At 68.0% G+C, this 44,362-nt stretch carries 42 protein-coding genes and 1 pseudogene (1 of these 43 cut by a window edge); 20 read left to right on the top strand and 23 right to left on the bottom strand.

Annotated elements, in window-relative coordinates; all coding sequences use genetic code 11:
* The 3 genes from ASE31_RS15225 to ASE31_RS15235 all read left to right on the top strand — a co-directional run.
* Nucleotides 1-453, top strand: partial view of an MFS transporter gene (locus ASE31_RS15225; protein ID WP_057202654.1) — the 3' end only. It extends 945 nt beyond the left edge of the window; the window shows 453 of its 1,398 coding nt (coding positions 946-1,398); its start codon lies beyond the left edge, outside the window; the stop codon is at nucleotides 451-453.
* Nucleotides 454-587: 134 nt separating this feature from the next.
* Nucleotides 588-1,304: a response regulator transcription factor gene (locus tag ASE31_RS15230; protein ID WP_057202655.1), complete on the top strand. Its 717-nt coding sequence runs from the start codon at nucleotides 588-590 to the stop codon at nucleotides 1,302-1,304.
* Between the two features lie 6 nt (nucleotides 1,305-1,310).
* Entirely contained in the window at nucleotides 1,311-2,567 is a 1,257-nt protein-coding gene (locus tag ASE31_RS15235; RefSeq protein WP_057202656.1) for an ATP-binding protein, read from the top strand.
* Here ASE31_RS15235 and ASE31_RS15240 read toward each other — a convergent pair.
* Entirely contained in the window at nucleotides 2,542-3,780 is a 1,239-nt protein-coding gene (locus ASE31_RS15240) for a YbfB/YjiJ family MFS transporter (RefSeq protein WP_157412502.1), read from the bottom strand. The genes ASE31_RS15235 and ASE31_RS15240 overlap by 26 nt on opposite strands.
* A 91-nt stretch (nucleotides 3,781-3,871) precedes the next feature.
* On the opposite strand from ASE31_RS15240, the gene ASE31_RS15245 reads away from it, so the two are divergent.
* Nucleotides 3,872-4,750: a LysR substrate-binding domain-containing protein gene (locus ASE31_RS15245; protein ID WP_200961117.1), complete on the top strand. Its 879-nt coding sequence runs from the start codon at nucleotides 3,872-3,874 to the stop codon at nucleotides 4,748-4,750.
* Nucleotides 4,751-4,780: 30 nt separating this feature from the next.
* A complete protein-coding gene (locus ASE31_RS15250; RefSeq protein ID WP_057202657.1) occupies nucleotides 4,781-5,860 on the top strand; it encodes a nitronate monooxygenase family protein in 1,080 nt (359 codons plus the stop codon).
* A 10-nt stretch (nucleotides 5,861-5,870) separates the two neighbouring features.
* Here the strand turns inward: ASE31_RS15250 and ASE31_RS15255 are convergent, their stop codons facing one another.
* Genes ASE31_RS15255 through ASE31_RS15280 form a run of 6 tightly spaced genes read right to left on the bottom strand, consistent with a single transcriptional unit; the run spans nucleotide 5,871 to nucleotide 10,576 of the window.
* Nucleotides 5,871-6,845: a glycosyltransferase gene (locus ASE31_RS15255; RefSeq protein ID WP_057202658.1), complete on the bottom strand. Its 975-nt coding sequence runs from the start codon at nucleotides 6,843-6,845 to the stop codon at nucleotides 5,871-5,873.
* Nucleotides 6,846-6,865: 20 nt separating this feature from the next.
* On the bottom strand, nucleotides 6,866-8,122 hold the full coding sequence (locus ASE31_RS15260) for an O-antigen ligase (protein WP_057202659.1): 1,257 nt from the start codon (nucleotides 8,120-8,122) through the stop codon (nucleotides 6,866-6,868).
* On the bottom strand, nucleotides 8,122-8,937 hold the full coding sequence (locus ASE31_RS15265) for a glycosyltransferase family 2 protein (RefSeq protein ID WP_057202660.1): 816 nt from the start codon (nucleotides 8,935-8,937) through the stop codon (nucleotides 8,122-8,124). Before ASE31_RS15265 ends, ASE31_RS15260 begins: the two co-directional genes overlap by 1 nt.
* A gap of 3 nt (nucleotides 8,938-8,940) precedes the next feature.
* A complete protein-coding gene (locus ASE31_RS15270; RefSeq protein ID WP_057202661.1) occupies nucleotides 8,941-9,147 on the bottom strand; it encodes a zinc-finger domain-containing protein in 207 nt (68 codons plus the stop codon).
* Nucleotides 9,148-9,150: 3 nt separating this feature from the next.
* Nucleotides 9,151-10,089 (bottom strand): branched-chain amino acid transaminase, encoded by a 939-nt coding sequence (locus ASE31_RS15275; RefSeq protein WP_057202662.1) that lies wholly within the window; start codon nucleotides 10,087-10,089, stop codon nucleotides 9,151-9,153.
* A 40-nt stretch (nucleotides 10,090-10,129) separates the two neighbouring features.
* The gene (locus ASE31_RS15280; protein WP_057202663.1) at nucleotides 10,130-10,576 is read right to left on the bottom strand and encodes a hypothetical protein; all 447 of its coding nucleotides are present in this window, start codon (nucleotides 10,574-10,576) and stop codon (nucleotides 10,130-10,132) included.
* 251 nt (nucleotides 10,577-10,827) lie between these two features.
* Between ASE31_RS15280 and ASE31_RS15285 the strand changes: the two genes are divergently transcribed.
* Nucleotides 10,828-12,588 carry a methyl-accepting chemotaxis protein gene (locus tag ASE31_RS15285; RefSeq protein WP_057202664.1) on the top strand — a complete coding sequence of 587 codons (1,761 nt, stop codon included), beginning with the start codon at nucleotides 10,828-10,830 and terminating at the stop codon, nucleotides 12,586-12,588.
* A 58-nt stretch (nucleotides 12,589-12,646) separates the two neighbouring features.
* On the opposite strand, the gene radA is transcribed toward ASE31_RS15285, so the two are convergent.
* The gene (gene radA / locus ASE31_RS15290) at nucleotides 12,647-14,026 is read right to left on the bottom strand and encodes a DNA repair protein RadA (RefSeq protein WP_057202665.1); all 1,380 of its coding nucleotides are present in this window, start codon (nucleotides 14,024-14,026) and stop codon (nucleotides 12,647-12,649) included.
* A gap of 156 nt (nucleotides 14,027-14,182) precedes the next feature.
* On the opposite strand from radA, the gene ASE31_RS15295 reads away from it, so the two are divergent.
* The 3 genes from ASE31_RS15295 to ASE31_RS15305 are packed head-to-tail and all read left to right on the top strand — an operon-like array spanning nucleotide 14,183 to nucleotide 16,646.
* On the top strand, nucleotides 14,183-15,007 hold the full coding sequence (locus ASE31_RS15295; RefSeq protein WP_057202666.1) for an aldolase/citrate lyase family protein: 825 nt from the start codon (nucleotides 14,183-14,185) through the stop codon (nucleotides 15,005-15,007).
* Between the two features lie 30 nt (nucleotides 15,008-15,037).
* Nucleotides 15,038-16,015, top strand: a complete 978-nt coding sequence (locus ASE31_RS15300; RefSeq protein WP_057202667.1) for a 2-dehydropantoate 2-reductase — start codon at nucleotides 15,038-15,040, stop codon at nucleotides 16,013-16,015.
* A gap of 22 nt (nucleotides 16,016-16,037) precedes the next feature.
* Nucleotides 16,038-16,646, top strand: a complete 609-nt coding sequence (locus tag ASE31_RS15305) for a glutathione S-transferase family protein (RefSeq protein WP_057202668.1) — start codon at nucleotides 16,038-16,040, stop codon at nucleotides 16,644-16,646.
* A 175-nt stretch (nucleotides 16,647-16,821) separates the two neighbouring features.
* Here ASE31_RS15305 and ASE31_RS15310 read toward each other — a convergent pair whose 3' ends face one another.
* Nucleotides 16,822-18,402 (bottom strand): ABC transporter substrate-binding protein, encoded by a 1,581-nt coding sequence (locus tag ASE31_RS15310; RefSeq protein WP_057202669.1) that lies wholly within the window; start codon nucleotides 18,400-18,402, stop codon nucleotides 16,822-16,824.
* 121 nt (nucleotides 18,403-18,523) lie between these two features.
* Entirely contained in the window at nucleotides 18,524-19,138 is a 615-nt protein-coding gene (locus ASE31_RS15315; protein ID WP_057202670.1) for a LysE/ArgO family amino acid transporter, read from the bottom strand.
* 70 nt (nucleotides 19,139-19,208) lie between these two features.
* Between ASE31_RS15315 and ASE31_RS15320 the strand changes: the two genes are divergently transcribed.
* Nucleotides 19,209-20,117 carry a LysR family transcriptional regulator ArgP gene (locus tag ASE31_RS15320; protein WP_057202671.1) on the top strand — a complete coding sequence of 303 codons (909 nt, stop codon included), beginning with the start codon at nucleotides 19,209-19,211 and terminating at the stop codon, nucleotides 20,115-20,117.
* A gap of 9 nt (nucleotides 20,118-20,126) precedes the next feature.
* On the opposite strand, the gene ASE31_RS15325 is transcribed toward ASE31_RS15320, so the two are convergent.
* The gene (locus ASE31_RS15325; protein ID WP_057202672.1) at nucleotides 20,127-20,933 is read right to left on the bottom strand and encodes a siderophore-interacting protein; all 807 of its coding nucleotides are present in this window, start codon (nucleotides 20,931-20,933) and stop codon (nucleotides 20,127-20,129) included.
* Nucleotides 20,934-21,005: 72 nt separating this feature from the next.
* Between ASE31_RS15325 and ASE31_RS15330 the strand changes: the two genes are divergently transcribed.
* The 7 genes and pseudogenes from ASE31_RS15330 to ASE31_RS33130 all read left to right on the top strand — a co-directional run.
* A complete protein-coding gene (locus ASE31_RS15330; protein ID WP_057202673.1) occupies nucleotides 21,006-21,467 on the top strand; it encodes a MarR family winged helix-turn-helix transcriptional regulator in 462 nt (153 codons plus the stop codon).
* A 235-nt stretch (nucleotides 21,468-21,702) separates the two neighbouring features.
* Nucleotides 21,703-22,221, top strand: a complete 519-nt coding sequence (locus tag ASE31_RS32050) for a GNAT family N-acetyltransferase (RefSeq protein WP_162261398.1) — start codon at nucleotides 21,703-21,705, stop codon at nucleotides 22,219-22,221.
* A 21-nt stretch (nucleotides 22,222-22,242) separates the two neighbouring features.
* Complete coding sequence (locus ASE31_RS15340) at nucleotides 22,243-23,508, top strand: ABC transporter substrate-binding protein (RefSeq protein ID WP_057202675.1); 1,266 nt, start codon at nucleotides 22,243-22,245, stop codon at nucleotides 23,506-23,508.
* A 34-nt stretch (nucleotides 23,509-23,542) separates the two neighbouring features.
* Entirely contained in the window at nucleotides 23,543-24,061 is a 519-nt protein-coding gene (locus ASE31_RS15345) for a phage tail protein (RefSeq protein ID WP_057202676.1), read from the top strand.
* A 13-nt stretch (nucleotides 24,062-24,074) separates the two neighbouring features.
* Nucleotides 24,075-24,593, top strand: a complete 519-nt coding sequence (locus ASE31_RS15350; RefSeq protein ID WP_057202677.1) for a phage tail protein — start codon at nucleotides 24,075-24,077, stop codon at nucleotides 24,591-24,593.
* 34 nt (nucleotides 24,594-24,627) lie between these two features.
* On the top strand, nucleotides 24,628-25,143 hold the full coding sequence (locus ASE31_RS15355) for a phage tail protein (protein WP_057202678.1): 516 nt from the start codon (nucleotides 24,628-24,630) through the stop codon (nucleotides 25,141-25,143).
* Nucleotides 25,144-26,008: 865 nt separating this feature from the next.
* Nucleotides 26,009-28,054 (top strand): annotated as a pseudogene (locus ASE31_RS33130) (Ig-like domain repeat protein); the annotation flags it as partial.
* A gap of 1,626 nt (nucleotides 28,055-29,680) precedes the next feature.
* Here ASE31_RS33130 and ASE31_RS15365 read toward each other — a convergent pair.
* Complete coding sequence (locus ASE31_RS15365) at nucleotides 29,681-30,547, bottom strand: hypothetical protein (RefSeq protein WP_057202680.1); 867 nt, start codon at nucleotides 30,545-30,547, stop codon at nucleotides 29,681-29,683.
* A gap of 98 nt (nucleotides 30,548-30,645) precedes the next feature.
* Nucleotides 30,646-31,764, bottom strand: coding sequence for an alanine racemase (gene alr, locus ASE31_RS15370; protein ID WP_057202681.1), 1,119 nt, complete (start codon nucleotides 31,762-31,764; stop codon nucleotides 30,646-30,648).
* A 134-nt stretch (nucleotides 31,765-31,898) separates the two neighbouring features.
* Here alr and lplT point away from each other — a divergent pair, with 134 nt between their 5' ends.
* Together lplT and ASE31_RS15380 are read left to right on the top strand one after the other, a co-directional pair.
* Nucleotides 31,899-33,203, top strand: a complete 1,305-nt coding sequence (gene lplT / locus ASE31_RS15375; RefSeq protein WP_057202682.1) for a lysophospholipid transporter LplT — start codon at nucleotides 31,899-31,901, stop codon at nucleotides 33,201-33,203.
* 210 nt (nucleotides 33,204-33,413) lie between these two features.
* Entirely contained in the window at nucleotides 33,414-33,899 is a 486-nt protein-coding gene (locus ASE31_RS15380; protein WP_057202683.1) for a glutathione peroxidase, read from the top strand.
* A gap of 10 nt (nucleotides 33,900-33,909) precedes the next feature.
* On the opposite strand, the gene ASE31_RS15385 is transcribed toward ASE31_RS15380, so the two are convergent.
* A complete protein-coding gene (locus ASE31_RS15385; RefSeq protein ID WP_235514494.1) occupies nucleotides 33,910-34,314 on the bottom strand; it encodes an N-acetyltransferase in 405 nt (134 codons plus the stop codon).
* A gap of 105 nt (nucleotides 34,315-34,419) precedes the next feature.
* Nucleotides 34,420-35,634 carry an acyltransferase family protein gene (locus tag ASE31_RS15390; protein ID WP_057202685.1) on the bottom strand — a complete coding sequence of 405 codons (1,215 nt, stop codon included), beginning with the start codon at nucleotides 35,632-35,634 and terminating at the stop codon, nucleotides 34,420-34,422.
* A 141-nt stretch (nucleotides 35,635-35,775) separates the two neighbouring features.
* Here ASE31_RS15390 and ASE31_RS15395 point away from each other — a divergent pair, with 141 nt between their 5' ends.
* On the top strand, nucleotides 35,776-36,702 hold the full coding sequence (locus ASE31_RS15395) for a LytTR family DNA-binding domain-containing protein (RefSeq protein WP_057202736.1): 927 nt from the start codon (nucleotides 35,776-35,778) through the stop codon (nucleotides 36,700-36,702).
* Here the strand turns inward: ASE31_RS15395 and ASE31_RS15400 are convergent, their stop codons facing one another.
* The 8 genes from ASE31_RS15400 to glnK form a co-directional block, all read right to left on the bottom strand.
* Nucleotides 36,703-37,263: a dihydrofolate reductase family protein gene (locus tag ASE31_RS15400; RefSeq protein ID WP_057202686.1), complete on the bottom strand. Its 561-nt coding sequence runs from the start codon at nucleotides 37,261-37,263 to the stop codon at nucleotides 36,703-36,705.
* Nucleotides 37,260-37,985: a YafY family protein gene (locus ASE31_RS15405; RefSeq protein ID WP_057202687.1), complete on the bottom strand. Its 726-nt coding sequence runs from the start codon at nucleotides 37,983-37,985 to the stop codon at nucleotides 37,260-37,262. The genes ASE31_RS15400 and ASE31_RS15405 overlap by 4 nt, the downstream gene beginning before the upstream one ends.
* A gap of 21 nt (nucleotides 37,986-38,006) precedes the next feature.
* Nucleotides 38,007-38,471, bottom strand: coding sequence for a GyrI-like domain-containing protein (locus ASE31_RS15410; RefSeq protein WP_057202688.1), 465 nt, complete (start codon nucleotides 38,469-38,471; stop codon nucleotides 38,007-38,009).
* A 247-nt stretch (nucleotides 38,472-38,718) separates the two neighbouring features.
* Complete coding sequence (locus ASE31_RS15415; protein ID WP_057202689.1) at nucleotides 38,719-39,639, bottom strand: ProQ/FINO family protein; 921 nt, start codon at nucleotides 39,637-39,639, stop codon at nucleotides 38,719-38,721.
* A 129-nt stretch (nucleotides 39,640-39,768) separates the two neighbouring features.
* Nucleotides 39,769-41,028 carry a glycolate oxidase subunit GlcF gene (glcF, locus tag ASE31_RS15420; protein WP_057202690.1) on the bottom strand — a complete coding sequence of 420 codons (1,260 nt, stop codon included), beginning with the start codon at nucleotides 41,026-41,028 and terminating at the stop codon, nucleotides 39,769-39,771.
* Between the two features lie 57 nt (nucleotides 41,029-41,085).
* On the bottom strand, nucleotides 41,086-42,210 hold the full coding sequence (gene glcE, locus ASE31_RS15425) for a glycolate oxidase subunit GlcE (RefSeq protein ID WP_057202737.1): 1,125 nt from the start codon (nucleotides 42,208-42,210) through the stop codon (nucleotides 41,086-41,088).
* Nucleotides 42,211-42,472: 262 nt separating this feature from the next.
* Nucleotides 42,473-43,897, bottom strand: a complete 1,425-nt coding sequence (locus tag ASE31_RS15430; RefSeq protein WP_057202691.1) for an ammonium transporter — start codon at nucleotides 43,895-43,897, stop codon at nucleotides 42,473-42,475.
* Between the two features lie 33 nt (nucleotides 43,898-43,930).
* On the bottom strand, nucleotides 43,931-44,269 hold the full coding sequence (gene glnK, locus ASE31_RS15435; RefSeq protein WP_007851823.1) for a P-II family nitrogen regulator: 339 nt from the start codon (nucleotides 44,267-44,269) through the stop codon (nucleotides 43,931-43,933).
* Nucleotides 44,270-44,362 lie beyond the last annotated feature (93 nt).

Genomic DNA, 44,362 nt, shown 5'->3' on the forward strand with positions numbered 1-44,362 from the left:
ACCAAGATCTACGGGGTGGTGATGACCTTGGTGGGCGCCTTCGTGGGCGGCGTGCTGTCCATGCGTTTCGGTGTCATGCGCATCCTGATGCTGGGCGCCGTGCTCAGCGCGGGCAGCAACCTGCTGTTTGCCTGGCTGGCGGGGCATGGGCACGATGTGACGGCGCTGATCGCCGTGGTCTCAGCCGACAACCTGGCCAGCGGCATCGCCTCGGCGGCCTTCATCGCCTACCTGTCGAGCCTGACCAACGTGAGCTACTCGGCCACGCAGTACGCGCTGTTCAGCTCGCTGATGCTGCTCTTGCCCAAGTTCATCGCAGGCTTCTCGGGCCGCTACGTGGATGGGTTCGGCTACGCGCACTTCTTCACGGCCACCGCGCTACTGGGTGTGCCCGTGCTGGTGCTGGTATGGCTGGCGTCTCGGGTCGAAATCGTGGGCACTAACCACAGATAGACGATTTTTTGCTATGCATTGCATAGCAATGCAGCCGATGGCACAGGCAGCAGGTTTACGGGAGCTTTACAGGCGCTTCAACACCTTGTGACGCCTTTGCGCGACCATGGGCAGGCCGCTACTACACTGACCCCATGAGCTCCCAACTGCTGATGATCGAAGACGACACCCGCCTCGCCGAGATGGTGGGCGAGTACCTGGGCCAGTCCGGCCTGGTGGTGACGCACCGCGCCGACGGCAAGAGCGGCCTGGCGCAACTCCAGGGGCCAGACGCCGCCGCCCTGCCCGACCTGGTGATCCTGGACCTGATGCTGCCCGACATGGACGGCCTGGAGGTGTGCCGCCGCATCCGCTCGCTGCAGGGCCCGGCTGCGCAGGTGCCGGTGCTGATGCTCACGGCCAAGGGCGACCCGATGGACCGCATCATCGGCCTGGAGCTGGGTGCCGACGACTACCTGCCCAAGCCGTTCGAGCCGCGCGAGCTGCTGGCGCGCATCCGCGCCATCCTGCGCCGGCGCACCGATGGCGGTACGCCGGTGGCCCAGGCCCTGCGCTTTGGCACACTGGAGATAGACCGCGATGCGCGCACCGTCACCGTGGCCGGCCAGCCGGCCGACCTGACCTCCTACCAGTTCGACCTGCTCGTGGCGCTGGCCGAGCGCGCGGGCCGCGTGCTCACGCGCGACCAGATCATGGAGGCCGTGCGCGGCCGCGAACTGGAGGCCTTCGACCGCTCCATCGACGTGCACATGGGCCGCATCCGCGCGGCCATCGAGGTCGATGCCAAGAACCCGCGCCGCATCCTCACCGTGCGCGGCGTGGGCTACGTGTTCGCCAAACAGCAGGATTGAAGCCCGGTGAGCCTTTCCAACCCCTTTGCCCGGCGCCTGTACCTGCGCATCTGGCTCGCCGTGGTCGGCGGCATCGCCGTGCTCACGCTGGTCGTGGGCTGGGCCTGGCGCATTGCCGAGGAGCAGAAGGCGAGCAACAACCAGCCCTTCGTACCGCCCTCGCGCGAAATGGTGCTGCGCGATGCCAAGGGCGATGTCGTCTTTCAGGGGCCTGCGACACGGCAGCCGTCGGAGCCCGGCGAGAACGTGGAGTTCCACATCGAATCCGACACCGGCCAGGCCTTTGTGCTGCAGATGGCACCGCGCCAGCCCCGCATCGGCGGGCGGCCCGGTAGCGGTCCCAACCAGGGCGACGCGGCCTTCTGGACCCGCCCGCCCTTTGGCTTCCTGTGGCTGCTGGGCATCGTGGGCCTGGCCGTGGCGGCGGGGGTGTACCCCATCATCCGGCGCCTGACCCTGCGGCTGGAGGCGCTGCAGCGCAGCGTCAAGCACTTTGGCGAAGGCGATCTCTCCGTGCGCGTGCCCGAGCAGGGCCAGGACGAAGTGGCCGACCTGGCGCGCCAGTTCAATGCCGCAGCGGAACGGGTGGAGACCCTGGTCAAGTCGCACAAATCGCTGCTGGCCAACGCCTCGCACGAGCTGCGCTCGCCGCTCACGCGCATCCGCATGGGCATGGAGCTCATGGGCGGGCAGCAGCCCTCGCCGACGTTCCGCGCCGAGATCCTGCGCAACATCGCCGAGCTCGACCAGTTGGTCGACGAGATCCTGCTGGCCAGCCGCCTGGACGCGCGCGAGGCCGATGTGGGCACGGTGGAGACAGTCGACCTGGTGGGCCTGGCGGCCGAGGAATGTGCGCGCGTGGACGCCGACCTGGACGTGGGCGCCAGCCCCGATGCGGTGGACGTGCGCGGCGTCTCCAAGCTGCTGCGCCGGGCCATCCGCAACCTGCTGGAGAACGCGCGGCGTTACAGCACAGGCGAGGTCAGCGTGGTCGTGCACCGGCGCCAGGGCCATGCCGAGGTGCGCGTGTGCGACCATGGCCCGGGCGTTCCACCCAACCAGCGCGAACGCATCTTCGAGCCCTTCTACCGCCTGCCGGGCGCCAGCGAGCGCGCGGGCGGCGTGGGCCTGGGCTTGTCGCTGGTGCGCTCGATCGCCGGGCGCCACAGTGGCATGGTGTTCTGCGAAGACCGGCCCGATGGCGCCAGCGGTGCGTGCTTCGTGCTGCGGCTACCGGTCACTTCTTCCAGCGCCACGCCATGAAGGCGTAGAGCGCGGCGCCCAGCACCAGCACCGAGCCCGCTACACCAAGCGCCCAGTCGAAACCCTGCGCCCGCGAGCCTGCCTGCGCCAGCAGCGCGGCCGCCATGGGCGGCCCAGCGATCTGGCCGATGCCATACAGCGCCGTGAGCAGCCCGGTGAAGCCCGCGCCCGCCTGTGGCCACTGGTGCCGCGCCTCCTGCAAGGCGAAGAAGGTGATGGCCGTGAACGGCACTCCCAGCAGCAGGCTGCCGAGGGCAAAGCCCGCCGGCCCCGGCCACAGCAGCCCCAGCGCAATGCCCACCGCCTGCAGCAGGTAGGCGCCGGCCAGCAGCCAGCGGCGGTCGCGGTGGGGTGCGATGCGCGTGGACAAAAAGGCGCCCAGGGCCACGCCGGCGCCGAACACCGGCCAGAACAGGTCGGGCCAGGCCGAGCCGGCCGGCAGCGCAGCACGCGCGATGACGGGCAGGAACGTGGCGGTGACGATGTAGCCCAGGCCCGCCAGGCCATACGCCAAGGCATGCAGTGCCCGCAACGCCGCCGGCGCAGGCACGGCGGCAGCGGCGGGTGCCCCCGCCGGATGGGCCTGCGCCTCGCCACCCCGCAATACCTGCCAGATCCCGGCGCACAGCAGCGCCGCCAGTGCGGCAAACGTGGCCCAGCCCGCCGCCGCGCTCCAGCCCGCAGCGACCATGGCACCGGTGGGCAGGCCGGTCACCACGATGCCTAGCCCCGGCCCGCAGAAGATCAGGCCGGCGAGCTGGGGCCGCCCCAACCGGGTGAGCTGGCCCATGCACCAGTTGGCAGTCCCCAGGAACACCAGGGCACTCGCGATACCCGCCAGAAAGCGCAGCAGGGGCCACGATGCGGGCCAGGGAAAGGCCAGCACCCCGGTCAGCAGCACGGTGGCCACCAGCCCGCCGCGCGCCAGGGCCGCATTGCCCGGGACTGCGCCCAGGCGACGGCCCAGCCACGGCAGGGCCATGTACAGCAACGCCCCGGCAAGGTAGCCGGCGTAGTTGGCCGTGGCCAGCCAACTGCCGGTGGCGATGTCCACCACGCCGTCGTGCAGCATCATGGGCAGCAGCGGGGTGAAGGCGAAGCGGCCGATGCCCATGGCGACCGCGAGGGCGACCATGCCGGCCAGAGCGACCCGCAAAGGCGCCATGTCAGCGCTGTGCACGCGGGCGGGGGAGGGGGAAGACACCTGGTCCATGCGGGAGATACCGGAAAGAGTTGCCACGGCAGATGCCGTTGCATATCATCTTACCAAGAGATTGAATTTTTGTAATTCATACTTTTTTAAGATGATTGAATTTTCTTCACCCTTGCTGGACCTTGCGGCCCTGGACATCTTTCGCACCGTGGCGGCCGAAGGCAGCGTCACGCGCGCGGCCGATCGGCTGGGACGCGTGCAGTCCAACGTGACCACCCGGGTGCGCCAGTTGGAGGCGGACCTGGGCACCCCCCTGTTCCTGCGCGAAGGCAAGCGCATGGCGCTCACGCCCGAGGGCCAGGTGCTGCTGGGCTATACCGACCGGCTGCTGACGCTGGCCGAGGAAGCGCGCCAGGCAGTGCGTCCAGGCCCACCCGGCGGGCGCCTGCGCCTGGGTTCGATGGAGAGCACGGCGGCGAGCCGCCTGCCTGTGCCGCTGGCACGCCTGCACAGCCAGTGGCCGGGCGTGGCGCTGGAGCTGTCGACCGCACCCACGCGCGAGCTGGTGGAGCGGCTGCGCGCACACGCGCTCGATGCGGTACTGGTGGCGTGGCCGCCGGGCCAGGCCCCGGACCCGGCGCTCGAAACCCGGCCTGTGTTCACCGAAGACCTGTTGCTGGTGCTGCCCGCCGGCCACCCTGTCGTTGCCGGCCCCCAGGATGTACAGCCCGGCACGCTCGCGGTCTTCGAGCCGGGTTGCACCTACCGCCGCATCGGGCAGGACTGGTTCGCTCCCCGGCCGCAGCCCATGCAGGTGCTGGAGCTGGGCTCGTACCACGCCATTCTGGCCTGCGTGGCCGCCGGCAGCTGCGCGGGCATCGTGCCGCGCTCGGTGCTGGCCATGACGCCCCACGCCGGGCTGCTGAGCCACCAGCCGATCACCCGTATCGACACCCTGCTCACCTGGCGCAAGGGCTACCGCTCCAGCGCGCTCGATGCCCTGCAGCAGGCGCTGCTTTCCGCAGCCTGACCGCTTTTCAATTCCCCCAAGGAGTCCGCCATGACCGACCGCAGCCTTCGCACCGCCCTTTCACTGCGCCTGCCCATCATCCAGGGCCCCATGACCGGCTCCGACACCCCGGCCCTGGCGGCTGCCGTCTCCGCGGCTGGCGGCCTGGGCTCGCTGGGCTGTGGCATGCGTTCACCTGCAGCCATGGCCGAGGCGGCTGCCGAGGTGCGCAGGCGCACCGACCGGCCGTTCTGCATGAACCTCTTCGTGCAGGACACGCCCGCGCCCGACGCGGCCACGGTGGACACCGCCGTGGCGCGGCTCGCCCCGCTGTACGCCGAGTTCGGCCAACAGCCGGCCGTACCCGCGCGCTGGTGCGAGGACTTCGCGGCGCAGTTCGACACACTGATCGCCGCACGCCCGGCGGTAGCGAGCTTCACCTTCGGCATCCTCAGTGCCGCGCAGGTGGAACGCCTGCACGCTGCAGGCTGCTATGTGATCGGCACCGCGACCACGGTCGCCGAGGCCGTGGCCTGGGCCGACGTGGGGGCGGACGCCGTCTGCGCCTCGGGCATGGAGTCGGGTGGTCACCGGGGTACCTTTCTCGGGGACTTCGCCTCTTCGATGATCGGCACCATGGCCCTGGTGCCGCGCTGCGTGGATGCGCTGCAGCCGCGCGGCGTGGCAGTGGTCGCGGCCGGCGGCATCATGGACGGACGCGGCATCGCCGCCGCACAGGCGCTGGGGGCCGAAGCGGTGCAGATGGGCACGGCCTTTTTGTCCTGCGACGAATCGGGCATCGGCGCCCCCTACCGCCAGGCGCTGGCCAGCGCCAAGGGCACCGACACGCGCACCACGCGCGCCCTGACAGGGCGCCACGCACGTGGCATCGTCAACGCGCTGATGGACCGGCTGCAGACCGATGAGGCGGCCGTGCCGCCCTACCCCGTGCAGAACGCCTTCACGGGCGCCCTGCGCAAGGCGTCGAACGAGGCCGGCCGGGCCGACTACCTGTCGCTGTGGGCTGGCCAGGGCGTGGAGGCGGTTCGGCCCATGGCCGCCGCTGCGCTGATGGCGTTGCTCGAAGAGGAATGGAAGCAGGCCTGCGCGCGCGTGGGCGCTACGCACTGAAGCAAGAAGCTCAGCGCGTCCAGGGTAGGTCGCGGGCCGTGCCTTGGATAACGGGGTGCTCGCGGTGCAGCACCTCGCCGGCCAGCACGCGCTCGTAGTAGCGCAGGTAGCCGCGTGCCATGGCCTCGGCGCTGAAGTGCTGCTGCACATGGGCGTGGCAGGCGCGCGGGTCGGCCTTGTGGGCACGCACGGCCTCGGCCAGTTCGCTGGCGCTGGCCGACAGGCTGCCGCACTCGGCAGGAACCAGTTCGGGCAGCGCGCCGTAGGGCGTGCTGAACACCGGGCAGCCGAAGTACAGGCTTTCGATCACCGCCAGGCCAAAGGGCTCGTGCCAGCGCACGGGGAAAATCAGGCCGCGCGAGGCGTTAAGCAGCTCGTTCTTCTGCTGGCCGCCGACCATGCCGAAGAAATGGATCCGGCGGGACAGCGTCCAGCGAAAACCGCGCTTGAAGTTGATGCGGTTGCCGCCGAGCACGTCGAGTTCCACGCCCGCCAGCTTGGCGACCTTGATGGCACCGGCCACGTTCTTCACGCCCCAGGCCGCCTTGCCCAGGAAATGGTAGTGCGAGCGCGGGCGCTCGAAATCCACCGGGCCATAGGCCGACCAATCGAGGCCGTTGTAGACGAACTCGGTCGACCCATAGCGCGCGGCATGGTTGCGCGAGAGGAACACCGTGTTCAGCGGCAGCGGCTTGGGCTTGCGCGCGTTGCCGTGCTCGGTGACGAGGTAGGGGCGCGAGGGTTCGCTGCGCGGGTTGAACTGGAAGTGGGTGATGTCCACGTCGGCCGGGATCTGGCTGTCCCAGGGCTGATCAGGCTTGATCGGCAGCACCTGGGCGAAGTCGCAGCTCGAGCCCTCGGGCACCAGGTAGCTCACGCGGTGGCCCAACTGCACCAGAGTCTTGCCCAAGTCCCAGATCACGCGCTCGGTACCGCCGTAGCCGTACACCGGGATGGAGGAGTTGTTGACCAGCAGGATGTGCATGGAATGGAGGATACCTGTCGTCAGAAGGGGCGGCCGCAGCCGATGCGGGCGCGCCGCTCATGCAGGGCCGCCAGCACCAGCGGGCACATGAAGAGGTAGAACATGTTGCCGCTGTTGTGCGCCAAGAAGACCTGGGTCAGGCCGAAGCCGATGTACGACAGCGGCAGCATCACGCCCACCAGGCACAGCGAGAGCGATTCGCGGTCCATCTTGCCCGCACCGTCGCGGATGCGCCGGGCCGTGGGCCAGAACATGACCAGCGGAATGCCGTAGAACGCCAGCAGCAGCAGCACGCCAGGGAGGCCGCGCTTGGCGAACAGGTCCAGCGCCTCGTTGTGCGCGTGGCCGAATTCGAGCACCACGGGGTGCGCCAGGCCAGCGGCGACGCGGCGCGCCTTCTCCTGCTCGTAGCCGGCCCGACCCCAGCCGGTGAACGGCCGGTCCCAGCCCATCTGCCAGGCCAAGTGCCAATGGGCCAGGCGCTGGCCCACGGAGCTGCGGCCATCACCGCGCTGCTGGTAGGTCTGCACCTCCTGGCGCGCTTCGTCCACGCGCTGCTCGACGGCCGGCACCTGCGACAGGGCCGCAGCGGCCAGCGCCAGGGCACACAGGCCCCAGTACACACGGCGCTGGCCCGTGGTGCGCACCAGCAGCCAGGCGCACACGGGCAACAGCAACACCAGCGCCAGCCAGCCGCCGCGCGACTGCGACAGGACCGAGCCCACCGCGCCGAGCACGATGGCGGCCGTGAGCAGCAGCCGCTGCCAGGCCACCCAGCGCTTCCACTGCACCACCAGCAGCAGGCCGCTCATCACGGCCAGCAGCATGCTCAGGTTGCCGTACTGGATGGCATTGGTGAAGCCACTGGCGCGCGGCAGCGCCTGCACGCCAATCTGGTAGATGGCCACCAGGCCGCTGCCGACGGCGCCCACCGCCACGCCCATCCACAGCCAGGAGGCGCGCGGCTCGAACGTCATGAGGTAGAAGATGCACGGCAGCGCCAGCAGGTACTTGACCGGGCGGTCCATGCTGCCCCAGCCCCAGGTGGCGCCCACGTCAAGCAGCCACAGGGCGGCCATGCACGAAAAGGCGGCCAGCAGCCACCAGGCGGCGCGGGGGGCGGGGCGCTTCCACCACACTGGCGCGCTGGCCAGCGCCGCCAGCAGCAGCAGCGCCGCGCCATAGGAATAGCCCGAGGGCAGCCACAGGGCCAGGCCAGGCACCATGAATGCGCCGATGCTCGCGCAGCGCCCGAACCAGCGGTAGGACCTGACCATCACCGTATCACCCGGCCGGTGAGGCTGTCGCGGTCGTAGTGCAGGGCGGCATACCGAAAGAAGCCCTCCAGCGCCACGAACAGGCAGTACAGGAAGCCCGCGCCCCCACACAGGAAGCCCAGGCGGAACACATACAGACGCAGGAACATCGAGCCGCCCGAGGCCAAGCCGCGCAGCACGCCACCGCGCTTGCCCGCCTCGGCCCGCTTGGCGGCGCCCAGCATCACATACTGGGTGAGCTTTTCGAGGCTGGTGCGCACCGAGTTGCGGGTGTAGTGCAGCAAGCGGGCGCGTACCAGATGGCGCGGCACGGCCACACCACCAGGTTCGGGGTGCAGCTGCGCCTGCTCGTGCACCACGCCCGTGAACTCACGGACCATGGAGCGCACGAACAATCGCTCGATGCGCGACTGCGACAGAAAATAGCGCAGCTCCTGGCCAAAGGCCACCATGCGCCAGCGGATGGTCCACACGCCGCGTGCGCCCGAGCGCACGATGGCCTGCAGCTCCTGCTGGAAGGCCGGGGTCATGATCTCGTCGGCATCGAGGAAGAACACGTAGTCACCCCGCGAATGGGCGAGCAGGCGGTTGCGCTGCACGGCAAAGCCCTGCCAGTCGGGGTAGGAATGGACCTCTGCACCCAGGCCCTGGGCCAGGGCGACGGTGTTGTCCGTGCTGCCGCTGTCAACCACCAGCACCTGGTGGGCAAAAGCGGCGCTGCGTAGGCAGGCTTCTATACGGTGCGCTTCGTTGTGCGTGAGCACCGCCACCGTGAGCGTGGGCGACACCTTCGCGTCGCCAGCGGCCGCCGACATCCGTCAGTGGCCAGCGTGCACGTGCTCGCCCGCCTTGAGGCGGTACACCGTGCCGCAGTAGGGGCACTTGGCCTCTCCGCTGCGGGCCACGTCCAGATAGACCTTGGGGTGGTTGTTCCAGATTTTCATGTCCGCCTTGGGGCTCGGGCAGAAGACCCCGCCCTGGGCGTTCAAGTCCTTGGCCAGCAGTTCGATCGCAGCTTGGGACATGGTTCAGACCTTTGCCAGCCAGTGGGCGTATTGGGGATTGCGGCCGTTGACGATGTCAAAGAAGGCGCTCTGGATCTTCTCGGTGATCGGGCCTCGGCTGCCGCTGCCGAGCTCGATGCGGTCGAGCTCGCGGATCGGCGTGACTTCGGCGGCCGTGCCGGTGAAGAAGGCTTCGTCGGCAATGTAGACCTCGTCGCGCGTGATGCGCTTTTGCACGATCTCCAGGCCCAGGTCCTTGGCGATGTGGAACACGGTGTTGCGGGTGATGCCGTTCAGGGCGCCGGCCGACAGGTCGGGCGTGTAGATCACACCGTTCTTGATCACGAAGATGTTCTCGCCCGCGCCTTCGCTCACGAAACCGCTGCTGTCCAGCAGCAAGGCTTCGTCGTAGCCGTCGTCCAGCGCTTCCATGTTGGCCAGGATGGAGTTGGTGTAGTTGCTCACCGCCTTGGCCTGGGTCATCGTGATGTTCACGTGGTGGCGGGTGTAGCTGCTGGTCTTGACGCGGATGCCGCGCTGCATGCCCTCTTCGCCCAGGTAGGCGCCCCAGGCCCAGGCGGCCACCATCAGGTGGATCTGGTTGCCCTTGGGCGAAACGCCGAGCTTTTGCGAGCCGATCCAGGTCAATGGGCGCAGATAGCCCGACTCCAGGTTGTTTTCGCGCACTACGGCCTTCTGCGCCTCGTTCACTTCTTCCTTGCTGAAGGGGATCTTCATGCGCAGGATCTTGGCACTGTTGAACAGGCGGTCGGTGTGCTCTTCGAGGCGGAAGATGGCCGTGCCGTCGGCGGTCTTGTAGGCGCGCACGCCTTCGAACGCGCCGCAGCCGTAGTGCAGGGTGTGGCTCAGCACGTGGATCTTGGCGTCGCGCCAATCCACCATCTGGCCGTCCATCCAGATCTTGCCGTCACGGTCGGCCATTGAGGGAACTACGGGGCTCATGGGTGTCCTTTGAATTGCTGTGGGTCGCAAAAGAGCGATTTTACGGGGCTGGCGGCACCTCGGCCACTGGGGCAACTGCGGGCGGCACCTCTTCCTCCTGCGCCGGGCGCACGAGCTCCCACTTCACGAGCTTGCCGTTCTTGAACTCGCAGGTCACGAACGAGCGGCTGCCGTCCGTCCAGCGGTACAGCTCAGGCTGGGCGCCATCGTCCGACAACAGCTGTCCCAGCGAGCGCGTCATGGCCACCACATGCATCAGGTTCACCCCGGCCCGCAGCTTGGCGTTGAGCATGACGGCGCTGCCCACGTGACCGATAGGCCTGTCTGCCGCTTTTTTCAGCACAGTCATCAGGCGCGTGAAGTGCAGCAGCGCCCACATCAGGAGCCCGCCCCCCACAGCGGCCACGCCGGGCCACCCATAGGACACAAAACCGAACACCAGGGCACCCACGGCAGCGAGCGGAACAAACATATTGCGCAAATTCATGGGCGGTATTGTCATATGGCCAGCGCGTGCCGCCGTACGTGAAGACCGCAGGTCTTGCGGGTACTGCCCGCCGATGGGCGCCCAAAACCCGCGCAGGCCGCACCAGCATGGCCCGGGCTGCAGATTCGTTGTGCAAACGCTACATCAAATGCATACGGATGGCTGGCGTATGGCGCAACCGTGCGCTGCGGTTTACCCTCGCCAGTTGATACAACCTGATACGCCGGGTGACGCCTGCGCAAGCACAAGCCATGAAACTGGACAACATACGCCTTTCCCCCAAGCTCTGGGGGTCTATCGTGGGCCTGCTGGGTGCCATGCTGCTGGTCTCCCTCTGGTCGCAATACCAGGCCTCGCAGGTCATGGCGCAGACGCTGGCGTCGCTGGAGGCGTTCGAACAGCGCATCTCCCTGGCCCAGCAATGGAAAGGCGCGACCGAAACCACGGGCGAGCGCGTGCTGGCCAGCAATTCCACGCCCGATGCGGAGCTGACCACGCTGTTCGACGCACGCGTGAAGGCAGGCGTGACCGGCATCTCCGGCATCCAGTCCAAGGTGGTGGAACTGGCCACCAGCCCCGCCGACAAAGCTGCGCTGGAGCGCGTGGCCAGCGAACGCACCAATGTGCTGGCGCTGAACAAGCAGGCCCGCGAGATCAAGCTGGCCGGCGATGCTGCCGCTTTCAAGACCTTCGTGGAGTCGAAATACCTGGGCGCCATCGGCCGCTACGTGGATTCGCTGGAAGCCTTCGTGCAGCTGCAGCAGTCGCAGCGCGACACGGCCAAGCAGGAGGCTGCAGGCGCCATGGCCCGTGCCCGCGCGCTGGCCTGGACCATCCAGGCCGTGGTGTTCCTGCTGGGACTGGCACTTTCCTTCCTGCTGGTGCGCTCGATCTCCCGGCCGCTGAACGATGCGGTGCAGCTGACCGACGCCATTGCCGGTGGCAACCTCACCGTGCAGTCCTCGGATGACCGCCAGGACGAGTTCGGCCACCTGCTGCGCTCGGTCTCGCAAATGGCGGCCAAGCTGCGCGGCCTGGTGTCGGAAGTGCGCAGCGGCGTGGATTCGATGTCCAACGCCTCGGTGGAGATCGCCACCGGCAACCACGACCTCTCGTCGCGCACCGAGCAGACCGCCGCCAACCTGGAAGAAACCGCCGCCAGCATGGAGGAGCTGACCGCCACCGTGACCCAGTCGGCGGACACCGCACGCCAGGCCAACCAGCTGGCCAGCACGGCCGCGCAGGCCGCCGGTCGGGGTGGCGAGGTGGTGGCCCAGGTGGTGACCAGCATGCAGACCATCACCCACAGCTCGCGCAAGATCGCCGACATCATCGGCACCATCGACGGCATCGCTTTCCAGACCAATATCCTGGCGCTCAATGCCGCCGTGGAAGCGGCCCGGGCCGGCGAACAGGGCCGGGGCTTTGCCGTGGTGGCCAGCGAGGTGCGCGGCCTGGCGCAGCGCAGCGCCGAGGCGGCCAAGGAGATCAAGGGCCTGATCACGGCGTCGGTGGAATCGGTGGAGACCGGATCCGAGCAGGTCACCCAGGCCGGCCAGGCCATGGACGAGATCGTCAGCAGCGTGCGCCGCGTTTCGGACCTGATCGGCGAGATCACCGCCTCCTCGTCCGAACAGCGTGACGGCATTGCCCAGGTGAACGTGGCCGTGACCCAACTCGACCAGATGACGCAGCAGAACGCCGCGCTGGTCGAGGAATCCGCCGCCGCCGCCTCGTCGCTGCGCGATCAGGCCCAGCGCCTGGCCGAGGTGGTGTCGGTGTTCAATGTGGGCTACCAGGCACCGGCACCCAAGCCGGCACCTGCGCGTGCTCCGGCGGCAGCCCGCCCTGCCCCGGCGCCGGAAGCCAGGAAGGTCGCGGGCACCACGGCAGCTTCTGCGCCGCGCAAGCTGCAGGCACCCGCTGCAACTGCGGCACCCAAGCCCCGTGCAGCACCCGCACCCGCTCCCAAGCAAGCCAAGGGTTCGGACGACGACTGGGAATCCTTCTGAACGCAGGCCGGTAACGGCCGCGCGCGAAGGCAGGGCGTGAGCCCCGCCTGGCTGCCTCTCAGCCCATTTCGCGCACAACGTTCATCGCCTCTTCCACGCGCTCCACCGCGTGGATGGTGAGCCCCTCGATAGGCTTCTTGGGCGCATTCGCCTTGGGTACCACGGCCACGCTGAAGCCGAGCTTGGCGGCTTCCTTGAGCCGCTCCTGCCCGCGCGGTGCGGGCCGCACCTCGCCCGCCAGGCCCACCTCGCCAAACGCGAGGAAGCCGCGCGGCAGCGCCTTGCCGCGAAGGCTGGAGGTGATGGACAGCATCACGGCCAGATCGGCCGCCGGCTCGCTGATGCGCACGCCGCCCACCGCGTTCACGAACACGTCCTGGTCCATGCAGGCCACGCCCGCGTGGCGGTGCAGCACGGCCAGCAGCATGGCCAGCCGGTCCTTGTCCAGGCCCACCGACAGGCGCCGGGGGCTGGGGCCGCCGCTGTCCACCAGCGCCTGGATCTCCACCAGCAGCGGGCGAGTGCCCTCCAGCGTCACCATCACACAGCTGCCCGGCACGGGCTCGCTGTGCTGGCTCAGAAAGATGGCGCTGGGGTTGCTCACGCCCTTGAGGCCCTTCTCGGTCATGGCAAACACGCCGATCTCGTTGACCGCGCCGAAGCGGTTCTTGATGGCGCGCACCAGGCGGAACTGGCTGTGCGTGTCGCCCTCGAAGTAGAGCACCGTATCCACCATGTGCTCGAGCACGCGCGGGCCGGCAAGCGCTCCTTCCTTGGTGACGTGGCCGACGAGCACGATGGCCACGCCCGAGGACTTGGCCGCGCGCGTGAGGTGGGCCGCGCATTCGCGCACCTGGGCCACCGAGCCCGGGGCCGAGGTGAGCTGGTCGGAGTACACCGTCTGGATGGAATCGATCACGGCCACGGCGGGCTGCATGGATTCGATGGTGGCCAGGATCTTTTCGAGCTGAATCTCGGCCAGCACATTGACCTGGCTGTGGTCCAGCCCGAGCCGGCGCGAGCGCAGCGCCACCTGGGCACCGCTTTCCTCGCCGGTCACGTACAGCGTGGGCAGGCCCGCGCGCTGCAGCGCATCGAGCGCCTGCAACAGCAAGGTGGATTTGCCGATGCCTGGGTCGCCGCCGATCAGTACCACGCCCCCCTCGACGATGCCGCCGCCCAGCACCCGGTCAAGCTCGTCGATGCCGCTGGGCGTGCGCTCCACGTCGCTGGCCTCGATGGCCGACAGCGGCATCACCGCCTGCGCCTGGTTCAGGCCCGCGAACTGCGCGCCGCTGTAGCGGTTCTTGCCCGGCCCGGCCTCGGCCACCTGCTCGATCAGCGTGTTCCAGGCGCCGCAGGCGGGGCACTTGCCCAGCCAGCGCGGGCTGGTGCCGCCGCATTCGGTGCAGGTGAAAACGGTTTTTTCTTTGGCCATGGCGTGGGAAATGGGGACAAACAGAAGGCAGGCTGGTGACTATACCGGCCAGCCCCGCCAAGGCGCATTGCCGGGGCAATTGGCGCACGCCCGCCGCAGGGTGTGCACAACCCGTACGATGGCGGCCTTGCACCAGAGCCAGAAAGAGACGCACGCATGCAAACCCCCATCAACCCCTTCAAGCAGGCCATGGCCCAAGGCCGCGCGCAGATCGGCCTGTGGCTGGCCCTGGCCGATGCCTACAGCACCGAGATCCTCGCCGGCACGGGCTACGACTGGCTGTTGCTCGATGGCGAGCACGCGCCCAACGACCTGCGCTCGCAGCTGCACCTGCTGCAGGCCATGGCCAGCGCCACCAGTGCGCTACCCGCTGGCGCGCAACCACCCCACGCGATTGCGCGCGTGCCCGTAGGCGACACGGCGCTGATCAAGCAATACCTCGACATTGGAGCCACCACCCTGCTGGTACCCATGGTGGACACCGCCGAGCAGGCCCGCGACCTGGTGCGCGCCACGCGCTATGCGCCCGAGGGCGTGCGCGGCATGGGCAGCGCCCTGGCGCGCTCCTCGCGCTGGCAGGCCTACCCGAACTACGTGCACGAGGCCAATGCCCAGGTGTGCCTGCTGGTGCAGGCCGAGACGGTGCAGGCCATGGACAACCTGGATGCCATCGCCGCCGTAACCGGCGTGGATGGGGTCTTCATCGGCCCGGCGGACCTGTCCGCATCGATGGGCCACCCGGGCAACCCCGGCCACCCCGACGTGCAGGCCGCGATCACCGAGGGCATTGCGCGCATCCTGCGCGCGGGCAAGGCGCCGGGCATCCTGGCCACCAACGAAGCACAGGCGCGCCAGTGGCTGGCAGCGGGCGCGCTGTTCGTGGCCGTGGGGGTCGATACCATGCTGCTGGCCAGTGCGGCCCGGCAGTTGCTGGCGCGCTTTCGCGCGGACGCCCCAGCCGCAATGCCCAACGGATACTGAACACCCTTCGATATGGAAAGCAATGCAACGATGAAAGCATGTATCTACGGCGCCGGCGCCATTGGCGGCTGGATCGGGCTGGCCCTGGCGCAAGCGGGAAGCGAGGTCAGCATGGTGGCGCGCGGCGCCACGCTGGCGGCCCTTGAGAAACACGGCCTGCGCTTGCGCCGCCCCGATGACAGTGTGGTGCACGCCTCCGTGCGCGCCAGCGACAGCACGGCCGCATTGGGCGTGCAGGACCTGGTGGTGGTGGCCGTGAAGGCGCCGGGCCTGCCCGAGGTGGCGCGCGCCATGGCCCCGCTGATCGGCCCCCAGACGGTCGTGCTGACCGCGATGAACGGCGTGCCCTGGTGGTTCCTGGGTGGCTGCAGCGGCGCGGCGCAAGGCCGCACGCTGGAATCGGTGGACCCCGGCGGTGCCATCGCCCGTTCCATCCCCGCAGGCCAGGTGCTGGGCAGCGTGGTGCACACCAGTTGCTCGCTGGAGGCACCGGGCTTCGTCAAGCAGCACTTCGGCAACCGGCTGATCGTGGGCGAGCCCGATGGCAGTGCCAGTACGCGGCTGCAGGCCCTGGCCGACGCGCTGCAGCGCGGCGGCATCGACGTGGAGGTCTCCACGAACATCCAGAAGGACATCTGGTTCAAGCTCTGGGGCAACCTCACGGTGAACCCGATCAGCGCCCTCACCGGCGCCACCACCGACCGCATCCTGGACGACGAGCTGGTGCGCGGCTTCGTCTCGGCCGTGATGCTGGAGGCCAAGGCCATCGGCGAAAAGCTGGGCCTGCCCATCGACCAGCAGCCCGAGGACCGCCACGCCGTGACGCGCAAACTCGGCGCCTTCAAGACGTCCATGCTGCAGGACGTGGAGGCCGGCAAGCCCGTGGAGATCGACGCCCTGGTGGGCGCGGTGCATGAGCTGGGCCAGATCACCGATACACCGACCCCGCACACCGCCGCCCTGCTGGGCCTGGCACGCCTGATGGCCCGCACCCGCGGTTTGTACTGATTTACTACTTCACCACGCAACCATGCTCAAACTCTATTCCGCCCCCGGTACCTGCTCCCTGGCCGCGCACATTGCCCTGCAGGAGGCCGACGCCGGCCATGAATTGGTGACACTGGACTTTGCCAATCAGCAGCAGCGCAGCCCCGAGTACCTGGCCATCAACCCCAAGGGCCGCGTGCCCACGCTGGTGACGGAGCAGGGTGTGCTCTCCGAGACGACCGCGCTGCTGCTCTACATCGCCCAGCGTTTCCCGGCCGCGAAGCTCGCCCCTCTGGACGATCCGTTCGCGCTGGCGCGCATGCAGGAGTTCAACAGCTACCTGGCCTCCACCGTGCACGTGAATCACGCCCATGGGCGGCGCGCCGGGCGCTGGGCCGATGAGGCCGGCTCCATCGCCGATATGCAGCGCAAGGTGCCGCAGACCATGTCCGAGGCCTTCTCCGTCATCGAGAACCACTACCTGCAAGGCCCGTGGGTACTGGGCGAGGCGTATTCGGTGGCCGATGCCTACCTGTTCACCATTGCCTCGTGGCTCAAGTCGGATGGCGTGGACATTGCGCTGTTTCCCAAGGTGGCTGCGCACACCGCGCGCATGCTGGAGCGCCCCGCCGTCCAACGCGCGCTGGCCTGATCTCTCTGATCAACAAAAAAGCCCTCGCAGCCAGAACGGCTGCGAGGGCTTTTTTCGCGAGTGAGCCCGGTGCCCACGGCTTTGGATTCGACCGGATAGGCAGGCGGGAAGCCGCAGACAGTGCTGTAGCACGGCAAGGCTGCCCAACGACGCTAGCCGGTTGAAGGCAAAGCTGTCAGTTGACCTTGAGAATGCGCCAATCGACGCGGTTGTCCGCACGGTGCACGATGTCCACTTTCTGAGTGGCCGCCCAGGGGATGATCTGGTTGTACAGCGGAATGTGCGAGATCAACTCGTGGTCGGCGATCAGGGCCTTTTCGATCAGGCCGTTGCGCGTGGCGGTGTCGGTCTCCTTCTTGATGCGCTCGATCAACGCGTCCTGTTGCGGGTTGGAGAAGCGCCCCAGGTTGAAGTTGCCGTCGCCGCCGGCACCGCTGGAACGGACCAGCGACTGCAGCGAGTAGAAGGCGTCGAAGGTCGGCACGCCCCAGCCCAGCAGGTAGATGCTGGCCTCGTTGCGCTGGATCATCGGGAAGTAAGTGGCAAACGGCAGCGAACGCAGCTTGGCCTTGACGCCGATCCTGGCCCACTGGGCCGTGATGGCCTGGCACAGCTGCTCGTCATTGATATAGCGGCCCGCGCTGCAGGCAAAGTCGACCTCGAAGCCCTGCGGGTAGCCGGCCTCGGCCAGCAGCTTCTGCGCGGCAGAGGGGTCATAGGGCCAGCGTGCGTCGGCCTTGGGCGTCCAGCCGTTGACCTGGCGCGCGATGATGGCGCCCGTGGGTTGGGCCAGGCCGCGCAGCACCACGCGCTGGATGGCGCTGATGTCGATGGCCTGGTAGAGCGCCTTGCGCACGCGCACGTCCTTGAGCGGGTTCTTGCCCTTCACGTCGGAGCCCGGCAGCTCCTCGCGGAACTGGTCCAGGCCGAGGAAGATGGTGCGGTTCTCGGCCCCGTCGAGGACCTTGAGGTTGGGCGTCTGGCGCACGCGCGGCAGGTCCTGCAGGCCCGGGTCGAGCACGAAGTCGAGTTCGCCCGAGAGCAGCGCGGCTGTGCGCGTGGCGTCGGACTTGATCGGCGTGTAGACAATCTGCGTCACGTTGCCCGTGTACTTGCCCTTGCCCCACCAGGTGGGGTTGGCCTTGAGCACCAGGCGCTGGTCGGGCGTCCACGACTCGAGCGTGAAGGGACCAGTGCCCAACGCGTTGCGGTGCGAGAAGGGTTCGTCCTTGGTCTTGATGTCCTTGGGCGCCGTGGCATTGTTCTTCTCGGCCCAGGCCTTGCTCAGGATGCGCAGCTCGGTGAGCTGGTTCACGAGCACGGGGTTGGGCACCTCCGAGAAGATGTCGATGGTGTGGGAATCGACCTTTTCCACGCGGTCGATGCCTTGGGTGTAGACCGCGAAGTTGGAGGTCTTGGCCTTGGCGCGTTCGAGCGAGAACTTGGCGTCGTCGGCGGTGAACTCGCTGCCGTCGCTGAATTTGACCCCCTTGCGCAGGGTCAGGCGCAGTTGCGTGGGGCTCACGCGCTTCCACTCGGTGGCCAGCGAGGGCTCGGGCTTGAAGGTCTTGCTGTTGTATTCGACCAGGGTGTCATACACCGCTGCATGCAGCGTGTTGTTCACGCCCACGTTCTGGGCATGGATGTCCCAGGAGGACAGGTCGGTGGAACGCGACCAGCGGAAGGTGTTGGCATGGCTGGCCAGGGGCAGCGCACCGGCCAGCGCAGCCGCCAGCAAGAGGGATTGGAATCGCATGAAAGGTAGGCCTGTACAGAAAGTCTTAGTGCGCTGCACTATGGACCGGGCCGCCCTCCAAGCGAACGAATTTCTCGTTGTAACCTTATGCGCTCCCCTGTGATCCCGTCCAGCGCGGGCTTCAATGCAGGATCAACCCTGCGGCGAGTACCAGCATCATGGCCGTCACCAGGCCATCGAGCACACGCCAGGCATGGGGCGACGCGAACAGCGGCGCCAGCCAGCGAGCCCCCCAACCCAGCGCGGCGAACCACACCAAGCTTGCCAGGCTGGCGCCTGCCGCGAAACCCATGCGCAGCGATGGAGGGTAGGGGCTGGCGATCGCCCCCAGCAGCAGCACCGTGTCCAGGTACACATGGGGGTTGAGCCAAGTGAAGGCCATGGCGGTAAGGACCACGGGCTGCCAGCCGGCTGGCGCCGTACCGTCGGTTGCTACCTGCATCGCGGCAGGCTTGCAGGCGCGCAACAAGGCGCGCGCCGCATAGGCCAGCAGAAAGGCCGCCCCCAGCCAGCGCGCGGCCACGAGCAGTGCGGGGTGGGACTGCACGGCCGAACCCAGCCCCCACACGCCGGCCTGCACCAGGATGGCGTCGGACAGCGCGCACACGGCCACCACGGGCAACACATGCTCACGCCGCAGGCCCTGGCGCAGCACGAAGGCGTTCTGCGCGCCAATGGCGATGATCAGGATGGCGGTCGAGGAAAAGCCGTTGGCAAAGGCCGAATAAAGGTTCATGGACCCGATGGTGCCCAGCCGTGGAGCGAAAGAAAAGCTATACTTTTTTGCTACCCGTAAGCAAAACTGAATGCACCTCGACACCGCCCAACTGGCCGCGCTGGCCGCCGTGCTGGAGCAAGGCAGCTTCGAGCGCGCAGCACTGGCCTTGCACGTCACGCGCTCGGCCGTGTCCCAGCGCGTCAAGCTGCTCGAAGAGCGCGTGGGCCAGGTGCTGGTCCGCCGCGCCTCGCCCTGCACCCCGACCGAGGCCGGCCAGGCCCTGTTGCGCCACGCCCAGCAGATGGCGCTGAGCGAGGCCGACGCCTTGCGCAGCATTGCGGGCAGCAGCGCCGGCCTGGCGCCGGTGCGGCTGGCGCTGGGGGTGAATGCCGATTCGCTGGCCTCCTGGTTCGTGGACGCCATGGCCCGGGCCGCAGAGCCGGGCGAAGGCAGGGCCCCGCCCATCACTTTCGACATCCACGTCGAGGACCAGGACCATTCTTCCGAGCTGCTGCGCCAGGGCCGTGTGATGGCCGCCGTGACCGCCGAGCCGCAACCCGTGCAGGGCTGCCAGGTGGTGCGCCTGGGCACCATGCGCTACCGGGCGCTGGCCAGCCCCGCGTTCATGGCACGCCACTTTGCCCAGGGTGTGACCGCCGCAGCGCTGGCCCAGGCACCCGTGCTGGTCTTCAACCGCAAGGACGCCCTGCAGGAGCGCTTCATGCGCCGCATCGCCCGGCGCGCGCTGGCGCCACCAGTGCACTGGCTGCCCTCGTCCCAAGGCTTCGTAGCAGCCACCCTGGCCGGGCTGGGCTGGGGCATGAGCCCCGAGCAACTGGCACGCGAGGCCATCGACGCCGGCCACCTGGTCGAACTGGTACCCGGCAAGCCAGTGGACGTGGCACTGCACTGGCAGTTCTGGCGCCTGAACGTACAGGCACTGCAGCGCATGACCGAGGCGGTGCAGCAGGCTGCGGCCACCGCCTTGCTGCCTTAGGCTGCGGGATCAGGCAGGAAGATCCTCGTGGTGGTCGGCCACGCCTTTCTTCCAGTAGGCCGCGATGCGCATGCGCTTGGGGTTCACGCCCGGCTTGGCCAGCACCACCTTGCGCAGGGCTGCCATGTCGGCGTGTTCGCCAGCCGCCCAGACATAGCCATCGCCTTCGGGGATCGCCAGCGCCTGGGCCGCCTCGGGCAGTGAGGCCACCCACTGCAGATCCAGCTTCGCGGCGCTGGCCAGGGGCCGCTGGTCGGCGGGGTTGCGCACCTGGATGCGCACCGTCGCGGCGGCTTCGGCCGGCAGCTCGGCCAGGCGGCGCACGATGGCGGGCACGGCGGTCTCGTCGCCCAGCAGCCAGTGCCAGGCAAAGGCCGTGGGCACCACCATGCTGCCGCGCGGGCCGGCCACGCCCACCCAGTGGCCCACGGCCGCGGCGGCAGCCCAGTCCGACGCGGGGCCGGCGTCGTGCAGGGCCACTTCGATGTCCAACTCTCCCTTGGCGGTGTCGTAGTGCGCCGGTGTGTAGTCGCGCAGCACCGGGCGCGGCTCGGACATCACCGGGCGGCCATCCTGTACCGTCGGCAGCGAGGCGCGCTCTTGCCCTGGGTGCGGCAGGATGAGCTTGATGTGGTCGTCAAAGCCCGCGCTCACGAAGTCGGCGAGATCCGGCCCGCCCAGCGTGAGCCGTACGAAGCCGGGGCTGACCTCGGTGCGGCGCAGCACCTGTGCATGGCGGGCCTTGAGGGTGTGGCGCACGCGGGTGATGGCCAGAGGATCGTTGGAGGCAAGGGGGTTGGAGGCGTCAGTGCTCATGATTTAAAATGTTGACTTAATCAACCAGATCATCCGCCAACAAGTTGACTTTGTCAACCGGTTGGCTTTGCCATGCACCGCAACCGCCCCCCTGCCGATGTCTTTGAAGCGATGCACGACCTGATGCACGTGTACCGCGCGCACATGGTGCGGGCCATGGCGGCCATCCACCCCGGTCTGACGATGAACGAGGTACGCGCCCTGGGCTTCATCGGTCGCCACCCCGGGGCCACCCAGAAAGACCTGGTGCGCCACAGCGGCGCCGACAAGGCCCAGGTGGCGCGCATGGTGGCCCAGCTGGCCGAGCGCGGCTGGATCACCAGCCACCCCAACCCCGAGGACGGCCGCAGCCGCATCCTGGCCCTGAGCGCGGAAGGCCAGGCCCTGCAGGACACGGTGCGCGGCCTGCGCCAGACGCTGTCGGCCCGGTTGCTGGAAGGCTGCGATGCAGGCACCCAAGCGCAGTTGCTTGCGCTGCTGGGACAGCTGCGTGGCGAGCTGGACGCCTTGCCGGCGTGCGGCCAGCGGGGCTGACACAGGCACCACGCCCACCTGGCGCCGGCCCCATGCAGAATTTGCCTGTGGCGGAGCTGCCGCTTCGGGGCCACAATTGCACCAGTCCGTAAAACTTTACGTGCAATCGTTAAAATTTGCGTGTAACTTCGAGTTTCCGCGGCCCTGCGCCGCCAGGCAGCGCCTGCCCGGGTGGGCGGCAAGAAAGGTGTGGCAAGTGGGAGCGTCAACGGCGAAGCAGCAGCAGGCCCTCGCGTTGCGTCCTGCGACGGAGCAGGATGCCGCGTTCCTGTGCGCCGTGTACCGCTCGGTGCGCGAGCCGGAACTCCAGGCCATCGGTTGGCCGGACGCCCAGATCGATGCTTTCTGCGAAATGCAGCACCGGTTTCGCACGGCGGGGTACGGGCAGTACCTGCCCCCCGTGGAAACGACCCTGGTGCTGTGGGAAGGAAACCCTGCGGGAATGCTCGCGGTGTGCCGCAGTGCGGAACGCTGGGTGCTGGTGAACATCGAGCTCCTTCCCGCCGCACGGGGCAAGGGCATAGGATCCGAACTGATTGCCCGGCTCCAGCAGGACGCCGTGTCCGCTGGCGTGGGTCTGCGGCTGCAGGCCGCCAGCGCGAGCCCCGTGGTGCGCCTGTACGAGCGCTGCGGCTTTGAGAGCGTGACCGATGACGGCATGGTGCGGCAGATGGAGTGGCCGCACGGCAAGCCACGGCGAGCTTCCCCGAGGAAGCCAGGCAGCCGTGGTACCGACAAACAGACAGTGGACTGATTGAACCAGGAACCAAGACCCATGGAATTCGAAGACACCGCGCCTTTGGCCCGCCCAGCGCTGGAATCGGAAAGCCGTCGCCGTTTTGTCGCACAGACCGGTATGGTGGCGACCGCCATCGCACTGGGCGGCACCGGCCTGGCCGGCGCCGCCCAATCAAAGCTCACGAGCGGCCGCGCACTGCGCGTGGGGCTGCTATTGCCGGACGCAAGGGCATACCCGCTGATGGGAGCACAGCTCCTGGCCGGCGCACAGTCCTTTGCCGCGCAGGCGAACAGCGGCACGCCTGTGCATTTCACCCCGGTGGTGTACGGCAGCCACCCCCAACAGGCAGAGCGGGCCATGCAACAGATGCTGTCCGCCGGACAGGTGGATGTGCTCGCCGGTTTTGTCTGCGCCAACGCGGCCACGCAATGGGCCCCCCAGCTGGCCGCACACCAGGTACCCCTGCTCGTGGGCGATGCCGGGGCCAATGCGCTGGTGCCTGGGGCCCAGTCCCCATGGGTGCTGCGCAACAGCCTGGGCTACTGGCAGACGGCCTGGGCCGCTGGCCGTTGGGCAGCCCAAAACCTCGGGCCCCGCGCCATCGTGGCCGTGGGCCCGGCGGACAGTGGCTTCGACCATCTGCCGGCTTTTGAGCGCGGCTTTGCCTCGGGCGGCGGCAAGGTGCAAACCACGGTCTTCACGCGGTCGCCCGATGGAACCAGCCAACTGGATGCCCTCGCCCAACTAGTGCGCCAGACGCGGCCGGACCTGGTCTATGCGCTGGACTCCGGCATGCGGGCCGACGCATTCCAGCGGTTCTGGTCCCGCTCAGAAGCAGCCCGACAGGTGCCCCTGGTGGCTGGTGGCATGTTGGGTGAAGCCATGGCCACCGCCGCCCTGGCACAGCGGCCCGCCCAGGGCGCGCGCATCTGGGCTACGCGGTCCTGGCAGCAGGGAGCAGGCGATGCCGGCATGGCTGCTTCATCGAGCGCCGGCAACCCCACCCCGTTTCATCTGCTGGGCCACGAAATGGCGCAGCGCGTGCACGCCGCCGCTGCGGCATCCGGTGCACGTGGCCTGCCGCTGGCCCAGGCCATGGCAGCAGCGGTGCTGCAGACACCCCGTGGAGAAGTGCGCCTGGATGCGGGCACCGGTGAAACGATGGCGCCAGCCTATCTGCAGGGCCTTCACCTGGATCAGGCCAGCTCGGTAGTGGCGCTGCAATCCGTGCGTGCCGGCAGTTGTCAGGGGCTGTGTGAAATCCTGGGCAGCCGCATCGCTGGGACGTACCTTGCTGCATGACGGCATCAACGACAACAACTGAAAGCGATTGACGATGTCAGACCCTTACCTTGGCGAGGTCCGCATATTTGGCGGCAACTTTGCTCCGCGAGACTGGATGTTTTGCCGTGGACAACTGTTGTCCATTTCACAGAACTCCGCACTGTTTTCACTGCTGGGAACCACCTATGGAGGCGATGGGCAGAATACCTTCGGCCTACCCAACCTGCAGGGGCGTGCGCCCGTGCACCAAGGCCAGGGCCCTGGGCTGACCAACCGCACCATAGGAGAAGTTTCAGGTTCGGAGAGCGTAACCCTGACCGCCCTGCAGATTCCGCAGCATTCCCATGGTCTGGCACATGGAGGCGTGGGTGACCAGGCATCGCCTCAGAATGGCCTGCTGGGCACCACGTCCGCTCGCGATTTCCGATACACCAATGTGGCTGCATCAGCGAACCTGGCGGCCGACACGCTGACCATGTCTGGCAGCAGTATGCCGCACGAAAACCGCTCGCCCTATATGGCGGTCAATTTCATCATTTGCGTGGCCGGAATCTTTCCGTCACGCAACTGACAGGAGAAAAAACATGGATCCATTCCTCGGGGAAATCCGTTTGCTCGGCTGCAACTTCGCCCCGTCTGGCTGGGCGATCTGCGCAGGACAGCTGATGCCGATTCAGCAAAACACCGCCTTGTTTTCGCTGTTGGGCACCACGTATGGCGGCAACGGGACCACCACCTTTGCACTACCCGACCTCCGGGGGAACACCCCCATAGGGTTCGGCCAAGGTGCAGGCTTGTCGGACTACGCGCTGGGAGAGGTGGGCGGCGCGGCAGACGTGACACTCCTGGCAGCGGATATTCCTGCACACACCCATACCGTGGCCGCAGTGGCAGCGGTAGGCACCTTGAACACACCTGCGGCGGGCCTGCTAGCGCAGTCCAGCATCCGCTCCAACCTCTACGAGACCACGGCCGCTAACACCACGATGGCGCCCACTGCGGTCACATCGACAGGCGGGAACCAGGCCCACAACAACATGCCGCCCTACTTGGCCCTCAATTTCTGCATTGCCCTCCAGGGGATTTTCCCCTCCCGCAACTAACTGAGTGTCTGCTGCCCCCTGACCGGAACATCCTATGGCCACCCCTTTTCTCGGCGAAATCAGCCTGTGCGCATTCAGTTTCCCCCCCAGAGGCTGGGCTCTTTGCAATGGGCAGCAGTTGCCCATTGCACAGAACTCCGCACTTTTTTCCCTGCTGGGGACCACCTACGGTGGCAACGGACAAACCACCTTCGCTCTGCCGGACCTGCGGGGACGACGCCCTATAGGTACCGGGACCAGTACACAGGGGGTCAACTACGTCTGGGGCCAGCAGGGGGGAGAAGAAACCCACATTCTGACCCTCGCCGAAATGCCCACGCACAACCATTTGCTGCGCGTAGCTAGCGGGGTCGGCACCAGCAGCTCTCCGCAGAACGCCTACCTCGCAGCGTCAGCCGTTGATGCGCCCTATACAGACGCGGTCACAGCAGGCGTCAACAACGATCTGCTCACAAGCGCTGGCGGATCGCAGCCGCACAACAATCTTCCGCCGTACTTGGTGATGAACTTCGTTATTGCGCTGCAGGGCATTTTTCCGTCCCGCAACTGATCCACACAAGAACCCACTAGGCGCCCTGGCGCTGCAAGGCCTAAGGGCCGACCGAGGAGCAGATTTCATGCAACGATGGATCCAAACCCTGAAGCCGACCTGGTGGTCCGGGCTGGGCATGCTGGTTCTGGCCCTGGGGGCCAGCGGCCATGCCATGGCTGCCACCATCACGGTGGATACGCTGGGGGATGGCAACACGGGATGCACCCTGCGCAGGGCCCTTTCCAACGCCAACGCGGCCAACCAGGGAGCAGCGGAGTGCACTCGGGGGGATGCCAGCGGCAACGAAATTCGCTTCAATGCAGCGGCCCAGACAATCGTACTGACCGCGGGCAATGGCCCTCTGGTCATTCAGCGCAACCTCACCATCACGGGCAACGGCGCGGCCTCCACGAGCATTTCAGGTGGCGGCCAAGTTCGCGTGCTGGACATTCCTATCGGCAGCAGCGTGACACTGGCCCTGACCGGGCTCACCGTACAAAGCGGCAAGGCGCTGGCCAGCAGCACCATGAGCAATGCGGGCGGGCTGTTCATCCCCACAGGCTCCACCGCCAACCTGAGCAACTGCGCCTTCCGCAACAACGACGCCCAGTCCAGCGGCGGTGCCATCGAAAACCGCGGCGCGCTGACCATCAACGCCTGTACCTTCACCGGCAACACGGCAGCCGGTGAAGGCGGAGCCATCCGCAACATCGGCACGATGACGGTGGACGGATCCCTCTTCAACAGCAACACGGCCGACCGCGGCGGCGCGGTGTGGGTCAACCGCACGGCGGTAACCACTATCGACCTGCTCAATTCCAAGTTCGGTGCCAACACCGGTAGCAGCACAGGGGGCTCTGTCGTTCCTCTGGGTGTGGCCGTGATGAATGCCACGGGCAGCAGCGCCACCTTGACCACCACGGGCAGCGTGTCGCAAGGACAAGCCTATCCAGAGAGCCCTCCGACCATCACGGTCCAACCTACCACACCGGTCACCGTGGGCAGCGCTGCCACCCTGTCGGTGACACTGACCGGCGGCACCACCCCCACGGGCACGGTGAGCCTGCTGTCCGGCGTGGATGCCATTGCCGGTTGCTCCAATATCGCCTTGACCAATGGCACTGCGAGCTGCAGCCCGGCTACCCTGGTCGTGGGTGTGCACACCATCACGGCCCAGTATCCCGGCGACAGCAACTACCTGGCCGGCACTTCTGCAGGCGTGGCCCAGGTCATCAATAGCTCTACGAACCAGGACACCAAGCAGGTCACGGTGAGCGGCCCGCAAAATGCCGAGGTGTGGGTGGACAGTGCCAACAAGGGCACCATCAATGCCAGCGGCAAGCTGACCGTCACGCTCGATACTCCGGCCCCGGATGGAAACAAGAATTTCCTGGTCGAAACCAAGACCGCGGGCGGTGGGGCCACCTTGGTCACCGGCACGCTCACGATCACGCGCGACGGAACGCCGCCGGTGTTCTCCAACATCCTGCCGGCCGATAGTGGCTTCCTGGGTGCCAGCAGCACGATCGGCTACACGCTGAGCGAAGACGTGGTGGCCGGCGCCACCATCGTGTTCACGCGCACTGGCGGCGCCGCCGACCCGACACCGCATACCTGCACACTTCAAGGCACTGCGCTGGTTTCGGGCACCCACCAGATCGCCTATGCCGCCAATGCCAACGGCTGCGCCACGGCACTGAACCTGGTCAGCAATGCCATCTACAGCATCGCCTTCAGTGGGACGGACAAGGCGGGCAACCCATCGGCCACCGCCCCAGTCACCGGTGTCACTTACGACACCACGGCCCCAACGGCCAGCCTGACCCTGCCCGCCACGTCCACCAGCCGCACGATCACCGTAGCGGCCGGTGCGTTCAGCGGCAGCGATGCAGGATCCGGCATTGCCGCTGCAGGCTACTGCCTGCAGGAGAGCAACGTGTCGGCCAGCTGCGCCTGGGGTACGGTGCCCACAAGCTATCCGTTTGCATCGGATGGCAACAAGACGCTGTACGGCTTCGTCAAGGACAATGCCGGCAACGTCTCTGCCATCGCGCCCGCTGCCACTGCCAGCGTGTTGGTGGACTCCAGCGTGCCGGTGGCTCCCACCTTGGCCACGACGCCCACCTACGCCATCGGCAACTCCACCGCGCTGACCATCCAGAGCGCCGAGAATGGGCTGCAGGTCTGGCTCGGCAATAGCAACACCGGCCAGGTCATCGCGGGCGGTACCGCCAGCATCAGCATCGACACCAGCGGCATTGCCAATGGCCAGCAAGCCACCTTCCGGATCACGCTGCGCGATGCTGCAGGCAATGTGAGCGCGGAACTGGTGCTGCCCCTGACGCGCGATACCAACGCCCCGGCGTTCAGTGCGACGACCCCGGCGAACAACGCAGCCATCAAGGCCAATTCCACGCTGGGCTTCACGCTCAGCAAGGCTGTGGCCAGCGCGCTCATCACCGCCACCCAGACGGGCGGCACGGCCGACGGCGCCTCCCCCCACACCTGCAACCTGCAGGGCACCGCCCTCAATGCGGGCGCCCATGGTGTGGCGCTGACCGCCGACGCCAATGGCTGCACGGCTCCCCTGGGTCTGGTCGATGGTGCGATCTACACCTTCGCATTCGACGCGACCGATGCGGCCAGCAACCCCGCAGTCACCGCATCGATCACGGGGGTCAAGTACGACACCAGCGCTCCGGCAGCCCCGGCAGTGACCACACCAGCCAATAACGCATCGGCCGAAGGCAGCTCGGTGGTCATCAGCGGCACGGCAGAAGCCGGCAGCCGGGTGGATGTGTACGAAGGCGCGACCCTGCTGGGCAGCGGCACGGCAACGGGCGGCAACTTCTCGGTCACGGTATCCGGCCTGACCTTCGTGGTGCACAACTTCACACTCAAGGCCACGGACGCTGCAGGCAACGAGAGCGCCAGCAGCCCCGTGCTGACCTACACGGCCCAGGTGCCCAGTGGTGGTGGCTCGACTCCACCCACGGTGGTGACGCAAGGCAGCGTGGCAGTGACGCCAGGCGCGCCGGTCATCGTCGGCGGCAATGTGCAGGTCACGGCATCCCCAGGCAGCACGATCACGCTCAACCCCCAATCGGGCGGATCCACCATCACCCTGCCCCCCGCAGGCAGTGGCGGTACCCCGGCGCCGGTGACCCTGGTGATCGGCGGCCAGACCTTCAGCATCCAGCCCCAGCCCGACACGGCCACGGTGCTCAGCGTGGTCACGCTGATCGGCGCCAATGGCCAGCCCCAGGTGGCGCTGGTGCTCAACCCGTCGACCTCGGGTGACTCCCAAGTCACGCTCAGCGGTACGGTGAGCCAGGGCACGGTGGTGGCCCTGCTGTCCACCACCACGGGCAACCTGCCACTGACTGCACTGGGCGATGGCGTGGTGTCGGTCACGCTCATCACCACCCCACGCGCTGCCGCTGGCACGCCGCAGTCGTGGAGCGTGTTCGTGCGCACAGGCCGGGTGGCACTGCCACCGGCTGCCAATGGGGCTGCCGCCGTGACGGTGTACAGCGGCGAAGTGGCTCGGCTCGATGGCGCGGGCAAGGTACAGAGCGTGCGCCTGGGCACCGTGGCCGGCACCGGCCTGGGCGACCCCGTGCAGCGCAGTGACCTGCCTGCGGGCATCAACGCCAACGTGGGCTTCGTGCGCCTTGCGGGCGTGCCCACCCGCACGGGCGGCAGCACGCCGTTGGAAACCCTGGTCAACAACGGCCTGCGCACCGTTGGCATCACCAGCGCGGCGCAGGCTGCGGATGGCAGCGTCACCTGGACCCTGGGCGGCGTGAGCTTCCCCGTGGTGCCGCTGGAAGTGCGTGTGGTGCCCGGCCGCGCCGATGGCGCGACCGTGGCGGACGATGGCAGCATCGAGGTGGCCACAGCAGGCCTGGTGACCCGCTTCGGACCGGTCCTGCAGTCCCTGCCCGCCATGGGCCAGGCCCTCACGGCCCTGGGCGCCACGACGGTACTGCAGCCCAATGGGGCCCTGCGCGTCTCCCTGGGCAGCACCGTCTTCCACCTGCGCGCGCAATGGTTGCCGATGGGCCGCACGGGCAATGCCCCGGGCTTCGTCTTCCACAGCACGACCGGCCTGGTCTTCACGGATGCGAATGGCGTGAGCCAGGCGCTGCAGGGCGACGTAGCCGACTACGACGGGCTCACCAGCTTGCTGCAATCGCTCCTGGGCACGGCCACCGTCCTGCGCACCGGCCTCGACCTGCAGACCGAGCTGATCGTGGCCGGCCAGCGCTTTCAGCTGGTGCCCGACCTGGCTCTGCTGCCTGCGGGCACGGGGCCTGCCGACAGCAACTGGTGGTTTGAAGGCAGCAAGCTATTCGTACGCTACACCGGTGGCCTGGTACAGGGCTTTGCTGTGACGGCACGCTGAGCACAACAGCAAGGACCCAGTCCAGCCGCACAAAGCGGGGGGCGCCCAAGGCGCCTCCCGCTTTTTTTGGGGTGGCCGGAATGATGCCAGGTGGACGGCCCGAACCTGTACTGGTGTGGTTGAGCATGCGCCCGACCAGCGCAGGGTTCAGCGTGCCTTCATGCCGGACTGTATGGCCCGCACCGCCTCGGGCAGCGAATTCACATGGGGCAGGAAATGGTCGATGGTGGCGCCCAGCGCCACGGCGCACACCACGGCGCCAAGCATGGGCTTCCAGGTAAGGCGCACGGCGGCGCTGAGCCAGCCCTCGCGTTCCACGCCCATGGCGGCGCGTGCCGTCACCACGGAAAAGGCCAGCTCCACCGCCACGGTGAGCAGTACGTCCCAGCCGAAGAACAGCATGGCCAGGGCGCCCGCGCCGAAGACGATGGCGGCCCCGATCAGGAAGATGGCGACGATGGGGATGACCACCACCGCGCCTTCGTCAGCGCCCGACACCGCATCGGCCGCACCGCTGGCCAGGTCGCCCAGGCCGGAGCCCGCGTCCGAGAGCCCCGAGCCGAAGTCGCCTGAGCCACTGCCGGTGTGCACGCTGCTCCCACCGGATCGGGGCATGGGCATGCGCGGCCCGCCACCACCGCGCCAGGTCACGGCATCGATCGCCATGTCCGCCACATCCGTCGCGGCCTCGGCCGCATCGCCCGCGCCGCTGCCAGAATCGCCGTCCTCGTCTATCAAGCGGGCGGCCCACATGCGCAGCACCAGCAGGTAGCCCACATAGCCGACCGAGAGGGTGACCAGGTAACGCAGCGCCAGCGTCTCCATGCCCAGCAGCATCTGCACGTGCGATGTGCACCACATGATGAGCAGCGTGAAGCCGCCGATCAGAAAGCCGTGCAGGCGCAGGCTGTAGCGCTGCTGCAGGCTGTCCGCCAGCTGGTGCTGGGGCTGCATGCGCACGGAGCGCCAGTTCGAGGTCTTTTTACGGGAACTGCTGCGCTTGTTGTCGGCCATGGGCGGCACTCCTGTCAGAGCGGATGGTCAGGCGCGCAGCGTACCCGATCCAGCCGTGTTTCACGGAATTGCCCGCGGGGCACACCGTGAAGAAATCCTCATTCCACGGCGACGGGCACGCGCTGCGCCAGCGCGCACATGAGCTCCCAGGACACGGTACCCGCCGGCTGGGCCACTTCATCGATGGTCAGCACGGCGCCGTTGCCGGCCCGGCCCCAGAGCGTGACCTCGCTGCCAAAACCGACATCCGTGCCCAGCGCCATGCCCGACTGCAGCAGCGGCGTCAGGTCCACGGTGACCATGTCCATGCTCACCCGGCCCACGATGCGCGTGCGCACGCCATTGACCAGCACCGGCGTGCCGGTGGGGCAGTGGCGCGGGTAGCCGTCGCCGTAGCCGCAGGCAGCCACACCGATGGTGAGCGGCCCCTCGGCGGTGAAGCTCGAACCATAGCCCACGGTGTCGCCCGCCTGCAATTGCTGCACGGCCAGCAGCTTGGTGGACAGCGTCATCGTGGGCTCCAGCCCCCAGTGGCCGGCCGAGTTCTCCGGGTGATCGGGCGCGTTGCCGTACAGCACGATGCCCGCGCGCACCCAGTCGGCGCGCACAGCCGCGTCAGCGCTGTGGCGCAGGGTGGCAGCGCTGTTGGAGAGTGTGCGCTCACCCGGCAGGTCGGCGGCGGCGGTGTTGAACGCGGCCATCTGGTGGGCAATGCCGCGCGGGCCGTCGGCATCGCTGAAATGGGTCATGAACGAGATCTCGTCCACCTGCGGCAGCGCGTTGAGCCGGGCCCAGGCAGCGCGGTAGCGTTGGGGCGTGAAGCCCAGGCGGTTCATGCCCGAGTTCATCTTCAGGAACACGCGGTGCGGCACCTGCGTCTTGTGGGTGGCCAGCATATCGATCTGCTCGTCGCAGTGCACGGCATGCCACAGGTTAAGGCGCGAGCACAGCTCCAGGTCGCGCAGCTCAAACACGCCTTCGAGCAGCAGGATCGGGCCGCGCCAGCCCAATTGGCGCACGCGCTCGGCCTCGGCCAGGTCCAGCAGGGCAAAGCCGTCGGCCCCGCGCAAGCCCTCATAGGCACGCTCGATGCCATGGCCGTAGGCATTGGACTTGACCACGGCCCAGACCTTGGCGTCTGGCGTGCTGCGGCGCACGCGCTCCAGGTTGTGGTGCAGGGCGGCGGTGTGGATGGTGGCTTGTATCGGGCGTGGCATGGGGTTTGACCGGGTGGGATGTCCAGGATTCTGGCACCGTGACCGTTTACCCACGTGATATAACCATCCGTCGGCCAACAGGCTCCCCATATTTAACAGGGCATCAGTCCAACTGATGCAGCACCAGCCATTCGATGAAGCGCGGTTTCTACACCATCATGTCGGCGCAGTTCTTCAGCTCGCTGGCCGACAATGCGCTGTTCGTGGCCGCTGTCGAACTCCTCCGTTCAGAAGGTGCTCCCGAGTGGCAGCGCGCCGCCCTGGTGCCCATGTTCGCGCTGTTCTACGTGGTGCTGGCGCCCTTCGTGGGCGCTTTTGCCGACGCCTTGCCCAAGGGCAAGGTGATGTTCGTGAGCAATGCCATCAAGGTGGTGGGCTGCCTCATGATGCTGTTCGGCTCACACCCCCTCATTGCCTATGCGGTGGTGGGGCTGGGCGCTGCGGCCTACTCGCCCGCCAAGTACGGCATCCTGACCGAACTGCTGCCCGCCTCCCAACTGGTCAAGGCCAATGGCTGGATCGAAGGGCTCACCATCGCCTCCATCATTCTCGGGGTGCTGCTGGGCGGCCAGCTCGTCGGGCACAACGTCTCGGGCATGATGCTGAGCTTCGACTTTCCGATGATCGACACCGGCGTGGACACGCCTGCCGAAGCAGCCATCGCCGGGCTGATCTTCATCTACATCCTCGCAGCCTGGTTCAACACCCGCATCCCGCACACGGGTGTGGAGATGCGCCCCATGCGATCCGACCCCTCGCGCAGCATCCTGGCCAACACCATGGCGCTGCTGCCCGACTTCTGGGCCTGCAACAACCGCCTGTGGCGCGACAAGCTGGGCCAGATCTCGCTGGCCACCACCACCCTGTTCTGGGGGGCGGGCGGCAATCTCAAGTTCATCGTGCTGGCCTGGGCCGGCGTGGCCCTGGGCTACAACACCACGCAGGCCTCGGCCCTTACCGGCGTGGTGGCCATCGGTACCGCCGTGGGCGCCGTGGTGGCCTCCATGCGCATGCGGCTGGATATGGCCACCCGGGTCATCCCGCTCGGTATCGCCATGGGCCTGCTGCTGATATTGATGGTCTTCATCAAGAACATCTGGCTGGCCATTCCCTTTTTGATCCTGCTGGGCGGCCTGGGCGGCTACCTGGTCGTGCCCATGAATGCGCTGCTGCAGCACCGCGGCCACAACCTCATGGGCGCCGGCCGCTCCATCGCCGTGCAGAACTTCAACGAGCAAGCCTGCATCCTGGCGCTGGGCGCGTTCTACAGCCTGTCGCTCAAGTTCGGCCTGTCGGTGTTCGGCGCCATCACCATCTTCGGCCTGGTGGTGGCAGCCATCATGTGGATCATCCGCCGCTGGCACCAGCGCAACTGCGTGAACCACCGTGAAGAGGTGGAGCACCTGCTGCATATCGCGCGCCAGGACGCACATCACTAAGGCATCCCCCTGAGGCGCTGACGCGCCTTCCCCCTTCTCTCGAATTGCTGCGCAATTCGGGAAGGGGGACACCGCCAGCGCGGCGGGGCGGCCCTTGCGCGGCGGTCACTGGCTTGGGCCGCGCGCCTTGCACAGGCCGCAGCGATACCGGTGCGGGCAAATACATCGTACAGCGGCTACCATGGGCCCTTCAGCCACCGAGGAGCCCCCATGCCCGACAGCATCTACGATTTCGAAGCCCAGCAGATGAATGGCCAGAGCGTGCCGCTCTCGCAGTACCAGGGAAAGGTGATGCTCATCGTCAACACGGCCAGCGCCTGCGGGTTCACACCGCAGTTCGGCGGGCTCGAAGAGTTGCACAAGGCGTACGGCGACAAGGGGCTGGTGGTGCTGGGCTTTCCCTGCAACCAGTTCGGCAGCCAGGACCCGGGCAGCAACGACGAGATCGCGAGTTTCTGCCAGCTCAACTACGGCGTGAGCTTTCCGATGATGGCCAAGATCGACGTCAACGGTGCCAACGCCTCGCCGCTCTACCAATGGCTCAGCGCAGAGGCCCCGGGCCTTCTGGGCAGCAAGGCCATCAAGTGGAATTTCACCAAGTTCCTGGTGGGCAAGGACGGCAAGGTGATCCGCCGCTATGCGCCGCAGGATGCGCCCAAGAAGCTGGCCGGCGACATCGAGGCAGCGCTGGCCTGAAGCCCAGGTCCTACGCCTGCCAGCGGCACAGCACGCGCTCACGCCCTGTGATCGGGTGGCGGTCGTGCCCGTGCTCCTGCAGGCCGCAGCGCGCATAGAAGCGGCGCGCCCGCAGGTTGCTGCTGGCCACATGCAGCGACCAGCCCTGCGGGCAGAGCGCACACACATGGGCCACCAGGGCAGCGCCGATGCCGGTCCCTTGCGCGCCGGGGTCGACGAACAGCTGGTGCAGATGGGCCGCCTCCACGTCCAGCACCATGAACGCCACGGCGGTTCCGTCGTGCACCCCCACCAGCGTGAGGCAGGGCGGGCCGAACTCGGCATGGACTCGCTCCAGCCAATGCGCCAGGGGCGCCACCTCGGCCACCAACGGATTGGCCGAGGCCCAGGCCCGGCGCCACAGGGCTGCCAGCATCGGGGCATCGGTCCCGGTAGCGGGCCGCAGCGCTGAGAGTCCGGCAACGTTCGGTGGGGTGGATTCCATGGATTTCGGAGTGGCCAGGCGGCCAGTATCGCGCCATCACGGCATCTGCGGCGAACCCAGCGAAGGCCCTGCCGCCCGTGGTCGCACGCCCTTGGCTCCTCGCGGCAACCCGAACAGCGGCCGCAGCCACCGCACCCGTCGCACCACCGCCGTCAGGGCCCAGCACACCAGCACCGTGCCGGCCAGCAGGGCCAGCGGCTCCAGCACCGGGCCGAGCTGCCAGCGTGCCAGTGCCACCGCCAGCACGATGATGGCGGTCTGGTGCAGCAGATACCAGGGGTAGACCGCCTCCTGCGCCCAGCGCAGCCAGGGCCATGGCCGGTTGAGCCGGTGGTGGGCCCAGCCCAGGATGGCCAGCAGCGTGCTCCACAGGTACAGGTCGGCCAGCACGCGCATGGCAGTGCGCGCCAGCCAGCCGCCCTGCTGCACGGCCACACCGCGCAGCGCCGTGAACAGCACCAGCAGTGCCAGTGCCGCGACCAGGGCGCGCCAGCGCAGGCGCACCAGCTCGGCCCACAGGCCGGCGTCAAGACCGATCCAGTAGCCATACAGGAAGAGCGTGAAGTACACCGCATGCAGCCAGGCGTCGTGAATGAGGTCGTGGGTGGGCGGAAAATGCCGCCACAGCAGCACCGAATACAGCACCAGCGGCAGCACGGGCCAGGCAAAGAGCGCCAGGCCACGCAGGCCGGTGAACGCCCGGCGCAGCCGCTGGCCCGGTGCGGACTCCAGCCAGGGCAGCAGCACGGCCAGCACCACGGTGTAGGCCCACAGGTAGGCCAGGTACCACAGGTGGTTCCAGGTCACGCGGGCCTCCCAGCCATCGAAGGCGCCGGCCGGCCAGGGGCCCCCGCCGTAGTAGCGCAACAGGAAGGCGCCGAAGCCCGGAGTGATCAGGCCATTGGCCACGCCCTGCACATAGGGCTGGTAGGGCACTACCACCGCCATGCCAAAGGCCAGCGGCAGCAGCAGGCGCCCACTGCGCAGCCGGACCAGCCCCGCTACCGTCCGCCCCCGGCGCATCAGGCCGAGCGCCAGGCCGGAGACCAGGAACACCAGGTCCATGCGCCAGAGATTCAGTGCCCGCATGGGCATCTGCAGCCACTCTGCGGCGTGCGGGCTCTTGATGTGCCAATGCCAGTCGGCCACGTAGTACATGGCGACGTGGTAGACGATGACCAGGGCGAAGGCCAGGGCACGCAGGGCATCGATGTCGTGGCGGCGGGAAATGGCGTGCGATGGAGCAGTCATGGCCCCATGCTCGGGCGCTCCGACGGCGCGGCGGGCCTGCTTGGGACCGGAGTGATCCCTTTTGGGACGAGCGGTGGCCGAATGGGACGGGGCGGAGGGCGGATTTACCAAGGTGCTGTGCGCCATGCCTACACTGGCGGCATGTCCCGACCCGCCCTGCCCTGGCCCGAACGCTATCGTCCCTTGCGCCGCCGTGCAGAAGTGGCGTTCTGGGCCGTCCTGCTGCTGGTGCAGGCGGCCTTCAACAGCGTGGTGACGCTGATCGACCTGCGTTCTGCCGGCCGGCCCGTGGCCGCCTGGGAGCCGGCACTGTGGGAACTGTCCAGTGTGCTCGTGGTCGGGCTGCTGATCCCGGCCATCGTGGCCTTCGAGCGGCGCTTTCCGCTGCACTGGGACACGCTGCGCCGCCACCTGCCCTGGCACCTGGTGGGCAGCGTGGCCTACTGCAGCATCCACCTGGCAGGGATGATGGCCCTGCGGCACCTGGCCTATGCCTCCATGGGCGCCGAGTACCGGCTGAACGGCCCCTGGTGGGCCCAGTGGGGCTACGAGTACCTCAAGGACGTACGCACCTATGCACTCATCGTCAGCAGCCTGGTAGGCTACCGCTTTTTGCTGCTACGGCTGCAGGGCGAGGCCCGGGTGCTGGACACGCCCGAATCCCCCGCCATTCCCGAACCATCACCCGCCACCGGACCGGCGGCGCCTGAACTGGCCCCGTCCCTGCCCGTGCAGCGCCCCGAACGCTTCCTGGTGCGCAAGCTGCGCCGCGAATTCCTGATCGCCGCCACCGACATCGCCTGGCTGCAGGCCGAGGCCAACTACGTGGGCCTGCATGTGAACGGGCACGACTACCTGGTGCGCTCCACCCTGGCGGATTTCCTCACACAGCTGGACCCGGCGCGCTTCGTGCGCGTGCACCGCAGCTATGCCGTCAACCTGGATGCGGTGGCCGAGATCGAGCCGCTGGACAGCGGCGATGCCCGCCTGTTGATGAAGGATGGCAGCACCGTGCCTTGCAGCCGCCGGTACCGCAGTGCGCTGGCCCAGCAGGGCACAGCGAGCTGATCAGCCGCAGGAGGGAGCGCTGCGCACCCGCTTGAAGTGCTGCGTCAGCACGCCATTCGGATAGGCCTGGTGCGCCTGCAGCGTCCAGTGCTGCGGCGCCATTGTCTGCGGCACGCCCCACAGCGGCAGGCCCGCCCCCAGCGTGACCGGAATGGTGGCCAGCATCAGGTGGTCCACGAGCCCGGCACGCAGGAACTGCCCCGCCAGCTGGCCGCCGCCCACCAGCCAGACCTGCCGGAGGTCTCGATCCATCCATTGCGCCACCAGTTCGTGCGGTTGCGCAGCACCCCAGAACACACTGGGCGGCAAGCTTCCATCGGTGGGTGCGTCCTGGTGGCTCAATACCCAAGCCGGCCGCTCGCCGTAAGGCCAGTCGCCAAAGGAGCGGGCCACGGCATAGGTTGTGCGTCCCATGACCAGGGCATCGACCCCGGCCCTGAAGTCCGCCAGGCCATAGTCGGTACCGGCCTGCTCGAAGGGGTGCAGCCAGTCGAGTTCGCCGCTGGGGCCGGCGATAAAGCCATCCAGCGTGGCAGCCACGTAGTAGGTGACCTCGGTCATGCGCAAGGGGCCTCGTCGCTCAGGGATGGGGGGCGCGAGGCCATCTCGGCCTCCACCTGGCGCAGCATGTCGGCCAGGGTCTTGCCGGGCTCCTGGCGGAACTGCTCGGGCAGCACCGTGAGCTCGGCGATGCGGTCGATGCGAAAGCCCCGGAAGTCTTCGCGCAATTCGCACCAGGCCGACAGCGTCCAGACCTTGCCCCAGTAGAAGCAGCCCAGGGGCCGCAATCTGCGCACGCTGGGCCGGCCCTGCACGTCCGCATAGTCGATCTGCACCACGTGGCGGCTGTGCACCGCCTCGCGCAGGGTCTGCAGGGTGGCCTGGGCACGCGGGCCCAGGCCCACCGAGGGGGCGTAGAGCGCCTGCGACTCGGCGGCCACGCGCGCCTCGGGTGGCAGCACCGAGAGGATCTTGCCCAGCGCCCCTTCCACCTCGCGCGCCAGCCCTGCATCGAGCCAGGCCTGCGCCAGCCGCGCGGCGGCCACCAGGGCATTCGCCTCGCCCTGGCTGAACATCAGCGGCGGCAGGTCAAAGCCCGCGCCCAGGCGGTAGCCCACCCCCGCCTCACCCTCGATGGGCACGCCCTGGTGCTGCAGGTCGGCCACGTCGCGGTAGATGGTGCGCTGCGACACCTCCAGCCGCTCGGCCAGAAAGGCGGAGGTGGACAGGCGCCGCCCGCGGATGAGCTGGACGATCTGAAACAGGCGGTCGGCACGGCGCATGGCTGGTGAGAAGGAACAGGCCTAGACGCCGATGTGGATGGCCACGCGATCAGGGCCCGCATAGGCCTCGAAGTCGGTGGTGAAGCGGCGCTGGATCTGCGGGTTCTCATCAAAGTAGCGCCACACCTCGCCCCAGGCGTCGATCACCATCTGCGGCATGCTGCCCTGACCGTGGAACACCAGGTAGTCGCCGGCCTCGATGGCAATGGTCGATGCACCGCCCACGACCTCCGAGCCTTCGGGAGCAGCCACGCCGGCCGTGACATCGAAGGCGCCATGCTCGTTGGACTCATAGGCGCTGTAGACGCCGAAGATGCGGCCGTCCGCCCCGGGCCGAGGCAGCTTGTGCTCCCAGCTTTCGCTGAAGAAACGGTCCCACAGGCCTCCGATGCGGGAGGTTTCGGGGTTCATCTCGTCACTGTTGCGGGTGCGCACGGCAATGCCGGCAACGCGGAAGGCGGGAATCTTTTCAGAAACGGGTGGCATGCGGTTTCCTCTCTCTTTTGGTTGGTCTGGAGTAGCCATGGTGCTGCCCTGCTGCTGACAACCTGGTGTCAGCAGGATGGCGCGGCAATCCACAATTTGCAACCGAAAGTGAGAGGTAACGCCACTGCATGGTCCGCATGCACGCTGCTGCCAACGCAGTGTCAGCAGGGAACCATTGCACCACGCACAGCCTGCAGCGCGGGCGCGACCGGACTGCCACCGGGCAAGGCCCGGTGCCGGTGACAGGTCAGTCGGCGGCAGGGACCGCCGCAGAGGGAGCAGCAGCAGCGGCAGCCACCAGGCCACGGTAGCGCCGTGCGCGCTCCAGCGTCTGGCCCACGGCGCGCGGCGCCATGCCATACATGTCGGCAAACGCCTCCAGGGCCTGGCCGCTGGCATCGAAGGCGCGCAGCAGCGCCTCGTCCTTGGCGTTGCGCACGGACCATTCGGCAAAGGCCTCTTCGAGCAGGGCGTTGGCCTCCTCGTCACGGCCGGCCACGAGCTCGGTGTAGGCCTCGCGCGTCAGGCCCGAGGCCTCGAAGGCCTGGACCATGCGGTTGCGCAGCTTGGGCAGCAGGTCCTCGCTGGCGCGGGCCTTGTTGTTCTTTCTGCGGCGGTAGACCTCCAGCAGGGCGTGGTGCACATGCTCGGGGGCCATGGCCTCCACGGGCTGACCGGCCAAGTCGTGGCGCTTCTCGCCGGCCGCCACGCTTTGCAGGTAGCGGGTGGAGCGGGTATGCAGCCCCAGGGCCACCTTGAGTGCATCGCGCTCGAACTGCTCGGGGTGCGCGGCCAGGATGTCCTGGAAGATGCCGCGCTTGAGCGGGCGGAACACCGCGCCGAACAGCTGCGGGTACAGGCCGGCCAGTTGCTCTAGTGCGGGATGGGTGCGCTGCGGCGCACGGGCGCCTGCTGGCGCGGCCGCAGCGGGCTGGCCTGCAGCCGGGGCGCCGGCCTCGCCACGCGGACGGCCGTCGCGGCGATTGTTGTTGCGGCCACCGCGGCCGCCCCGGCCCTCACGGTGGGGGGCCGCAGGAGCGGCAGCCGCCGCAGCACCCTCCCCGGCATCGCCTGGAGCCACGGCGGGGGCCGATGCAGCGTCTGCCGCCGTAGGGGCAGCGGCGGCGGGCGCGGCGGTCTGTTCTTGTTCTGGCACGTTGTCGGTCATGGCGTAGCGAAGGAAGGGGGCAACAAAACCCTCAATCATGCCAGTCTTGGCGCCGGGCACCTAATTCAGGGCCTCCGGCCGGCCCCTCGCACGACGGTGCAGCATCCATCCGGACGGAGACACACGCCCTTACTGCGCAGCGGTCAAGGCCTCGTCCAGCACCTCGATCCAGTGGCGCACAGGCGTCGCGGTGCCGCTTTGCAGGTGCGTGATGCAGCCGATGTTGGCCGACAGGATGGCATCCGGCGGCTGCTCACCAAACGCCTCGCCCAGCGCGCCGACCTTGCGGTCGCGCAACTGGTGGGACAGGCCGGGGTTGAGCACCGAGTAGGTGCCCGCCGAGCCGCAGCACAGGTGCGATTCATTGCGCGCCACCCGGAGCTTGAAGCCCAGCCTGCCCAGGTGCGTTTCCACCCCGCCGCGCAGCTTTTGCCCGTGCTGCAGCGTGCAGGGGGGGTGGTAGGCGAACAGCGTGTCAGGCGGGGGCTGCACACGGCCGGCCAGGCGCTGGGCAAGTTCGGGCAGCAGGTCCGGCAGCAACTCGGACAGGTCGCGGGTGAGCGCGCTGATGCGCGCGGCCTTGGCGGCGTACTGCGCATCGTTCTGCAGGATGTGGCCGTACTCCTTCACCGTGACGCCGCAGCCCGAGGCGTTCATGACGATGCACTCCACGCCACCCGCTTCGACCAGCGGCCACCAGGCGTCGATATTGGCGCGCATCTCGGCCTTGCCGCCGTCCTGGTCGTTGAGGTGGAACTTGACCGCGCCGCAGCAGCCGGCCTTGGGCGCTACCAGGGTCTCTATGCCTGCGGCGTCGAGCACGCGCGCCGTGGCGGTGTTGATACCGGGCATCATCGCGGGCTGCACGCAGCCGGCCAGCATGAGCACCTTGCGCGCATGCGCCCCCGTGGGCCAGGCGCCCGGATCGCGTGGCGTCGGCACCTTGGCCTGTAGGGACTCGGGCAGCAGGCCGCGCACCATCTGCCCGGCCTTCATCGCCGGGGCGAACAACGCCGAAGGCAGGCCTTCCTTGAGCGCCCAGCGCAGGGCCTTCTCGCCCAGGGGGCGCGGCACCTTCTCGTCCACGATCTTGCGGCCGATGTCCACCAGGTGGCCATACTGCACGCCGCTGGGGCAGGTGGTCTCACAGTTGCGGCAGGTCAGGCAGCGGTCCAGGTGCATCTGGGTGGCGCGCGTGGGCGCCTGGCCTTCGAGCACCTGCTTGATCAGGTAGATGCGGCCGCGCGGGCCATCGAGCTCATCGCCCAGCAGCTGGTAGGTCGGGCAGGTGGCGGTACAGAAGCCGCAGTGCACGCACTTGCGCAGGATGGCCTCTGCCTCGAGGCCGTCGGCGCGGGCGCGGTATTCAGGGGAGAGTTGGGTTTGCATGGTGCATGCCTGGACAGTGAATGGTTGTGCCGCGCAGTGGCGGTGCGGATGGACCGCCTACCAGCCCGGCGCCATGCGCCCGGGATTGAAGATGCCGGCCGGATCAAAGCTGTGCTTCAGGCGTGCATGGATCTGCTCCAGCGCGCGCGACGGCAGGGCCGCATGGCCCGCCCCGCCCGGCTCGCGCGCCAGGGGTGCCCGGAACATCGCCGCGCTGCCACCTGCGGCCCGGGCCGCCTCGCGCAGCGCATCGCCTGCGGATTCAGGCGCCTGCACCCAGCGCAGCGCGCCATGCCATTCGACCAGCTGCTGGGCGCCACCGGGCAGGGCCATCACGGGTGCCGTGGCTGGCAGCGACAGTCGCCACAAGGCGTGCCCGGGTGGGCGCGCGGCGAACCAGGGCAGGGCCTGGTCACGGCAGGCGCTCCAGTCAGCGGCTACCACGGCGGGGTCCAGGCGCTCGCCGCCCATGGTGCGGCAGGCCGCCTCCACCGCGGCCACGGCGCCGCGCAAGCGCACCTGCAGCGTGCCCGTGTGGGCGTCGCCGGCCCAGCGGCTGGCGTTGAGCGGCAGGGGCTGGCCGCCCCAGGCATGCAGGCGGCGCAGTGCATCGGCCTGGTTGCATTCGAAGCGCAGCGTGGCCTCGCCCGGGGCCACGGGCAGCACCTTGAGGCTGACCTCGGTGAGCAGGCCCAGCGTACCCCAGGCGCCCGCCATGAGGCGCGACACGTCGTAGCCTGCCACGTTCTTCATGACCTGGCCGCCAAAGGTCAGCAGCTCGGCACGGCCGTTGAGCAGCACCACGCCCAGCAGGTAGTCGCGCACGGCGCCCACGCTGGTACGCGCCGGGCCCGAGAGACCGGCCGCCACCATACCGCCGACCGTGGTGGCCTGCGGCTGCGCACCGAAGTGCGGGGGCTCGAAGGGCAGGCACTGCCCCTGGGCGGCCAGGGCGGCCTCCAGCTCGGCCAGCGGTGTGCCGGTGCGCACGGTGACGACCAGCTCGCTGGGCTCGTAGTCCACGATACCCCGGAGCACCCGGGTGTCGAGCACCTCGCCATGCAAGGCCAGGCCGTGGAAGTCCTTGCTGCCCCCACCGCGGATGCGCAAAGGGGTCTGGTCGGCTGCGGCGGCGCGCACGCGTTCGGTGATCTGGGCAAGGGCTGAGTCCATGCCTTGGATCGTAGCGGCTGCACCCCGCCCAGGCCCCGCCTGCCGCCGTGAATTTTTTGAACGGCCGGCGTGAGGCCGGCGATGGACCCCGCGCAGCCCTGCAATGAAAAACCCGCCGAAAGGCGGGTTGGTCAAAAAGAAGCCCGCCAGGGCGGCGGGCAAAGGGATCCGAGGAGGATTCCGAGGAGACTCTCGCAGAAAAACAGGAATCAGAAAATCAGGACCGGGCGGGCTGCGGCACCACCAGACACCGCAGCCTCCGGCCCATCCATCAACGGTTGTAAGCCGTTTCGCCGTGGGACGTGATGTCCAGGCCTTCGCGTTCGGCTTCTTCCGAGACACGCAGGCCCACCAGCAGGTCAGCGATCTTGTAGGAGATGAAGGCCACGACGCCGGACCACACGATGGTGAACAGCACGCTCTTGACCTGGATCCACACCTGTGCGCCCATGGCGAAGGTGTCAGGCGTCAGGCCGCCCGTACCACCCAGGCCCTTGGAGGCGAACACACCGGTCAGGATGGCACCCAGAATACCGCCCACACCGTGCACGCCGAACACGTCGAATGCGTCGTCCACGTTGAGCATGCGCTTCAGGCCACCCACACCCCACAGGCAGACGATACCGGCGATCAGGCCCAGCACGATGGAACCCATGGGGCCCACGAAGCCGGCAGCAGGCGTCACCGCCACCAGACCGGCCACAGCGCCCGAGGCAGCACCCAGCATGGAAGCCTTGCCCTTGTGCAGCGCTTCACCGGCGATCCAGCTCAGCGTGGCAGCGGCAGTGGCCAGCACGGTGTTCACGAAGGCCAGGCCCGCATTGGCGTTGGCGGCACCGGCGGAACCAGCGTTGAAGCCGAACCAGCCCACCCACAGCAGCGAGGCACCCACCATCGTCAGCGTCAGGCTGTGGGGCGTCAGAGCCTCCTTGCCGTAGCCGATGCGCTTGCCCACCATGTAGGCACCCACCAGGCCGGCGACACCGGCGTTGATGTGCACCACGGTACCGCCAGCGAAGTCCAGCGCGCCGTCAGCACCCAGCAGGCCGCCGCCCCACACGATGTGGGCCATGGGCACGTAGCTGAAGGTGAACCACAGCACCGAGAAGATCAGCACGGCAGAGAACTTGATGCGCTCGGCAAAGGAGCCGACGATCAGCGCCACGGTGATGGCCGCGAACGTACCCTGGAAGGCGATGAACACGTACTCGGGGATGGTGATCAGGGCACCGAAGGTCTCCTGGTTCACGCCCTTGAGGAAGATCTTGTCCAGGCCGCCGAAGAACTTGCCTTCACCCGAGAACGCCAGGCTGTAGCCGTAGATGGCCCACAGCAGGGAGATCAGCGAGAAGACCACGAAGACCTGCATCAGCACGGACAGCATGTTCTTGGAACGGCCCAGGCCGCCGTAGAACAGCGCCAGGCCGGGGATGGTCATCAGGATGACCAGCAGCGTGGAGGTCAGCATCCAGGCGGTATCGCCGGAGTCGATCTTGGGTACGGGAGCGGCAGGGGCAGCCTCGGAGGCGGCCGCAGCAGGTGCCGGTGCAGCCGCAGGGGCAGCAGCCGCAGCAGCGGGCGCGGCTTCTGCCGGCGCCGATGCGGCTGCATCGGCGGCAGGTGCCTGGGCCAGCGACAGTCCACCGACGGACAGCAGGCTCAGCCCCAGAATGAAGGAAGCAAGCAATTTTTTCATGGCATTTGTCTTTCGTGTTGTGCGGCGGGCCCTTTAAAGGGCTTCCTTGCCGGTTTCGCCGGTGCGAATGCGTACCACCTGCTCCAGGTGGGTCACGAAAATCTTGCCGTCGCCGATCTTGCCGGTGCGTGCAGCGGCTTCGATGGCCTCGATCACCCGGTCCACCAGTTCGTCCGCCACGGCGGCTTCGATCTTGACCTTGGGCAGGAAGTCGACCACGTACTCTGCACCACGGTACAGCTCCGTGTGGCCCTTCTGGCGTCCGAAGCCCTTGACCTCGGTCACCGTAATCCCCTGCACCCCGATGTCCGACAGGGCTTCACGCACCTCGTCGAGCTTGAAGGGTTTGATGATGGCTGTCACCATTTTCATTTTTGATTCCTCCAGGAAGGGGCGCACGGGGCGCCCCTGAAAGATTTACAGGGTTTTGGTCAGCGTGACGATCACGCGCGACTTGTTGACGGG

The sequence above is a fragment of the Acidovorax sp. Root217 genome (assembly GCF_001428645.1).
In the GTDB taxonomy this organism is placed as follows: domain Bacteria; phylum Pseudomonadota; class Gammaproteobacteria; order Burkholderiales; family Burkholderiaceae_C; genus Acidovorax.

What these genes read in the sequence shown, in the direction of transcription:
- ASE31_RS15230 (WP_057202655.1), top strand. Translation starts at nt 588, where the DNA reads ATGAGCTCCCAACTGCTGATGATCGAAGACGACACCCGCCTCGCCGAG.
- ASE31_RS15240 (WP_157412502.1), bottom strand. Translation starts at nt 3,780, where the DNA reads ATGGACCAGGTGTCTTCCCCCTCCCCCGCCCGCGTGCACAGCGCTGAC.
- ASE31_RS15245 (WP_200961117.1), top strand. Translation starts at nt 3,872, where the DNA reads ATGATTGAATTTTCTTCACCCTTGCTGGACCTTGCGGCCCTGGACATC.
- ASE31_RS15250 (WP_057202657.1), top strand. Translation starts at nt 4,781, where the DNA reads ATGACCGACCGCAGCCTTCGCACCGCCCTTTCACTGCGCCTGCCCATC.
- ASE31_RS15255 (WP_057202658.1), bottom strand. Translation starts at nt 6,845, where the DNA reads ATGCACATCCTGCTGGTCAACAACTCCTCCATCCCGGTGTACGGCTAC.
- ASE31_RS15260 (WP_057202659.1), bottom strand. Translation starts at nt 8,122, where the DNA reads ATGGTCAGGTCCTACCGCTGGTTCGGGCGCTGCGCGAGCATCGGCGCA.
- ASE31_RS15265 (WP_057202660.1), bottom strand. Translation starts at nt 8,937, where the DNA reads ATGTCGGCGGCCGCTGGCGACGCGAAGGTGTCGCCCACGCTCACGGTG.
- ASE31_RS15270 (WP_057202661.1), bottom strand. Translation starts at nt 9,147, where the DNA reads ATGTCCCAAGCTGCGATCGAACTGCTGGCCAAGGACTTGAACGCCCAG.
- ASE31_RS15275 (WP_057202662.1), bottom strand. Translation starts at nt 10,089, where the DNA reads ATGAGCCCCGTAGTTCCCTCAATGGCCGACCGTGACGGCAAGATCTGG.
- ASE31_RS15280 (WP_057202663.1), bottom strand. Translation starts at nt 10,576, where the DNA reads ATGAATTTGCGCAATATGTTTGTTCCGCTCGCTGCCGTGGGTGCCCTG.
- ASE31_RS15285 (WP_057202664.1), top strand. Translation starts at nt 10,828, where the DNA reads ATGAAACTGGACAACATACGCCTTTCCCCCAAGCTCTGGGGGTCTATC.
- radA (WP_057202665.1), bottom strand. Translation starts at nt 14,026, where the DNA reads ATGGCCAAAGAAAAAACCGTTTTCACCTGCACCGAATGCGGCGGCACC.
- ASE31_RS15295 (WP_057202666.1), top strand. Translation starts at nt 14,183, where the DNA reads ATGCAAACCCCCATCAACCCCTTCAAGCAGGCCATGGCCCAAGGCCGC.
- ASE31_RS15300 (WP_057202667.1), top strand. Translation starts at nt 15,038, where the DNA reads ATGAAAGCATGTATCTACGGCGCCGGCGCCATTGGCGGCTGGATCGGG.
- ASE31_RS15305 (WP_057202668.1), top strand. Translation starts at nt 16,038, where the DNA reads ATGCTCAAACTCTATTCCGCCCCCGGTACCTGCTCCCTGGCCGCGCAC.
- ASE31_RS15310 (WP_057202669.1), bottom strand. Translation starts at nt 18,402, where the DNA reads ATGCGATTCCAATCCCTCTTGCTGGCGGCTGCGCTGGCCGGTGCGCTG.
- ASE31_RS15315 (WP_057202670.1), bottom strand. Translation starts at nt 19,138, where the DNA reads ATGAACCTTTATTCGGCCTTTGCCAACGGCTTTTCCTCGACCGCCATC.
- ASE31_RS15320 (WP_057202671.1), top strand. Translation starts at nt 19,209, where the DNA reads ATGCACCTCGACACCGCCCAACTGGCCGCGCTGGCCGCCGTGCTGGAG.
- ASE31_RS15325 (WP_057202672.1), bottom strand. Translation starts at nt 20,933, where the DNA reads ATGAGCACTGACGCCTCCAACCCCCTTGCCTCCAACGATCCTCTGGCC.
- ASE31_RS15330 (WP_057202673.1), top strand. Translation starts at nt 21,006, where the DNA reads ATGCACCGCAACCGCCCCCCTGCCGATGTCTTTGAAGCGATGCACGAC.
- ASE31_RS15340 (WP_057202675.1), top strand. Translation starts at nt 22,243, where the DNA reads ATGGAATTCGAAGACACCGCGCCTTTGGCCCGCCCAGCGCTGGAATCG.
- ASE31_RS15345 (WP_057202676.1), top strand. Translation starts at nt 23,543, where the DNA reads ATGTCAGACCCTTACCTTGGCGAGGTCCGCATATTTGGCGGCAACTTT.
- ASE31_RS15350 (WP_057202677.1), top strand. Translation starts at nt 24,075, where the DNA reads ATGGATCCATTCCTCGGGGAAATCCGTTTGCTCGGCTGCAACTTCGCC.
- ASE31_RS15355 (WP_057202678.1), top strand. Translation starts at nt 24,628, where the DNA reads ATGGCCACCCCTTTTCTCGGCGAAATCAGCCTGTGCGCATTCAGTTTC.
- ASE31_RS15365 (WP_057202680.1), bottom strand. Translation starts at nt 30,547, where the DNA reads ATGGCCGACAACAAGCGCAGCAGTTCCCGTAAAAAGACCTCGAACTGG.
- alr (WP_057202681.1), bottom strand. Translation starts at nt 31,764, where the DNA reads ATGCCACGCCCGATACAAGCCACCATCCACACCGCCGCCCTGCACCAC.
- lplT (WP_057202682.1), top strand. Translation starts at nt 31,899, where the DNA reads ATGAAGCGCGGTTTCTACACCATCATGTCGGCGCAGTTCTTCAGCTCG.
- ASE31_RS15380 (WP_057202683.1), top strand. Translation starts at nt 33,414, where the DNA reads ATGCCCGACAGCATCTACGATTTCGAAGCCCAGCAGATGAATGGCCAG.
- ASE31_RS15385 (WP_235514494.1), bottom strand. Translation starts at nt 34,314, where the DNA reads ATGCTGGCAGCCCTGTGGCGCCGGGCCTGGGCCTCGGCCAATCCGTTG.
- ASE31_RS15390 (WP_057202685.1), bottom strand. Translation starts at nt 35,634, where the DNA reads ATGACTGCTCCATCGCACGCCATTTCCCGCCGCCACGACATCGATGCC.
- ASE31_RS15395 (WP_057202736.1), top strand. Translation starts at nt 35,776, where the DNA reads ATGTCCCGACCCGCCCTGCCCTGGCCCGAACGCTATCGTCCCTTGCGC.
- ASE31_RS15400 (WP_057202686.1), bottom strand. Translation starts at nt 37,263, where the DNA reads ATGACCGAGGTCACCTACTACGTGGCTGCCACGCTGGATGGCTTTATC.
- ASE31_RS15405 (WP_057202687.1), bottom strand. Translation starts at nt 37,985, where the DNA reads ATGCGCCGTGCCGACCGCCTGTTTCAGATCGTCCAGCTCATCCGCGGG.
- ASE31_RS15410 (WP_057202688.1), bottom strand. Translation starts at nt 38,471, where the DNA reads ATGCCACCCGTTTCTGAAAAGATTCCCGCCTTCCGCGTTGCCGGCATT.
- ASE31_RS15415 (WP_057202689.1), bottom strand. Translation starts at nt 39,639, where the DNA reads ATGACCGACAACGTGCCAGAACAAGAACAGACCGCCGCGCCCGCCGCC.
- glcF (WP_057202690.1), bottom strand. Translation starts at nt 41,028, where the DNA reads ATGCAAACCCAACTCTCCCCTGAATACCGCGCCCGCGCCGACGGCCTC.
- ASE31_RS15430 (WP_057202691.1), bottom strand. Translation starts at nt 43,897, where the DNA reads ATGAAAAAATTGCTTGCTTCCTTCATTCTGGGGCTGAGCCTGCTGTCC.
- glnK (WP_007851823.1), bottom strand. Translation starts at nt 44,269, where the DNA reads ATGAAAATGGTGACAGCCATCATCAAACCCTTCAAGCTCGACGAGGTG.